This window comes from Corallococcus sp. AB038B (assembly GCF_003668955.1).
Classification (GTDB): Bacteria; Myxococcota; Myxococcia; order Myxococcales; family Myxococcaceae; genus Corallococcus; species Corallococcus exiguus.
This window is the reverse complement of the sequence record NZ_RAWO01000007.1, coordinates 170000-224920: the sequence shown is the minus strand read 5'-3', so window position 1 is coordinate 224920 and position 54921 is coordinate 170000. Positions and strand designations below refer to the sequence as shown.

Genomic DNA, 54921 nt, shown 5'->3' with positions numbered 1-54921 from the left:
TGAGCGTATGGGGAAGGCGCGGGGGCCCGGGGTGGTCCCCGATGCCGGCCGTGCGGGCATGCGGAATGCCCGGCTGCCCGGAAGGTTGAGTGCATCCCGCGGGGACGCATCCCAGGTAGCACGGCGTTTCCAGGTGGATTAACGGGAGTCGCATGACGCATCCGTGGAGCAAGAGGTCTGGAAGCCGGCTTGGTAGGCTGGGCGCGGTGGGCGCGTTGCTGTTGGCGACGTGGGCCCAGGCCGCGCTGCCGTCCACCGCCGTGGGCAGCACCGCGCCGGACGAGGGTGACCCTCGCCTGGAGGGTGCGCTGCTCCTGGATGCCACGCAGGTGAAGGCGGGCAGCGACTTCCGCGTGGGCGTGCGCCTCAAGCTGGACCCGGAGTGGCACGCCTACTGGAAGAACCCGGGCGACTCCGGCCTGGCCACGGAGGTGTCGTGGGATGTGCCGGGCGTCACGGTGGGGGATTTGCGTTGGCCCTTCCCCAGCACGTTCCGCACGCCGGACGGCTTCATCACCACGCACGGCTACCACGACGAGGTGCTGCTGTTCGCGCCCGCGCACGTGTCGAAGGACGCCACGGGTACGCTGAACGTGTCGGCGGCGGTGGACGCGCTCGCGTGCAAGGTGCACTGCATCCCCGCGCAGCTGGTGCTGACGCGCACGCTGCCGGTGGGGCCGGAGACGGTGACGGATCCGGAGTTCGCGCCGCAGTTCGACGCCGCGCAGGCCCAGGTGCCCTCGCCAGTGGGAGCGCAGGGCGCGCCGCGCGTGGCGCTGGCGTTGGATGGCACGTCGCTGACGGCGGGCAAGCCGTTCACCGGCAAGCTCACCGTGACGGCGGCGGACGGCAAGCCCTACGCAGGAGACGTGGAGGGTGACTTCTTCGTGCCCGGCCGCATCCTGGGCGTGGACAGCGTGGCGCTGACGAAGACGGCGCCGGGGACGTTCGCGCTGAAGGGCCAGGCGTCGTCGGTGGTGCCCAAGGGAGAGCCTCGGCTCACGGGTGCGCTGCGCCTGGGCACGAAGGCCTCGGGCTTCACGGCGGTGGACGTGGACACGGCGCTCGCGCCGGTCGTTGCGGACGGCGCGGTGGCGGGCGCGGCGCCCCTGAAGGTTCCGTCGGTGAAGGACGCGGTGGGCAAGGTGAAGCCCGCGACCGCAGCTCCGGTGGCGTCGGGCGAGTCGCCGCTGGGGCTGGGCGTCGCGCTCCTGTTCGCGTTCCTGGGCGGCGCGCTGCTCAACCTGATGCCGTGCGTGTTCCCGGTGCTGGCGCTCAAGGTGTACGGCTTCACGCGGATGGTGCAGGAGGAGAAGGGCAAGGTGGCGCCGCACGCGGCGGCGTACGCGGGCGGCATCCTGGCGACGATGCTGCTGCTCGCGGGCGCGGTGCTGGCGGTGCGCGCGGGTGGTGCCAGCGTGGGCTGGGGCTTCCAGTTCCAGGAGCCGCTGTTCGTGGCGGGCGTGAGCGCGGTGCTGGTGGCGTTCGCGCTCAACCTCTTCGGCGTCTACACGCTGGGCGCGGACGGCACGGCGCTCGCGGGCAAGGTGGACCGGAGCCACGGCCTGATGCGCAGCGCGGGCGAGGGTGTGCTCGCGGTGGTGCTGGCGACGCCGTGTTCGGCGCCGCTGTTGGGCACGGCGGTGGGCTTCGCCTTCGCGGCGGGCCCGGCCACGGTGGTGGCGGTGTTCGTGGCGCTGGGGCTGGGATTGGCGCTGCCCTTCTGCGTGCTGGTGCTGATGCCGGGGCTGATGAAGCGGCTGCCCAAGCCGGGCATGTGGATGGAGCGCGGCAAGCAGTTCCTGGGCTTCGCGCTGTTGGGCACGACGGTGTGGCTGGTGTGGGTGATGGGCGGGCTGGCCGGCGTGGACGGCATGGCGCGGCTGCTCGCGTTCCTCATCGCGGTGGGCCTGGTCACGTGGCTGTACGGCCAGTCGCAGGGTCTGGAGGGCGGGCGCCGGGGCGTGACGGTGGCGCTGGCGGTGCTCGTGCTGGTGGGCTCGGGCGCGGTGGCGCTGCGCTTCGAGGAGGCGCAGGCGTCGCTGGAGACGCGCGGCGCGGTGGCGTCGCACAGTGGCGCGCAGCCGTGGGACGAGGCGGCGGTGACGGCGGCGCTGGCGGCGGGTCAGCCGGTGTTCGTGGACTTCACGGCGGACTGGTGTCTCACGTGCAAGTTCAACGAGCGCACCGTGCTGTCGCGCGACGACGTGCGGCAGGCGTTCCTGAAGCACAACGTGGCGTTCTTCGTGGCGGACTGGACGCGGCGGGACGCGCGCATCACCACGAAGCTGGCGGATCATGGCCGCGCGGGCGTGCCCATGTACCTGGTGTTGAGCCCGGGCGCGCCGGACAAGCCGGAGGTTCTCAACGAGCTGCTCACCGCGGACAGCGTCATCACGGCGGTGCAGCGCGCGGCGGAGTGTGGGTCACCGTTGAAGGGTGGCTCGGTGGTGTGCGCCCGGCCTTGAGCTGGGAGTGAAGTCGGGTTTGTGTTGTTCGTTCGTGCGCAGCGTTCAACTCATTGGAGGTTCCGTCATGAAGCAGGTCTTCAAGGCACTCGCTCTCACCGCGGCTTTCGTGTCCGCTCCCGTCTTCGCTGCTGACAACGCGGAGGTGGGCAAGCCCGCTCCGGCGTTCACGCTGAAGGACGAGGCGGGCAAGGCCCACTCGCTGTCCGAGTACAAGGGCAAGGTGGTGGTGCTCGAGTGGACGAACCCGGAGTGCCCGTTCGTGAAGCGGCACTACGAGGCCAAGACGATGCAGAACACGCAGAAGGGCTTCGACGCGAAGAAGGTGGTGTGGCTGACGGTGGACTCGTCCTCCACGCACACCGCGAAGAGCGCCGCGGACTGGAAGAAGAAGGAAGGCTTCAGCCAGCCGGTGCTGCTGGACACGGACGGCGCGGTGGGCAAGAGCTACGCGGCGAAGACGACGCCGCACATGTACGTCATCGACGGTGAGGGCGTGGTCCGCTACGCGGGCGCCATCGACAACGACCCGCGCGGCAAGGAAACCACCAAGGTGAACTACGTGCAGACGGCGGTGGACGCGCTCCTCAACGGCAAGCAGGTGCCGACCGCGACCTCCGAGCCGTACGGCTGCTCCGTGAAGTACAAGAGCTGAGCCGCTGTGACGTCATGAGGTTTGAAGGCCCGTGTCCCTGCGAAGGGACGCGGGCTTTTTCGAAGTTGACGTTGTCCTTTTTCTTCGGGAAATTTCGTACCACCATGCCCTCCGCCGTCCACCCCGTGCTGGAGCCGGGCCGCGTCTATCGGACGAAGGAGCTGGCCACGTGGGGCGTGAATGCGCCCCGGCTGGCCCGGCGATTGGTGGGCGAGGGCGTGCTGATTCCCCTGGCGCATGGGCTCTATGCCTGTCCGAAGCGGGGGCGTTTCGGCGTGGTGGCTCCGTCCGATGAAGCCATCATGAAGGCGTTCCTGGAGGGCAGCCCGTTCGTCTTCACCGGGCCTGACCGATGGAATGCGCTCGGGTTGGGCTCCACGGCGGTCTTCGCTTCAGCGCTCGTCTACAACACGAAGCGCTCGGGTCGCTTCGAGTTGGGAGGGAGGACGTTCGAGTTGCGGCGGGTCTCCTTCCCCCAACCCCCGACGCTGGAATGGTTCGTGGTGGATCTCTTCGAGAACGCCGGGAGTGCAGGCGTCGTGCCCGCGGCGCTGACGCGTGCGTTGACGCGCGCACTGAAGCGAGGCGCGTTCGATGTCCGGCGGCTCGGGGAGATGTCTGACCGGTTTGGTAGGCAGAGCACGCGTGAGTGGATCCACGAAGCGATCCGCTCTGCCTCTGCATGACCTTCATCCACGAAGACCTCGAATTCGATCAACTGCTGCGAATCGTCGCCGACAAGCGGCGGCTCTCCCTTGGCCTCACCGAGAAGGACTACTGGGTCACCCATGCGCTGTGGACCCTGCATGACGCGGGCTTCGAGGTCTGGTTCAAGGACGGCACGTCGCTCTCGAAGGGCTTCTCCCTCATCCAGCGGTTCTCTGAAGACCTGGACCTCAAGCTGGAGGCAGGGTCGGTCGAGCTTCCCCGGGTGACGGATTGGAGCCGCACCGGAACAGGAGCGACGAAGGCCCGCCGGGCGTACTTCGAGGCGCTGGCCGAGCGCATCCAGATTCCAGGGGCGCGGACGGAGGAGGATGCGCTACCTCCTCTTGCTGACTACCCGGACGTTCGTGCGCTGGCGGAAGAGATGATCCGGCAGAAGCAGATTGCAGTGCCTCCTGCCGGTGACGTGCGGCACTTCCTGCCCGGCGGTGCCGGTACCGTGGCCATCCAGGCCGCCTTCGAGGCAATCGCCCCGATGTTCTGGGGGCCACGTCAGACGCTGGATGAGGCCGTGGCGGCTCTATGTGCCTGGCTCACCCGGTTTCATTTTGCGTCGCGGTGAGCGTAGTCCGGGCCCAGGCCTTCGATGCGGTAGGCATTGCCGGGGTAGGTGCGGTTGGGCGTCGTCTCCAGGGTCGACGGGTAGCGCTCCAGTGAGACGTGGCGTTTGACGCGCTTGCGCAGCTTGAGGGCGCCTCGGACCAGGCCGCCCACCCAGGCGGGTGGGGATTCGAACTGGATGGCGGGGAGCAGGCGCGGCGGCACCAGGCTGAGACTGATGGGGGCCACCAGCGGACGCAGAGGGCCCGGCACCCAGCCGGCGAGGATGTTCACCGTGGACTGGGCCACGCGGTGGCTGGCTTCGTCAGGAACGAACTCGCGCGCTTCGTAGTCGCGGAGGAAGGCGTCAAAGGCGGGCTTGTTCTCGGGGATGTCCTTCAGGCCCATGCGGCGGCCGATTTCGCACCAGTAATGGAACCAGGCCTCTTGCTCGTGCTGGGTGAAGGGACGCCAGCCGAAGTCCTGCATCCACTGGATGGGGAAGTCGATGAACGTCCACAGCACGAAGAGGAAGTCCTCGTTCGGGATGCGGAAGAAGGAATGGATGTGGTTCATCTGCTCCAGTGAGCGGTGTCCCGCCTCTCCCTCCCAGCCGCACTCCATGAACCGCGCGATGAGCAGGCGCGTGTCGTCGTAGCGCTTCTGGCCTCGCTTGTTGAACTCGCCCGTGCGGTCCAGGAGGCGTGAGACGGAACGGCTGCCGTAGGTGTGGAAGAGGGCGATCTCCGTGGACCGCACGATGTCGAAGGGGAACTCGTAGTTGGTCAGCAGGTGCACGATGCGCTGGCAGTCGCGCCGTGCGTCCAGGGAGGCAATCTCCCGGCTCACTTCGGGCAGGCGCGCTCGCCAGAAGGGCTTCCGGTAGACGGGGCCGGGGACGCGAGCGGCGGAAGGCTTTCCCGCGCCGCTGAAGGGACAGCCAGAGGGGACAGCGTCCTCGGGGTGATAGGCCGGGTCGGTCATGGCGGGGCGGCTCCGGGAAGCAAGGCGACTGGTGATGCTACCCCGCTCCGTGACGGCACGCCGTGCCCCTGCCGACCCGTTTGTCTTATGCAGTGGCCTTGTCGGGGGCTGGGACGCGCCGGACCTTGTCCTGGAGGGCAGGACATCCAGACAGGAGACGCGACCATGGCCAGCAACAAGGGGCCGCCGGTGAAGGGGCCCGAGCGCACGGATACCCACAGCGCGGAGGAACTGGAGCGTGAAGCCAGACACCAGCGCCCGGGCACCGAACGGGGCGACGTGACGGACGAGGACGTGGGCGAGGACCGCATCCTCCAGAAGGGCATTGGCGGCTACGGCGCGCAGAAGGGCACGGAGCCCGCGAGGGAAGCGCCGCCGCTCAGCGACGACGGCGACCGGTAGCGTTGGCCGTCGCTCGGCGGGCGGGGGCGCCGGGGAGCCGAGCCGCGGAAACCTGTCCGACAGTCGGACAGGTTTTGAGACCGCACCGGGCGGGAGGCGCACGGCCTGGAGGCCTGGGGGCCTAGAGTGCCGCCATGGCCTCCGCCCGCCTCGTGCGTTCCTGCTGCGTCCTGGTGTTGTTGTTCTTCGCGATGCCAGGGGTGGCGCAGGAGGCGCCTGCCCCGGATGCACAGGCGTGGCTCGCGCAGCACAACGCGGAAGCGGTGCGTGTGAACCAGACAGCGATGGGCATCCTGTTCGGCTGGGCGGTGCTGAACATCGGCACGGGCGTCGCCGGACACTTCGCCAGCGAGGGCGAGACGCGGGCCTTCTTCCAGGCGAACGCGGCCTGGAACGTGGTGAGCCTGGTCATCGCGGGGCTCGGCTATCACGGACAGGCGACGGCGGATCCGGCCTCATGGGACCTGGCGCGCAGCCTGTCCGAAGGGCAGCGGATGGAGAAGGTGCTGCTCCTCAACGCAGGCCTGGACGTGGGCTACATCGCCTTCGGCGGGTTCCTGTGGGAGCGCGGAATGCGCAAGGACTCGGAGCGCTTGAGGGGCTGGGGCAAGAGCGTGCTCATGCAGGGCGCGTTCCTGTTGGTGTTCGACGGCGTGCTGGCGTTCCTCAACGCGAAGCTGAACGGGGAGCTCACGGCGCGCCTGGTGCCCGCACCGGACGGCGTGGGCTTGATGCTGACGTGGCCGTGAGCCTCAGACGCGCGCGTGCCATTCGAGCCCGCCGGGCAGGGGCCGTGCCGCGAACTCCAGGTGGATGACCCGGCGGTGCGCGGGAACGCGTGCCGGTGACGAGGCGTGCAGCAGCAGGGGCCGCATCACCAGCAGGCCGCAGCGGGGCACGAGGCAGTCCACGGGGGCGCTTCGTTCGAGCCAGCCGGGGATGCTCGATGAGGACAGACGCCCTTCACGGTGTGAGCCCTGGAGCACGCGCACGGGGCCGTTGTCCTCCCCGCAGTCGTCCAGGTGGACTCGCACCGCGACCATGTCCTCCAGGACGGATGTGGGGGGCTGCACGCAGGGCACACCGGCCTTCTCCGTCCAGGGGCCGAAGCCGGGCACGTCGCGGCGCTCGCGCACGGCGACGGTGAGGTCCTGGTGCCAGATGACCTTCCAGTTCGCGTCCGGTGTCTTGTCGAACAGCAGGCCTCGCACCGCGAAGCAGTGTGGGCCCAGGACGGACTCGGCGGCTTCGCGTACCGGATTTGAGCGGGCCAGCTCGCGGACGGCGGGCACGTTCTCCAGCAGGTTTCGCACGCCGCCTCGCCGCTGGGAGGTCGCGGCTTCTTCATTCACGGGACGCAGGGCCTGGAGCAGGGCGTCCGCGGTGGCTGGCGTGATTCCGTGCGGGAGGATGGCGAAGCCCTCGCGCTCGATGCGTGCGGCCAGTTCCTCCGAAGCCATGTCGTGCGCCGCTGATGAGGACATCGTGGAGCGCAGCATAGCGGGGGCGCGGTTCCACGCGGGGCACCTGCCCGGTGGAACCGGAGCCCGGAAGGCTCAGGCCGCCACCGGTTCGCGGCGGTGGCGGGCCCGGGCGGAGACGTCCTTGCGGCGGCCCTTGCGCAGCACGTCCAGGTGCACCTCTTCCTCGGTGGCCAGTGCCATCAGCCGCTGCAGGTCGTCCACGCTGTTGACCGGCCGGCTGTTGATGCCGAGCAGCAGGTCGTCCGGCTGAAGACCGGCGTCGTCCGCGGGCGTGCCTTCCTGCACCTTCAACACGCGCACGGCTCGCGGCTGGCCGGTGTCCTTCGCGAGCGTGGGCTCCAGGTTCACCGCAGTGGCGGCGATGCCCAGGAACTTCCGGTCCACCCGTCCGCGCTGGATGAGCAGGCTCGCGACCCAGGCCGCCGTGGTGGCGCTCACCGCGAAGCCAATCCCCTGCGCGAACGGCAGCACCAACGTGTTGAGTCCCACCACGCGCCCTCGCGTGTCGAGCAACGGCCCGCCGGAGTTGCCCGGGTTGATGGCCGCGTCCGTCTGGAGCATCCCCTCCAGGATGACGCCGTCGGGCAGTGTGATGGATCGGTTGATGGCGCTCACCACTCCCAGCGACACCGACTGCTCCAGGCGGAAGGGATTGCCAATGGCCATCACCAGCTGCCCCACCCGCACCGTCTCCGGATCCGCGAGCGGCAGCGTGGGGAAGTCATCGCCTTCCGCGCGCACCACCGCGAGGTCCGTAGGTGCATCCCCGCCCACCAGCGTGGCCCGGCGCTCTTCTCCGTTGTGGAGCTGCACGGTGAGGCGCTTGGGCGTTCGCATCACCACGTGCCGGTTGGTGAGCACGTAGCCGTCCGGCGTGAGGAACAGGCCGGTGCCGTGGCCGCGCGCGTGCTCCACGCCCACCACCGCCGGAGCCGCGCCGGCCACGAGTCCTTCCAGGTCATCCGAGAGTTGCTGCAACAGTTTCATCGCCGGCTCCTTTCAAGAACGCTTGCCCACGGTGATGGGCACCTCGCGCAGTTCGCCCGCGCGCAACACCTTCGCCTGGATGGACGCGCCCACCTTCTCGTCGCCCAGGTAGCCCAGCAGGTCCTCCACGCCGTGCAGCGTCTGGCCGCCCAGGCTCACCAGCACGTCGCCCAGCACCAGCCCGGCCTTCTGCGCGGGGCCTTCCGGATCCACGGAGAGCAGGATGAGGCCCGCCTTCGTGCCTTCGATTTCACGCGGCAGGCGCACCGGGTAGGCGCCCACGCCCAGGTAGCCGCGGCGGACCCCGCCGTGTTCACGCAGGGAGTTCGCCACGCGCGTCAGCGTGCCGCCGGGGATCACGACCGCGGCGGTGCGGGAGAAGGCCGCCGTGGGGATGCCCAGGAAGCGGCCCTGCGCGTCCACCAGCGCGCCGCCGGAGAAGCCCGGAGGCAGGTCCGCGTCGGTTTCCAGGTAGCGGTCCACCTGGCCGCCCGCGTGCGTGCGCCAGTCGCCGCCGAACGCGCTGACGATGCCCAGCGTGGCTCGCGCCGTACGCCCCGGCCGGCCGATGGCCAGGACGATGTTGCCCACCTTCACGTCATCGAGCGGCGCGGGCGCGAGCGCGGTGAGCCCGGTGGCGTCGGCCTTGAGGAGCGCGAGGTCGGTGCTCGGGTCGCGGCCGACGAGCTCGGCGGACACCGAGCGGCCGTCCGCGAGGCCCACCTGGATGGAGCCCTCGTGTTCGACCGCGTGGCTGGTGGTGAGGATGTGACCGTCGGCGTCCCAGATGACGCCGCTCGCGCCCCGGCGACGGCGGGCCTCGACGCGGACGAGGGAGGGAGCGATGCGCTCGACGACAGTAGAAATGGACTGCGAGAGGGATTGGAGGGTGTCGGTGGACATGGCGTGTTCCTTTCGAGCCTGAAACTAAAGGGCTCGAAATCGCGCCACATCGGCGGACCGGGCAGGACGGCGACCTACCCATTCGGGCAGGACGCCTCTCCTTCCGGGGAGGTGCCCGCCCGTTCATCCAGGTACGGCGTTACACCGGCTCCGAGAATCGCGCCGTCCACTCGGCTGGGATTTCCCGTGGGCCCTTTGTCTCGATCCACTCTCGCAGCCTTCGTTTGAAAGCACCGACCTCCTTCACCCAGTCGTCCCAGGCAAACGGAACCTGCTGCCAGTCGGGCTTCGGGTCGCCACCGCCCATGCCGGCGACAATCGAGAGGAGGATGGACTCGCCGCGGCGCTCGAAGAGGAAGGCCGGGCTGCCCTGCTCGCAGGAGTCGAGCGTGTAGGCTCCTTCGGCCGCGAGCTCGGTCAGGGTGGCGTTGACTCCGTCCCACCACTCCCCCAGGCACACGTCGTCGGGCCCCCAGAGTCCCATTCCAGGGACCTGCCTGCCGGCGAGGGTCCATCGCAGCTCGCCATGGATGTGGGGCTCGTCCTCATTGAGTGCGGTGAGGGGCCATCGCTGCGTGTCCTCGCCAGGGACATGCGCGCTCAAGAGCTCCAGCTTCACGGACGCCTCGGTCATGCCGGTCCCCCTGACGAACCTAGCTCACCTTGCGGAAGCGCTCGTAGCGCTCTTCCAGATAGAGCTTCTTGGGGCGCAGCTCCTTCGCTCGCGGCAGTTGGAGCGTCTTGCCCACGAAGCCCTTCAGCGCGTGCTCCAGCGTGGGGCCGTCCCGGGTGGCGAGCAGGCTAGGCGCCAGCTCGATGACGCCGTCGGGTCGGAAGCCCATCAGGTTCGTGTCGAAAGCGCCGTGGTGGAGCCGACAGAGCGCAAGCCCGTTGGGGACTTCCGCGTGGCCTCGCTCGTCGCGGTCCGGAAGGATGTGTGCGCCGTCCAGCAACTCCATGCGAGGAAACGCGCAGACAGCGCAGCGGTGTTCGTAGGCGTTCAGGACATGCTGACGGAAAGCCGCCTGATGCAGCCGCTTCTTGGCCTGCACCGTCGTGTATCTCCGTTCCAGGGGTAGCAGCTTCGCGTCCGCCACATAGCGCTGAGGCTGGAGTTGCTTCACGGTTTCAGGCTCGGACACCACGACGTGGAAGGAGTGCGAGGCGCGGTCCACGTCGGAGATGTAGACGGGCCACAGGGGCCGGTAGAAACCGGGCTCGATGCCGTAGAAGTAGATGAGCGGTGCGTCCAGTTGCTGCGCGCGCAGGAGCCGGCGGTTGTCTCGCGCCTCCGCGTCCGTGCCCTGGAACTTGTAGAGGAAGGCTCCGTCCGAGGCGATGTTGTCATCGTCGTACCGGGCGACGCGGCTTCCGCGCGGCACGGTGGTCTTGATGGACAGCGCCGTCTCCTGCATCTGCCGGGGCCAGAAGATGCCGCGCGTCCGGTTGGCGAACAGGTGCTGCTCGCCGTGGAGCTGGAAGCCCTCCGCGATGATTTCCCACGGCAGCACTTCACCGTGCCGCTCCACCAACGCCTGCAAGGCATTGAAGGCCGCCAGTCGGATGGCCTGGTCGTTGTCGGAGGGCGTGGGCACGGTCCACGACCAGGTTACCAGGCTCAGCCCCGTTCGAGCAGGGCTCCACCCGGGCCGAAGCCCAGGGACAGGCACAGCACGCGGCGTCCCTTCACCTGGGGGGCACGCCGAGCGGATTCAGCCGCCAGCTCCGCATCGTTGAGCACGAGCACCTTGCCTCCCGTGTCCGGCAGGCCCGCGTGGGCGAGGATGTCCGGGACCAGGGAGGCAGTGCCTTCGAAGCCGTAGGTGCAACCTCCGGGCATCAGGGCCTCATCCAGCGGACATGGCAATGCCAGACACAGCGCGTCCGGAGGCTCGCGGCTGTCCTCCGCGAGGAACGTCCGCAGCGCTCCCGAGATGAACGCCACCGTGTCCCGGATGTGATGGCCGTCCGCCGGACGCGGTTGACCGATGAACAGCGGGGGCAGGGTGGTGAGGTTCCGTTCAACGACACGCGTGGCTCCTGGACGCGCGAGCTTGATGCTCGTCTGGCCCACGTCCACGCAGAGCGGACTTCGCGCACCCTTGGCTTCCAGCATGCGCAGCCCCGCGCGCACGGGGGCGAAGCGCGGTGACAGCGCGATGTGCACCGGTCGGCGCAGCGACGCCGTGGCCTCCCTCAACGCGGCAGGAAAGCCGTCCAGCTCCGCCAGACCTCCACTCAGGTACGCCGCATCCGGCGCGTGCTTCTTCACCAGCAGCGAGAGCGCTTCCGCCAGCGGAAGCATCACGCGGGCCGCGAGTTTGGCTCCGGGAACTCCCGCACGCCGGTCGTCCTCCACCCACGGGGAGCCCAGCAGCTCCCACAGCTCGCGCCCGAACACGGGCAGGTTCCACACCTCCAGCGGTGTGATTCCTTCAGGGTGATGCCGGCGAGGACTCCACCTGGAGGCGCTCATGCCACGAGCCCGGCGATGCGTTCAGCGGCGGTCTTCGCCCCATCATGCGCGCGGTAGGAACGGGAGATCTCCTCCACGCGGTCGCGCATCGGCGACTTCGGTGCCAGCAATTGCGCGATGGCTTCGCGGCACGACTCCACCGTGAGGGTCTTCGGGTCCCTCGCGAGCCCTGCTCCAGCCTTCTCCAGGAAGTGCGCCTGCACGGGCTGGTCGTTGCACACCGGCAGCAGCAGCATCGGCACTCCCTCCGTCATCGCCTCCATCACGGAGTTGGCGCCGCCGTGGGAAATGAACGCCGCCGCGCGCTCCAGCACCTGCCGCTGCGGCGTGTAGCGCACCGCCACCACGTCACCGGGCAGGGTGCTCGGGAAGTCCGTGTCCGCCAGCTCGCCCGCGCACAACACCAGCGTCACGCCGAAGGGCTTCGCGGCCTCCGCGATGATGCGGAAAAGCTCCGGCTGATACGAAATCTGGCTGCCGAAGGACACGTACAGCACCGGCTTTTCGCCCAGCCGCTCCCAGGGGAAGGGCACCTCGTCACCCCGGGCTTCCGGCGGAATGGAGGGGCCCACCAGCAGCGTGTCCGAGGGCACTCCCGCGTCCGGGCCCAGGAAGGCTTCGGTGGCGAAGATGACGTTGAGCCGGGGCGACAGACACTCGCAGGTGCGGAAGCGCGCGTCGAAGCCGTGACGGCGGAACAGGGCCTGACGGTCGTCCTTCAGCGCCCGCACGTTGCGCAGCAGGGGAATCTCCGGCCTTGGCTCCAGCAGCGTCAGCGCGGAGGACACGCCTGCCCACGGGATTCCCTCCGTGTGCGCCGCGAGCACCGCCGCGTACTGCATCCCGTCCAGCGCCATCACGTCGGGACGGAAGGCGCGCACCACTTCGCGCACGGGCTCCAGCATCGAGGGGACCGAATCCAGCAACAGGCCCCGGATCCACTTCCCCAGCGCCACGTCATCGAGCACCAGCTTCGCCAGCGCTTCGCCTCCCGTCTCGATGCCCGGCGGCGCGGCTTCGACGTGCGGCAGGCGCAGCACCTCCACGCCCAGGGATTCGAGCTGCGGCGCGGGTTCGGGGATGCACAGCCAACCGACGGTGTGCCCCAGGCGGTGCAGCCATTGGGCCACGCCGACCATCGGGTTGAGGTGGCCCTTTTCGGGCGAGGTGGCGATGAGGACTCGGGACATTCAGGGGAGCGCCTTGGTGTGGGCCTGGAGCATGGCCAGGGACATGAGGCGCATCAACAACCGATCTATCGGTCCGGCCTGCGCGTCATCGGGGGACATGCGGATGTAGCGAGTCATCAAGCCCAGCATCGCTTGCGTATCGATGACCTCGAGGGAGTACAGCCGATCGGGAGAGAGCCAGGCGCGATACAGCTCCAGCCAGCGTGACCGCACCGGACTGGAGAGGGCGGTATGCCCATACCGGGGCGTCTTGCGCGCGAGGCGGACCTCGTCCGGCACCAGGGACCGCACCGCGTGCCGGAACAGCCACTTGCCGAACCCGTCCCTCTGCAGCACGGACTCCGGCAGGGCCAGCGCCACCCGCGCGAAGCCTTCGTCCAGGTACGGCGTGCGGACCGTGAGCCCATGGGCCCGGGCGCCCCGCAGCTCGGGCGGGAGGATGAGCTCGGTCAGCACCCACTTCGCGTACCGCAGCTCCTCGGAGGGGAGCGCCTCTTGCGAGGGCAGCTCCCACGGCGCGGGCAGCGAGGCGAGCACGGTCCCCAGGTTGTCCACAGGGGGGCCGCGCGACGCGTGATCGCTGTTCAGGCGCTCGGAAACAGTCCTCAAGTTGTCCACAGGTGTGGAGTCTTCACGGCGTCCCACGGCTTGATCGGAAGCGCCGTTTCCAGAGGGGAAATGCCTCGTGGATGGCTTTGATTCCTGATCGCCACGCGGAGCCCTGCCCAGAGGGTTCTCCGAGTTGTCCACAGCCCCCCGTGCCACTCCGGGGGCCTCTTCATGATCGCGCGAGCCGGCTGGGAACGGCGCCCGCAACTTGTCCACAAGCGCCATGCCTTCGAATCCCAGGGCCCGCATGGCCAGCGTCCGGTCCTCATCCACGCGGGCCTTCGCCGAGGCGAGCGCGCCCGGGGTGCCCTGGAGCACTTCGTCCGCGCCCGCGCCGCTCAGGAGGACGGGGCCGGCTCCCTGCCGCCGGGCCTCCAGATAGAACACGTAGCTCGCCACGGCCCGGGCGTTGAGGATGACCGCCTGGTTGGCGAGGACCGTGTGCTCGAACAGGTCCGGGAGCACGGAGTCCGGGATGAGCACGTCCACCAGCTCCGCGCCCGTCACCTTCGCCATCCGCCGCGCGTTGCTCCGCTCCACCGCATCAGCGAAGTGCACGTCCATGGTCCACGCGCGCACCTTCCCTGGTGCGTGCCGCGCGGCCATCGCGCACAGGGCCGCGCTGTCCACCCCGCCGCTCAGGCTCACCTCGTGCGTGCCTGCTTCCACATGCGCTCGCACGGTGTCGGACCAGACGGCCAGCAACCGCGCCGCGAGCCCGTCCTCATCCCGTGCCTCCGCCTCCCGGATGACTCGCGGCAGCGCCACGTCGATGGGCTCCGTGTCCGGCAGCAGGTCCGCGTTGGACGCGCGGGCATGGAACAGCAGGTCGCTCATCGCGCGGGGAGACAGGCCACGCGCGGGAGGCACCTTGGGCGGTCGGGTCGGCATGCGGTCCGCATCATAGGGAGCTGGGAGTCGGCAGCGGAAAGTCAGGGAGGGTGAGATAACCCTCCTGGACAACGCGAACAGGGAAGGGCGGGACATGAGGACGGATGCGGTGGACGTCGTGTTGCGGGAGCGCTTCGGGCTGGAGTCCTTCCGGCCCGGACAGCGCGAGGTGCTCACGGAGCTGCTCAAGCCGCACGGCTCCGCGCTCGCGGTGTTCCCCACGGGCGGCGGCAAGTCGCTGTGCTACCAGCTCCCCGCGCTGCTGCTCGAAGGGCTCACGGTGGTGGTGTCACCGCTCATCGCGTTGATGAAGGATCAAATCGACGCGCTGGAGCGGCGGGGCATTCGCGCCGCGCGGTTGGACTCCTCCCTGTCGCTGGAGGAGTCGCGCGAAGTGACGGAGTCCCTGCGCGACGGGACGCTGAAGCTCCTCTACGTGGCCCCCGAGCGCTTCAACAACGAGCGCTTCATGGGGCTCTTGAGCGAGCTCCCCATCTCCCTCTTCGCGGTGGACGAAGCGCACTGCGTCTCCGAGTGGGGTCACAACTTCCGGCCGGACTACCTCAAGCTCGCGCAGGCGGCCCGCACGCTCCAGGCCGAGCGCATCCTGGCGCTCACCGCCACGGCCACGCCGCAGGTGGTGCATGACATCTGCGAGGGCTTCGGCATCCCGGAGTCACAAGCGGTCGTCACCGGCTTCTACCGGAACAACCTCACGCTGGAGACCACGCCCACGGGCCTGGAGGCGCGCGATGCCCTGCTGGTGGAGCGGCTCAAGTCGCGCCCGCCCGGCACCACCATCGTCTACGTCACGCTGCAGAAGACCGCGGAGCGCGTGGCAGCGCTCTTGAGCGCGGAGGGCCTGCCCGCCAGCGCCTACCACGCGGGCCTGGAGTCCGAGGACCGCGAGCGGGTGCAGGACGCGTGGACCCACTCCTCGAAGGGCATCGTCGTGGCGACCATCGCGTTCGGGATGGGCATCGACAAGGCGGACGTGCGCGCCGTGTATCACTACAACCTGCCCAAGGGCCTGGAGAGCTACAGCCAGGAGATCGGCCGCGCGGGCCGTGATGGCAAGGCATCCGTCGTGGAGTTGCTCGCGTGCCCGGACGACGTGCCCACGCTGGAGAACTTCGCGCTCGGAGACACGCCGCTACCGGAGGCGCTGACGGCGCTGGTGAAGGAGCTGTTGTCCTCGGGGCCGGAGCTGCATCTGGACATGTATGCGCTGGGCAACCGCCACGACCTGCGGCCCCTGGTGTTGCGCACGGCGCTGACGTACCTGGAGCTGGAAGGGGTGCTGCGCCAGGGCACGCCGTTCTACGCGGGCTACAAGGTGCAGCCGGCGGGCTCGGTGGACGCGCTCGTGGGGAAGTTCCAGGGTGAGCGCGCGCGCTTCGTGAAGGAACTGTTCGCGCACGCGAAGAAGGGGCGTACCTGGTACACGTTCGACCCCGCCGAAATCGCGAAGGCGTTGGACCAGCCTCGAGACCGCGTGGTGAAGGCGCTCGACTACTTCCAGGAGCAGGGCTGGGCGGAGGTGCAGGTGGCCGAACCGCGTCAGCGCTACACGCGGCTGCGCGAGCGCGAGGACGCGAAGGCGCTCGTGGCCCTGTTGCAGGAGCGCTTCCAGAAGCGAGAGGTCCAGGAGGTGTCGCGGGTGCGCGACGTGCTCCGGCTGGTCACGCACGACGGCTGCCAGAGCAACGCGCTGGTGGCCCACTTCGGTGAGCAGCGCGAAGCACCGTGCGGTCACTGCACCTTCTGCCGCACGGGCGTGGCGCGCGTGCTGCCGCCGCCGCACCCACGGCCGGACCTGCTCGAACAGCTGGACGCGACCACGTTCCGGTCGCTCGTCGCGAAGCATCCGGAGGCGCTGGGCCATCCCAGGCAGGCGGCCCGTTTCCTCTGTGGCCTGAGCAGCCCCGCGCTCTCCAAGGCGAAGCTCGGCGGTCACAAGCTCTTCGGCACCCTGGCGGAGTGGCCGTTCGCCCAGGTGCTGACGTTCTGTGAAGGCCGGTGAACGTTCAGCGGATCGCGGCCCGCAGGCTCGGTGAGAAGGGGGGCAGGACGACCTGGGCCTTCGCCCTGAGTGCCTGACGGTCCCTGCCGGCGCCTTCCTGGAGCGCTCGACGGAAGGGGGAATCGGTGAGCGCCCAGAAGCGCAGCTCGCGCCCGTAGTCCGAGTCGAGCCGCGCCGCCTTCTGCTCATCGACCCCGAGCGTGGTCGCAAGGCCCCTCAGGACGTCGGCTTGCGGGAGGCCGCTGAAGGTCGATGCCACGGTGTCCGAGGACTCATGGAGGAGCGCCCTCGCGGTGAACGACTCCAGCTCCGTCACGTCCGGGAGCGGGGCTTCGAGGCACGCCTTCGCGTTGACGAGGCCGGCGCCCCACGCGAGCTGGCTCTGAGGCCAGCTGTCACAGGTGGCGCGGAGCACATGGCGGAAGACCTGCGCGAGCGCTGGCCCTCCCTGATACTTCGCGAGCAGGTTGTCCCGGCCATGGTGCGCCAGCCAGAGCGCGGCGATTCCCGCGACAGTCGCGGTCGCATACGAGGTGCCGCTGCTCTGCCCGACCTTGTCGGCGGGCTGTGCCACCCAGACGTCCTCGCCCGGACCGGTGGCGTCGACTGCCTTGCCCCAGGCGGAGAAGGCCCAGGGCTGCGCGCTCGCGTTGCACGCGGCCATCGTGACGACTTCGTCATACGCGCCCGGCCAGACGACGATGGGGCCCGTGTAGTTGCCCGCGGCGGCGATGACGATGATGTTCTCGCGCACCGCCTGCTGGATGATCCGGTGCAGCCCCGCGTTGGGCAGCCACCCGAGGCTGATGCTGATGACATGGACCCGCCGCTGGATGGCGAACCCGATGGAGTCGCGCAGCCGGTCGACGCCCACGTTGAACAGCACGGGCGAGGGGACGAAGAGCGTGGGTTTCGCGACGCGCAGCGGGACGACCTCGGCCTTCGGCGCGACTCCATCCACGAACAGCTTCGGTCCGTCCGCGCTCGGGCCGTTGTAGGGGCTCGACATGACGCTCGCGGTGCCCAGCCCATGGCCTCCGCCGGGATTCTCCGTCGTGGGGTCATCGTCGATGAAGTCCCAGCCCAGGCTCGGCGTGAAGTTCGGTCCCAGCTCGGGGCTGGGCAGGTAGCCGCTGTCCGGATGGCCGATGAGGATGCCCTCGCCCTGGCTCGCGCCGCCGGTCAAAGTCCACGCCTGGTCCGCCTTCACGAAGCGCGGGCTCCAGTCGCAATCGTTCTCGTTGAACGTCGCAGCTCCAGGCTTCGCTCTCTGTGCCGTGAGGAGCGTGGGCGTCGTGTCCGTGACGGCGGTCTGTTCCGCGTAGACCGCCTCGAAGGCAGGATCCGCATCCTCCACGCTCGGGTCCGCCTGGAGGCGGCGCGCCAGCTCCCAAGCTTGTCCCGGCTCGACAGTGCCAGGAGGGAGGAGGTCGAACGCTCGGCCGGTGGGCTCGAACGGCACCGGGCGGATGATCCACGGCTCCGCTCCGACGAGCGCCGCCACGACCTTCTCCAGGGAGACCCGGTCGAAACCCTCACGGAGGAGGACGTCGAGGGTGCGGAGCTTCGAGGATTCGAACTGCTCGGGCTGCGCCATGGGCGCACCTGTAACCCTCGGACTTCGTGGAGGGATACGGGCCCCCAGGGCGGTGCGTGTGTCAGTTAGACTCCCGCGCCGTGCGCTACGAGCTTCACGACAGCCGCGTCCTCACCTGGTCCCTGGAGACGCACGTCACCACGCACTGCAACCTGCGTTGCGCTCAGTGCTGCCCGCTGTCGCCGCACCTGCCCGCGTGGGCCGTGTCCCCCCAGGCGTTGGCCGAGGACCTGCGCCGCCTCTCACGCGTACTCAAGCCCAACGTCTTCAAGCTGACCGGCGGTGAGCCCTTCCTCCACCCGGACCTGCCCGCCGTGCTGGACGTGGTGCGTGCCTCTGGCCTCACCGAACAGGTGTCCGTCACCACCAACGGCTTCCTCGCCCAGAGCGCTCCGGATGCCGTGTACGAACGGCTCGACCGGATGACCCTGTCGTTCTACACGTCCGCGCCCCTGCCCGAACGCTCCATCGCCCGCATCACCGAGCGCTGCGACCGGCACGGCGTCCACCTCACGGTGAAGGCCATCGACCGCTTCCAGCGCATCACCCCGGACGCGCCCCTCACGTCCGACGCGGAGGTGCGGGACGTCTTCGACAAGTGCTGGCTCAAGCAGCGCTGCCACCTGGTCCACCAGGGCCGCTTCTTCACCTGCACCCGGCCGCCCCACGTCGCCACCGTCTTCGCCGCGGAGCATCCGCACCTGCCCGCGCTCGTCGAACACGATGGCGTGCCGCTGGATGACCCGGACCTGCTCACGCGCCTGCTGGGCTACCTGGAGCGGGACACCCCGCTCGCCACCTGCCGCCATTGCCTGGGCTCCAGTGGCCCCTGGGAGCCCCACGCGCAGCTGCCGCGCGCTCGCGCCGCTTCCTGATCAGGGCGCCGGAACTCCCACGTCCGCCGGTGGTGCGGGCAGCGGCAGCTCCACCGTGAAGAGGGAGCCCAGGCCCAAACGGCTCTCGACTCGCACCGTGCCGCCCATGGCCTCCACCAGCGTGCGGGTGATGTAGAGGCCCAGGCCCAGGCCTCCGTAGTGCCGGTCGCTCACCGCGCGCTCGAAGCGGCCGAAGAGGCGCGGCAGGGACTCCTCCGAGATGCCGATGCCCTGGTCCCGCACCGTCAGCGCCGCCTTTCCGTCGCGCGTCTCCAGACGGACCTGGATGGGGCGCCCCTGGCCGTACTTGATGGCGTTGTCCACCAGGTTCACCACCACCTGCTCCAGCCGAGGCCGGTCCCACATCCCCATCGTCACGGCGTCCGCGCACTCCAGCTGGAGCACGGAGCCGGAGCGCGCGGCGGGGCCCTCGTAGGCGGCCACCACGTCGCGCACCAGCTCCGCCAGGTCCATGGGCACGCACTCCAGCGACAGCCGTCCGGCCGCGATGCGCGACACGTCCAGCAGGTCGTTCACCAGCTCCGCCAGCTTCTTCATCTGCCGCGAGCCCACGTCCAGGTAGCGCTCCACCAGCTCGCGCGGCACCGGACCCGGGTGGCGCTCCAGCTCGCGCCGCAGCGCCTGGAGCTTGAGGTTGAGCGGCGTGAGCGGCGTCTTCAGCTCGTGGCTCGCGATGGACAGGAACTCGTCGCGCAGGCGCACCGCCTCGCGCGCCTCGCGGTACAGCCTCGCGTTCTCCATGGAGAGCGCGGCGCGGTTGGCCAGCTCCTGGAGGAAGGGCAGGTCCGCGGACGTGTAGCGTCTCCCGGAGCGGTGCGTGGTGACGAAGCTGAGCAGCCCCAGCGAGCGCTCCCCGGCCACCAGCGGCACCACCACCAGCGAGCGGACGCGCAGCTCCTTCAGCAGCGCGATGCGCTCGGGGTCACTCGTGAACTGCGGGAGGAGGTCGTCGGTGAAGTTCTCGATGAAGAAGGGCTGCCCGTGATGAATCGACTCGGGGCCGGCCATCTTGGGGAGGCCCGACACGTACGTCGTGCGGGACCGCAGCGGCTCCGCGAATTCCTCCGGCTCCGTGGCCGCGTGCTCCACTTCCATGCGCTGGAAGGTGCCGTCCTCCAGCGCCGTGTCGATGAGGCACCAGTCCGCCAGCGAGGGCACCGCCAGTCGCACCACGTTGCGCAGCGTGGCCTTGAAGTCCAGCGACGTGGCCAGGAAGGAGCTGGCCCCCGCCAGCAGCCGCAGGTGCTCCTCGTTGTGTGACAGCTCGCGCGCCAGCCGCTCCGCCCGGGCTCGTGCGCGCACCAGGTCCGTCACGTCGAAGCCGAAGCCCGCGATGCCGTCCACCTGCCCGTGCGTGTCGTGCGTGGGCGTGTACGTGACGTCGAAGATGAACTCCCGGAGGGTGCCATCCGGCTGTGGCAGCTTGAGGGACACCTCCCGGCCCTCGAAGGCTTCGCCCGTCGCGTAGACGTGGTCGAGGATGCGCGCCACGCGCTCGGCCTCCTCCTTCGGTCCCACCTCGCGCGCGGGTTCGCCCAACAGACGCTCGGGGTTGCCCAGCATCGCGGAGTTGAGGGGGTTGGACAGCTCGAAGACGTGCTGGGGCCCGCGGAAGATGACCAGGTGCGCGGGCGCGCGCATGAACAGCTCGTGCAGGCGCGCGCGTTCGTACTCGGCGGCGGCGCGGGAGGCGCGCTCGCGCTCCAGCAGGTCCGCGCGCTCCGCGTTGGCCCGGCGCAGGCGCACGTTGAGCAACGTCACGAACATCGACAGCGCGAGGAAGAAGCTCAGCGCGATGAGGTTGCCGGGGTGGATGATCCAGTTCCCCAGGGGGGCCAGGAAGAAGTAGTCCACCGTCACCAGCGAGAGGGCCGTCGCGATCAGCCCCGGCCCCCAGCCTCCTCGCCAGCCCGCGAACGCGACGGCGGCGAAGAAGGCCAGGAACGGGGCGCCGGACATGTAGGGCCACAGCAGCCGCTGGGCGAGGAACGCCACCACGACCCCCACCACCGCCAGCCCATAGCTCAGCAGCGCGGAGCCCTCTTCCTTCTGGAACGACTCCGGCGCGCGCGGAGGCGGGGAGGAGGGGGGTACCGGCGGATGCGGCGGGGCGGACGGAGCGGGCGCGGTCATGGATGCGCGGGGCGGACGGGCCTGGGGCCGGCCGTCAGCGTGCCTCCTTCCGTGCATCGGTCTGGAGGAGCCCCTGCATGGTGGTGGGGTAGCGCTCGCCCGCGGCCACGCCCGGCGGCGCGATGGACTCGATGGCAGCCAGGTCCTCCTTCGTCAGCTTCACGTCCAGGGCGCCCAGGTTGTCGTCCAGGTACTTGCGGCGCTTGGTGCCGGGGATGGGGACCACGTCCTCGCCGCGCGACAGCACCCAGGCGAGCGCGAGCTGCGCGGGCGTGCACTGCTTCTGGCTCGCGAGCCGGTCGATGTGCTCCACCAGCTTGAGGTTGCGCTGGAAGTTCTCCCCCTGGAAGCGGGGCGAGTGGCGGCGGTAGTCGTCTTCCGGCAGGTCCTCGAAGCGCTTGAACTGGCCGGTGAGGAAGCCGCGGCCCAGCGGGCTGTAGGGGACGAAGCCCACGCCCAACTCGCGGCACGTCTGGAGGACGCCGTCCTCCGGGTCCCGGCTCCACAGCGAGTACTCCGACTGGAGCGCGGTGATGGGATGCACGGCGCACGCGCGGCGCAGCGTCTCCGAGTTCACCTCCGACAGCCCCAGGAAGCGCACCTTGCCGGCCTTCACCAGCTCCGCCATCGCGCCCACGGTGTCCTCGATGGGCGTCTTCGGATCCACGCGGTGCAGGTAGTAGAGGTCGATGACGTCCATTCCCAGGCGCTTCAGGCTCGCGTCGCACGCCTGCTTCACGTAGTCCGGCCGGCCGTTGACGCCGCGCGACTGGGGATTCGCGGGGTCACGCACCAGGCCGAACTTGGTGGCCAGGACGATTTTCTGGCGGTGGGGGCCGAGCACGCGGCCCACCAGCTCCTCGTTGCGGCCGGGCCCGTAGGCATCCGCCGTGTCGAAGAAGGTGATGCCCCGGTCCAGCGCATGGAGCAGCGTGGCCTCTGACTCCGCGTCGTCGCGGCCCGCGTAGAACTCCGACATGCCCATGCAGCCCAGGCCCAGCGCCGAAACGGTGAGGCCCTGCCTGCCCAGCTTCCGAGTCTCCATGTGTCCTCCGTGCGGGTGCACCCTCCCTGGGAGAATCTTCACGCGAGGCGCGGGAATCCAGGGCAAACGACCGGGCGAAGGGCTGGCTCACCCCGGAAGCGTCAGCTCGCAACGGAAGGGGAGCGGCTTGGCGGCCGGTGCCAGCCCTTCCGCACCAAGCGCCTCCACCACCGGCATCGTCCAGCCCAGGTTGCGTAGCGCCGCGGTGAGCCGCTCGCACAACGCCGCCACGCTGTCCGCGGGTGCGCCTGAAAGCTCCAGCGTGAAGTGCTCCCGTGTCACCTGCGTCAGACGGAACGCGCGCAGCGGGTGGTGCTTGAACACCCACGCCAGCGACCAGGCGTCCACCGCGCGGCCGGAGGGCGTGTGGAACGCGCAGGCTCCGCGTCCGCCGAAGCCCGTCAGCGTCCAGCCATGGAAGCCGCAGGCGCATGCGTCGCGCCGAACAGTGCCGGTGTCCCCGGGCCGGTAGCGCAACAGCGGCAGCACGCTGGGGCGCAGCCGCGTCACCACCACCTCGTCCCCGTCCGGCTCCAGCCAGACGTCCGGCGTGAGCACGTGGAAGCGGCCCCGGTTCGAGTCCTCCAGGCACTCCCACGCGAGCGGCCCCGTCTCCGTGGCGGCGTAGTAGTTGAGGACCGGCACGCCGCGCTCCTGCTTCCATGCATCGCGCAGCGCGTGCGGCAGGTGCTGCGCGGAGGTGAGCACCAGCCGGGGGGACGGCACCTCCGGATGGGCCAGCAGCCAGCGCAACCCCTCCGGGTCGGAGAAGACGACGGAGGCCTTCACCCGTTGCAGGCGCGCCACCGCGTCGTCGCGCAGCACGGAGACGCGGTGCAGGGCGCCGTCGTGGAACAGCGGCAGGCGCACCGAGTACTCCAGTCCGCCCGGCAGCGCATCCAGCAGCACCACGCGCGGACGCGGTGGAGGCACGGTGTTGGTGCGCTCGGTGAAGAAGCGCAACACGGCCCACATGAGCAGGCAGTCGCGCCGGTCGCGCAGCACGTTCACCGGGTCTCCAGTGGTGCCGGAGCTCTTCACCACCACGCACTCGTCGGACGCGGCGGGCAGCGTGGGCATGTCCTCCCAGTGGCGCGCGAGCGTGGCACGGTCCAGCGCGGGGAAGTGCCGCAGGTCCTCCAGACGCCGCAGGTCGCCGGGGTGCAGGCCCGACTCGCGCAGCACGCGCACGTAGTAGGGCGAGCCCAGGAGCGCTTCGCGGAAGGCTGGCAGGCGCGCTTCCAGCTCCGTGCGGGCGACGGCTTCGTCCACCGTGGCCGTGCCGCGCGCCAGGCCCGCCGCCACGTCCAGCGCCCACGGCAGGTGCGGGCGCTGCGTGTGACTGTCACGGCGGATGCGGGCCCTGGGCGCGACCCCGAGCGTCACTCGCGCCAGCCCCGGGCCTCGGCTTCCTTGCGCTGGGCCTCCTGGAGCATCTCCTGGCGCCGGTCCGCCTCCTTCTTGCGCGCCTCCTCCACCTTGCGCAGGTCCGTCACGGCCTGCCGGTAGTCCAGCTCCTTGAGGTGGCGCTTCGAGTCGGCCTCCGTCTCGCCTTCGATGTCCGCGCCCAGGGCCGCCAGCCACTTGCGCAGGAACTCCTCCTGGCGGAAGGCGTTGGAGCGGATCATCTCCGCGGTGAGGGGATGCACCTCCTCGAAGAATTGCTGGAGGCGCGCCTGCGGGGTGCGGTCCGCGGTGAGGTAGAGCACCGTCTTCTTGCGCAGGTCGGACGACACCAGCACGTGCGCGAGCATGCCCACCTGCTCCTGGAACAGCGGGTTCTTCACGCGCTGCTCCAGCTTCGCCCACTCGGCTTGCGACGGAGGACGCTGGCTCGCCATGCGGAAGGTGTCGCAGACGATGGCCACCGCCAGGTCATGCGGATACGGCGACACGATGGGCGTGGCCGCCAGTTGCTCACGGATGAGGGGAATCGAGACCGCCATCATTTCTCCAACAGGGCATCGGCCAGTGCCGCGGCGGCACGGCCAAAGTCAGACATCCATTGCACGGTCGCCAGCCGGAAGCGCGGGCTTCCCATCACCGGCGCCATCACCTGCCGCGCGGGGGCGTCGTCTGGCAGTGCGAGGAAGGCCACCACCCGGCGCGACCGGTTCATCGCGCGGGCAAACCGCGGCAGCGCGTTCTCCTGCCGCATGTTGTACAGGAAGTCGCTGTCGGAGATGACGACGCGCAGCGCATCCGGCCGCTCCACGGACAGCTCGTCCATCACCTCCACGGGGAACCACGTCCCTCCACCGATGTAGTGGAAGAAGAAGTCGCGCGCTGTCTCCTCGTCGTACATCCACGGGGACACGATGGGGTTGTCCGCCGAGTAGATGATGCCGCGCACCGTGGCGCCCTTGCGCAGCGCGGAGGCCGACAGCACCTGCGCGGCCAGCGTCATCGCGTTGAGGTCCTGCTGCGGGTTGGGCATGGAGCCGCTGGTATCCAGATAGATTTCCAGCGCGGGCACGCCCAGGTCCGACGGGGGCGGCAGGTCCGCCTCCAACTCGCGGCGCAGCGGGGCCACGGCGGCCAGATGCCCCTGCGAAATCACCGTGAGCGTCCAGTCGATGGTGGTCGGGTCGTCGCCGTACTCCCACGCCTCTGGAATCGTGCGCAGGTAGGGCTCCGGCTTCGAGGGCGAAGCGGGGAGCTTGAGGATGTACTGGTCCACGAGCCGCCGGTAGTACCGGGCCACCAGCGCGCGCCGCAGCCTGCCGCCGTCGTTGCCGGGCAGGTGCGCGGTCGCGCGGCGGATGGTCTCCAGCGGATCCGACTCCTTCGTGTCGTGCGAGTCGTCCAGCCAGCCGTTCGCGCGGGCCTCGTTCAGCGCGTCCTCCCACCGGCCTCCGGACTGCACCGCCGCGTCCAGGTCGCCTTCGTCCGGAGTGCCGAGGTCGCCGGCCAGCGGAATGCAGAAGCCGACCTCCGAGGGTAGGTCGATGAAGCGGATGAACGCGGCGCAGAAGTAGAGGAATTGCAGGCGCGGGTCGGGCAGCGCGTAGAACGTCTGCACGAACATGCGCGCCTGCGCGCGGAAGCCCGGGTAGGCCTCCTCCAGCTTCGGCAGCAGGGCCTCGGGCACCAGGTGTCCGGGCTCCCTGCGCCACAGCTCCTCGTAGATGGCCAGGTAGAAGCAGAACAGCGGGGATGGCCCGCCCGGGTCGGGGGCCTGCTCCTTCCCCTTCGTCTTCTTGCTCCTGCGCTTGTTCTTGTCGCGCCCGTCGGGCGTGCGCAGGAAGCCCCGGTACACTTGGCACAGCGCTTCCGCGTGGGTGCGCCCCACGAACTCGTTCACCTGGAGGTCGAAGAACAGGTTGGTGAGCGATTGGCCCAGGCCGGGGATGAGGCGCTGCTCCAGCACGCGCAGCTCCGCGTCCCACCCCAGCGTGTGCGGGAAGCGCACGTGGTGGCCGATTTCATGGGCCAGCACGGCGGTGAGGCTGTCGCGCGCGCCCATGCGGGCCAGCAGCTCGAAGTGGACGAACACCTGCCGGCGCACCAGGTCGATGTACGCGAGCGGTTCGTTCGGTGTGGCCTCGCCGGGCCGGAAGGGCTGGTGCGGTTCGGGCGGGCTCAACTGCACGTGCACGTCCCACAGCGCCAGCGCGTCGCGCCAGCACCGCTCCACCTCCTCCGGGGTGAAGGCCGCGCCCGCGCTCATGCCGGCAGGATGACCGCCAGCCATTGGGACGTGTGCATCGTGGCCACCGCGCGCCATTCGTTGTGCTGGGTGCTGTACCAATCCCCCGCGCGAGGGTCGCGCTGCGCCAGCGAGGTGAGCGCCTTGGAGGGCTTGCCCGTCGCGGGCTCCAGCCGCTCGTTGCAGCCCATGGGCCCCAGCAGCATGGGCTTCTTCACCAGCCACACACCCTGCGTGGCCGCGTCGCGTCCGCCGGCGGCGGTGGCGCGGTGACGGTCGTGCACGCAGACGACGGCGGGCGCCAGGAAGTGCATCTCCCCGGGCATGAAGCGCGAGTCCTCCTGGGACAGGTCCACCCACTGCGCGGTGGACGTGTCGCCCAGCACCTGGGTCGGCGGCTCCATCGCCTCGTTGGCGATGGTGTGCAGGTGGCCCTCCAGGTCCTTCAGCGAGGACAGGTTCGCGCCCAGGCGGCAGAACAGCCGCTGCACCCAGGGCGGCGCGGACTCCAGGTTCTCGCTGAGGTTCCACACGCGCGCGAGCGCTGGGGCCTGCTCCTCCTGTCGCAGGTCCGGCAACAGGCGGGGCAGCAGTTCCCGCCACGCGAGCGTGAAGAAGTTCTCCCGCCCGGCGGACCCCGGATACATGTAGCCCAGCCCGATGCCCTCCGCGCCCAGGCGCAGGTAGTCGCGCAGGAGCTCCTCTCCGGACGCGGCGTCACCGTCCTTGAGCGCCCGGCCCAGGCGGACCACCGGGCCGTTGAGGAACGCGCTCCACAGCGCTCGGTCCCAGCGCACGAACCGGCCGCGGGCTTCCTTCTCCAGGTTGTCGACGAACTCGCTCATGGCTGTTTCCCCTGACCGCCCGGGTTCTCCTTCAGCCACGTCGCGTAGTTGCGGTAGCGGCTGTAGAGGGACTTCAAGTGGATGAGGTCCTCGTACACCGGACCGGACAACTCCTGGCGGGTCATCAGGTCGTTCATCAGCACGGTGACGGCGGACAGGCGCTTCTCCGTGGTGCGCAGGTCCACGCCGGACAGGCCCAGGTCCAGCTCCGCGCGCAGGGCGACGACCTTCTGGCGCACGGGCGCGTGCGTGCCGTAGCGGGCCATGGCCATGTCGAACATGTTGCGGATCCACGCCACGCGGTCCTGGAGCAGCAGCTTGTTGCCCTTCGCCTCGAAGAAGGGGCTGCGCGCGTTGGGGGTGAGCTTCTCGTGCAGCACCCAGGGGATGATCTGCCGGAAGTCCTCCAGCTCCGTCACGCGGTGGCCTCGGAAGAACGCGAGCGCCTTCGCGAAGTGGAGGATGGTCTGGTACGCGCGCACGCTGGTGCCGTTCTCCGTCTGCGTGCAGAGGTGCACCTTCTTGTCCAAGGGGCACTGTTCGTTGCACACGGCGGACACGGTCTGTCCCGCGAGCTTCAGCGTGTCCTTGTGCTTGAACTCGAAGCGCGGGGACGCCATGCGGCAGAAGTCCAGCTGGCCCAGGAAGAAGGCCACTCGCTCCAGCACGCCCTTGGGGACCTCCACGGCGAGGATGGAGTTGTAGGCATTCTCCAGCTCGCCGGGCGTGAAGACGATGTCCTTGGGGAGCATCTCCTCCGGGGACTTGTCGGACTCGATGCGCTGGAGCAGCGTGTCCACGAAGCCGGAGTTGAAGGGCACGGCGCGCACGACGACGTCCAGGCGGTCCTTGAGCGCTTCGATGACCTGGAAGGTGCCGCCGCCCTGGTCATCGTTGGCGGTGAGGAACCAGGACGAGCGGCCGGTGTAGACGTACTGGTCCATCATCTCCGCGTAGCCCTCGCCCAGCAGCGACAGCAGGGCGGACTGGGTCTTCGTGGGGATGCGGTTGTACTCGTCGATGATCTTCACGCGCTGGGTGATCCACTTGCGCCAGCTGACCTTCACGGCGGACAGGTCCTCCGCCTTGAGCATGTCGGAGGGCAGGGGCGCGCCGAGCAGGTCCGCGATGGACAGCTGCGGGTGGCCGCGCTGGATGCCCCGGTGGACGTCCTCGCGGCCCATGCCGGAGAGCAGGGCCATGAGGATGGCGGAGGTGGTTTTTCCGCGGCCCGGTCCGCCCACGAGCAGGGCGCGGCGGCAGGTGAAGAGGGTGAGCAGCGGGATGAGGACGAAGGAGCTGTAGCTCATGTCCTCCGGGAGGTGGACCTCGTCCCCGGCGGTGTTCTTGAGCGCGGCGGTGCCGCCGAACTCGATGTCGTAGTAGGGGCAGATGACAGCGTTGTTGGTGATCCACCAATACGCCTGCCGCATCTTGTCGTGGAGGCTGCCGCCGTCGCGCTCGGAGAGGTGGACGCTGAGGCCCTTGTCCGCCGACGCGCGTCCGGTGAGCAGGCGCGAGACCCAATCCTGGTTGGCCATGGAGGAGTGGGAGTGTAGCAGCGCGGATGGCCGTCGCGGTGCTCGGAGGCGCAGGCTCCCTCCCTGGGGGGTGACCAGGCTCCAGGGGACATGCTACGCGGATGCGTTCGAGGTCGAGCCGATGATGCTCGCGGAGGGGGACCTGGGATGCTGCCTCACCTGGAAGTGGTTCACGGCGCCGTCGGCGGGCTGGAGCCTGCCGAGTCGAACATGCGGGCCATCCGAATCGTGCGGCCGGGCGGCGGAGACCTCACGGTGACCGCCACGGCGGTGCAGGTGGAGCAGGCCTCTCACCTGCGAGAGATCTCCGCGATGGTCGTCATGGGGCCTGAGCCCCGGCTCATCTGGATCCGCCAGGCGGGTGCTGACGTGCCGGTTCCAAGCGCCGAGGAACGTGATGCGCACACCCTGCGGAAGTGGAGTGAACTGCTGCGGAGGCTGGCCCAATGAGCGACGCGCAGCCGTATGACCGGTTCTGCGGCCTGACCCGGCTTCAGGCATTGCAGGCCAAGGGCATCGCCGCGCATGGTGGCAGGGTGGGCGTCCGTGATGCGCTGGGCCCTGGCGCGACCCTGGGCGCGGCCTGGACCGCGGAGGAGTACGGCGCCCCGCCGGAAGCGGTCCCGGGGCTCCTGTTCGCCGTCTACCTGCTCTTCTACATCGCGACGAAGCAGGTCTTCGTGGATGGGAACAAGCGCATCTCCTGGCTCGCCATGTGCGAGGCCCTGGCGTGCATGGGCCTGGAGGTGGACGCCACGATTGATGAAGCGGAAGCGCTGGTGATGGCCATCTCCAACAACCAGTTCAAGGACGTCGAACCGGTATACCGCTGGGTGGTCGAACATCTGCGCGAGCTGCGCGTCGGCGACTGAGGTCGGCGGAAGGGAGAAGGCGTAGACTGCGCGGATGCTTGCTCCGAGGCGGTCCCTGTCCCTGCTGGCCCTGGGCGTGCTCCTGACTGGAGCAACGCCTGCTCCCTCCCTGGATGAAGTTCCCCAGAGGACCGTCGCGGACCGGATCCGCGAATCCGCGAGCCAGGCGCGGACCGGGGCGTTGTCCGAGGCTCGGCTGGAGCTCGCCTCGGTATTGAAGGTCGCACCGAAGGAGCCAGGGGCGTTGATGGTCCAGGCCTGTGTGCTGCTGGAGCAGGGAGCCCTGGACGCGGCGGCCCAGACCGTGGCCTCGCTGCGCGAGGCGGCTCCCGAGCATGCGGAAGGCCGGGTTCTCGAAGGACTCGTTCGGCTGCGCCGGGCGAACCCCACCGGTGAGTGGCGTGAAGCCTTCATCGCCGCCTGGATCGAGGCGGGGCGTCCGGACTTCCAGGTGGAGCCACTCCTTCCGGAGGAAACGCCCGGTTGGGGACCGGTGGCCATCCGTGCGGTGTGGAATGGCACGCAGGCTCCGGACACACGGTTTCTCGCCGCGTTGATGGGGGGGCCATCGAAGGAGCAGCAGCGGTGGATGGCGCGTCACCTGTCCGAGGTGGCGGATCCCGACCTGCTGCGTGCGACCCTCGAGACCTTTCACAGCGAAGTCAGGGATGAAACGGCGCGGCGGCAAATCCAAGCCTCGCTGCGGGAACGGCTGACGCCGCTCGCCGTCGAGTCCCAGGAATCGCAGTTGCCATTGCTCATGCTGCTGGAGAACACGTCGCAGGAGGCGCCGCTCACGGCGGAAGAGCTTCAGGCACTGGAGCGAATCGCTGCCCTGCCCCGGTACCGGACCACCTCCTTTGCTCGGCTGTACTCGGATGCGGAGCGGCGGATGAAGGTGGCGGGAATCCAGGCTCCTGTTGATGGAGCCTTCATGGCCGCGGTGGGCGAATTGGCTTTGGTGGGCCCCATGGTCCTGTTCAAGCGGGTGGGAGCCACGACGGAGCTGACAGAGAAGGACCGGATTCGGCTGGGACGCGTCCTGTGGACCCTGGGCGAACGCATCGCTGAAGGAAACACGCTGGTGGAACGGCTGATGGGCCTGCGTCAGATGGAGCAGGGCGCCAGGTTGCTGCCAGACTTCGATGTGAAGCGGGCCTCTGTGACCGCGGACCTCGCCAGAGGCCGGGCGATGGCTGCCGCGTCCAATCAGATTCATATCGACGTGTGGCCCCTTCCCTCACTCCATCGCGACTGGCTGAAGGCCTCGTTGGACAACGAGTGGAAGCACCTGAGCGCTCTCGTCGCGCCCTGAGCCGCTAGAGCGTCACCAGCCCCATCCGCGCCGCGCGCACCACCGCCTCCGTGCGGCGCTGCACACCCAGCTTGGCCAGCACCGCGTTCACGTGGAACTTGGCGGTGTGCTCGCTGATGTCCAGCCGGTCCGCGATGGCCTTGTTCGACAGGCCCTCCGCCAGAAGCCCCAGCACCTCGCGCTCGCGCGGAGTCAGCGTGTCCGGCCCCGGGGCTCCTGACGGCGCCGTGCTCCTGGGCGCGGCGCGCACGTGGGACAGGTCCGGCTCGAACACCGTGAGGCCCCTTGCGACCGCGTGCAGCGCGGCTCCCAGCATCCCCGAGGCCACGTCGCGGAACAGCAGGCCCTTCGCACCCGCGCCCAGCGCCAGCTCGCCCGCCGCTTCGTCCGCCACCAGCGCCAGCACCGGCGCGCCCAGGTCCGGCGCCGCGCCTTCCTCCAGCCGCAGGCCCGTATCCCAGAGCACGACGTCGGGCGGCTCGCCCCGTGCCGCCTCCAGCTCCACCTGCGTGCCCGCCGCCACCACCGTCCAGGTCTCCGCCTGGTCGCTCAGCGCCCGTGCGAGCGCACCCCGGGCCAAGGGGTCCTCCGACACGAGCACGAGCCTGGGCGATGACGAGGGCGCATCCAACATGAGCCCCTCATCCCTAACCGCGCCCGCCGCGTTCGCCACGCCGCACGGCGCCAGAACGCCTTTCCTTCCCTCTGGGCCACGGCCCTGTGAAGAATCGTGAAGTCCTTTCCGGGAGGGGCACGCATGGCGGTCCGGACAGCGCGGTGGTGGGGAGTAGGGCTGTTCCTCGCGGGCAGCGTCCAGGCGGCGACGGCCCCCTATGCGAAGCAGGGCGATGAAATCGTCACCCTCGTGCGAACCCGCTTCCTCGACGCGGCGAAGGGCACCGCCTGGGCCGACGCGCACCAGGGCTACGCCGCCGATGCGAAGGACGTGGAGGACTTCACCCGGCGCACCAACGCGGCGCTCGCGGAGCTGAAGGCCTCACACACGGCCTACTACCCGAAGCAGAGCCCCGGCCACGCGGAGGTGTCCGCCATCTTCCAGGCCTTCCTCAAGCAGAAGAAGGTGGAGGCCACCGGCATCGGCGTGGACGTGGTGGAGACCCCGGACGGCTTCTTCGTCCGCCACGTCTTCACGGACGGCCCCAGCGCGAAGGCGGGCCTCCTGCGCGGAGACCGGCTCGTCACCGTGGAGGGCAAACCCTTCCATCCCTGGCATGCCTTCACCACCCGCGCGGGCAGGCCCACGCGCCTCACCGTGGAGCGCGTGAAGGGCGCTGAACCCCTGTCGCTCACCGTCACGCCCCACCGCGTGAACCCGCGCCAGGAGTGGCTCGCGTTCCAGAAGGCCAGCGGGCAGGTCGTGGAGCGCCAGGGCCGCCGCGTCGCCTACCAGCATGTCTACGCGTGCACCGGCGAGGAGTACCAGCAGGCCCTGGAGGAGGCGCTCCAGGACGCCTTCGCGGACGCGGACGCGCTCGTCGTCGACTTCCGCGATGGCTGGGGCGGCTGCAATCCCTCCTTCGTCAACCTCTTCAACCCCCAGGTCCCCCGGCTCATCAGCACCGGCCGCGATGGCAAGACACACGCCTTCGCGCCGTCCTGGCGCAAGCCGGTGGTGCTGCTCGTCAACGGCAACTCACGCAGCGGAAAGGAGCTGGTGGCCTTCACGATGAAGCGCCACCGGCTGGCGACGCTCGTGGGCCAGCGCACCGCGGGCGCGGTGCTGGGCGGCGGACCGCAGAAGCTGGCCAACGGGGACCTGCTCTACCTCGCCGTCATGGACGTGACGGTGGACGGAGAGCGGCTGGAGGGCGTGGGCGTCCCGGTGGACGTGGAGGTCCCGGACGCGCTGCCGTACGCGGCCGGTGCGGATCCGCAGAAGGAGAAGGCGCTGAACGTGGCCTCCTCCCTGGTGAAGGGCTGAAGGCCTCAGCGCAGCGTGACGCCGTGCCCCAGCGCGTTCGGGTCCAACGTCAGCCGTGAGCCCGAGTACTGACCGCCACCCTGGAACGGGTGGTTCGCGATGAACAGCGGCGTGTCCAGGTCCGCGTAGCTGAAGCCGCCCAGCCCCGCCGCTAGGTGTGCGGACGCGGTCATCGCGAGCACGCTCTCCACCATGCCGCCCACCATCAGCTCCAACCCCGCCGCGCGGGCGAGGCTCCACATCGTCACCGCATCCACCATCCCGCACTTCATCGTCTTGATGTTGATGCCGTGGCACGCGTTCTCACGGATGAGCCGCAGCACGTCCTTCACCGAGCGTGCCGACTCGTCCGCGCATATCGACACCTTCGAGCGGTGCGTCACCTCCGCGAGCCCCGCGACGTCGGCCACCGGCTGCTCGAACAGCGACAGCGGCACCTCCGCGCGCTCCAGTTCCTTGAGGAACGCCAGCGCCTCCGCCACGTCGTAGCCCCCGTTCGCGTCCGCGATGAGCCGCGCCTTCGGGGCCTCCTGGTGGATGGCCACGAGCCGCGCCGCGTCCGTGTCCGGGTCCAACGCGCCGACCTTCACCTTCACCGTGTCGATGCCGCGCCCCAGGATGGCCCGCGTCGACGCCACCGCGTGCGCCACGTCTCCGGCGGTGACCGTCATGTCGATGTCCAGCGACGTCCCCGCCCCGCCGAAGAAGGCGTACATCGGGATGCGGTGGTGCCGCGTGAGCGCGTCCAGGAGCGCGATCTCCACGCCACACCGCGCGGCCGGCGCCAGCGTCAGCGCATCCCCCAGCGCCTCCGACGCCGGCCGCCACTCCTGGGCGTCGCGGCCCACGAGCAGCTCACGCACCGGCTCCAACGAAGCGAGCGTGCTGGCTTGCGTCTCCCCGCTTACCGCCGTGAAGGGCGCCGCCTCGCCCAACCCCACGGTGCCGTCCGCGAGCGTCACGCGCACCAGAACATTCTCCGCCGCCAGCTGCGCGCCGGTGGCGATGGCGAACGGCTCCGTCAGGGACAGGTGCAGGGCTTCGAACGAGACGTGCGTGATGAGGGTAGGGCGCATGGGCAGGCATGAGTCTGGCCGACGTTCCGGTCCAGAGGGGAGTCTTTCCATTCCTTCCGGTTTTTACTCTCACGTGTCTGTAATTCGAGAAGGTTAAGAAAGATACGAAGACTGGGGCTGGCTTGAGCGGCCGTGCGATTCGTGGCGACATGCGGGCTTCCCGGGGGTTGGGCAGTGCCTGGGCCGCGAGGAGGCGGATGTCCGCGACCGATACGACCGTGGCCCTCCCGCTCCCGGATGCGCTCCTGGCCGCGTTGGAGGAGGCCGAGCGCGAACACCCGGAGGCGTGCATGGTGCTGCGCGCCGTGCGCTCACCGGGCGGAGTCATCCAGGACTTCGAGTGGCTCTGGGCGAACCCCGCCGCGGCGCGCGCGCTGGGCCGGGGGCCGGAGTACCTGCGTGGCCGGCGCCTGGGCGAGGTGTCCTCGAAGGGGGGCATCGCCGGGCGCATGGACCTGTTGCGCCAGGTGGTGGAGTCCGGCCGGCCGCACGCGGACCACTTCACCGAAGGGGAGGTGCTGCTGCAGGGCACGGCGGTGCCGCTGCGGGACGGGGTGCTGTTGCGCCTTCGTGACATCACCAGCGCCCAGCGGGTGGAGGAGGGGCTGCGCGAGACGCTGGACTGGGTGCGCGACGTGCTGGAGAGCATGCCGGACGCCTTCTTCACCGTGGACACGGACTGGCGCCTCACCTACGTGAACCGCAACGCGGCCGCGCTGACCGGCCGCTCCCAGGAAGAGCTCTTCCGCCGCGTGCTGTGGGATGCGTGCCCGGAGCTGTGCGGCACCCCGTTCGAGCGCACGATGCGCGAGGTGGCCGCCGAGGAGAGCTACCGCCTCTTCGAGCTGCGCACCGGCAGGGACCGCTGGCACGAGGTGCACGCCTGGTCCAGCGGCCGCAACATCTCCACCTACGCGCGCGACATCACCGACAAGAAGCGCGTGCAGGCGGAGCGCGACGCGCTGCTCGCCCGCGAGCACTCCGGCCGCCTGGAGGCGGAGGCCCTGGCCCAGCGCCGCACGCACGAGCTGATGGCCGCGCGCGAGCGGCTGGTGCAGTCGGAGAAGCTGGCCATGGCGGGCCAGCTGGCCGCGGGCGTGGGCCACGAAATCAACAACCCCCTGTCCTACGTCGCCGGCAACCTCCAGTTCGCGGTGGAGCAGCTCACGCCGCTCGCCCGCCGTCCGGGGCTCCAGGACGTGTTGGGCGAGGCGCTGGAGGCGCTGCGCGAGGCGAAGGAGGGCGCGGAGCGGATCCGCGTCATCGTGCGCGACCTGCAGACCTTCGCCCGCGCGGACGAGCTGCGCCTGGGGCCGGTGGACGTGCACGCGTCGCTGGAGTTCGGCATCTCCATGGCCATGACCCACCTGCGCAGCCGCGCCCAGGTGGAGCGCCACTTCGGCCAGGTGCCGCCCGCGCTGGCCCACGAGGCGCGCCTGGGGCAGGTGTTCCTCCACCTGCTCATCAACGCCGCGCACGCCATCCCCGCCGGCGCCTTCGAACGGCACCGCGTGACGCTCACCACCCGCCGCGAGGGCGCGTGGGTGCTGGCGGAGGTGTCCGACACCGGCCTGGGCATGACGCCGGAGGTGCTCCAGCGCGCCTTCGAGCCGTTCTTCACCACGCGCCCCGTGGGGGAGGGCAGCGGCCTGGGGCTGTCCATCTGCCTGGGGCTCGTGCGCAGCATGCACGGCGAGCTGACGGCCACCAGCATCCCCGGCATGGGCAGCACCTTCCAGGTGCGGCTGCCCGTCTCGGAGCCCATCGTCCACCCGGGCGTCCCCGCGGTGCGCGTGGACGGCGGGCCCTCGCGCAAGCGCGTGCTGGTGGTGGATGACGAGCCTCAGCTCACCTCGGTGCTCCGGCGCATCCTTGGCCGGCAGCATGACGTGGTGGTGGCGCACAGCGGCCGGGAGGCGCTGGCGCTGCTGGAGCAGGACGACGCCTTCGACCGCGTCTTCTGCGACCTGATGATGGCGGACCTCACCGGCATGGACGTGCACGCGGAGCTGTCGCGGCGCCGGCCGGAGCTCTTGTCGCGCTTCGTGTTCATGACGGGCGGCAGCTTCACGGAGCGCGCCCGCGCCTTCCTCCAGGCCGTGCCGCTGCCGCGCATCGAGAAGCCCTTCGAGCCGGGCCTCCTGCACTCGCTGGTGGAGTCCTCGCCGCCGCGCGCCGGTCAGCGCGTCGGCGGCGAGAGTGGGGGCGCTACAGCTTCACCTCGTCGCGCTCCGGGCGCGTGATGAACGCGGTGCTCGGGTTCGCGGGGTCGGCCAGCCGCTTCAGCAGGCTCTCCATGCCGTTGGAGCGCGCGAAGGCCATCTCGTTCTTCGTCACGCCCACCAGCGTGAGAAGCTCCACCTGGCCGCTGGGCAGGGTGAAGTGGCTGGGGCGGTTGGCGTCCTTCACGAACACGAAGCCGGCGAGCTTCGTCTCACTGCCGGTGAGCGTGCCGTCCACCGGGTAGCGGTGGCCCATGGCGAACAGCCGCGCGCACACGAGGTTGTAGGCCATCATGTCCAGGAGGCGCAGCACCGGCCAGCGCTCCTCCTCGGGCGTGTGGATGACCATCTCGTAGCCCAGGCCGCTGCGGGCGTCGTCCGCCAGGTCCTCGCCGGGGGCCACCGTGAAGGGGTTGGACAGGCCGCTCGTGACGTAGGTCCAGTACGGGTGCTCTGGACTGGGAGGCGCCACGCGCACGCCCATGGGCAGCCAGTTCGGATCCATCTCCGTGCCCTGGGCCAGCTCGCTCTCCAGCCACCCCTCCAGCACGCCGGTGCCCTCCAGGAGGTCTACCTCCTCTCGGATGGCGCCGAACAGCTTCGGGTACTCCACCTCGTCGCGGTCCGCCCAGCAGTCTTCGTACCACTGGATGAAGTCTTCCTCTGTCTCCGGGACTTTCATGGGGGCGGACTCTAGAGGTTCACCCCGATTTCACAACTTGAACCGAGCGCGGATGCCCACCGGCCGGTGGGCTGGCGGACAGACGTTCAGGTTTTTCAGGTGCCGGTGGACCCGGGGACGGGGATTCCCCACGGCTTGAGGCCGCAGATGCGCTCCGCCTCCTCCACGGCGGGTGCCAGCCGCATGTGCTCCATGCGCAGGAAGCTCCGCACGGCCTTGTCCAGGCGCTTGTCGAAAATCAGGTGGGCGCTGTGTACGGCGGTGGGCTCGAAGCCGCGAGACACCTTGTGTTCGCCGCCGGCGCCGGGCTCGAAGACCTTGCGGCCCGAACGGATGCAGTCGTCCACGGACTGATACAGGCAGACGTTGAAGTGCAGGAAGGGGTGCTCTTCCGTGCAGCCCCAGTAGCGGCCATAGAGCCGCTCCGGCGTGGCCAGGTTGAAGGCCCCGGCGATGACCTGCCCGTCCTTCACCGCCTCCACCATCTCCACGGTGTCGGGCAGGTCACGGAAGACGCGCTCGAAGAAGCCCGGGGTGAGCTGCACCTGGCCCCAGGCGTGACGCTCGCAGGTGGACGTGTAGAAGGTGTACGCGCGCTGGGCGTGCTCCGGTGTCAGGTCCGCGCCGCGCACGGTGCGCAGCTGGATGCCCTGGGTGGCCGCGGCGGCGCGCTCGCGCTTGAGCTGGTTGCGGCGCTTGGAGTCGAAGCGGGCCAGGTAGTCGTCGTAGCGCTGGTAGCCCGGGTTCTTCCAATGGAACTGGAGCGTGATGCGGCGCGCGAGCCCGGCCTCCTCCAGGAAGTCCGCCTCTTCATCCGTGGGGTAGAGCACGTGGACGCCGGAGCAGTCCTGCGCCTGGGCGGTCTCCACGGCGGCCTGGAGGAGCGCGCGGCGCAAGGCAGCGGCGTCTTCTCCGGGGGCGGTGAGGAAGCGCGGCACGGTGGCGGGGGACAGGGGGCCGCCCACGAGCAGCTTCGGGTAGTACTCCACGCCCAGCTGGGCGGCGGCGTTGGCCCAGCCGAAGTCGTAGATGTACTCGCCCATGCTGTGGAACTTGAGATAGGCGGGCGCGGCGGCGACCAGCTTCTTGCCCCGCCACAGCGTCAGGTGGTGCGGGGCCCAGCCGGTGTCCTCGGTGGCGCTGCCGCTCTCCTCCATGGCGGACAGCCACGCGTGGCGCACGAAGGGGGGCGCGCCGTCGGCGACCAGGGCATCCCATTGGGCGGCCGGGACGTCACGGATGGCATCGAGAATGCGGACCTTGAGCGGGGTGTCGGCGGGCACGGGAGCAGTCTTAACGCGGGCCTGTCCCCTTCGCTCCCGTTCGTCCCGTTGGAGAGCATCCGGGCAAGGAGGCGCGGGGCCGCCTGGGCCGCTCAGGAGGCCTTCTTGCGGGGCTGCGCCTTGGTCCGGGCGGTCATCACCCGGTGCACGTTGTCTTCAATCCAGGAGGTCAGCGCCTCCACGTGGACGGCCACTTCTTCACCCAGGGGCGTGAGGCTGTAGTCCACGTGGGGAGGAATCACGGGGTGGGCCTCCCGGTGCACGAAGCCGTCCTGCTCCAGGGCCTGGAGCGTCTGGGCGAGCATCTTCTCGCTCACCCCGCCCACCTTGCGGCGCAGCTCACTGAAGCGGTGGGTGCCATCCTCCTTGAGCGCGACGAGCACCAGTACGCCCCACTGGCTGGTGACGTGTTCCAGGACGCCGCGCGAAGGACACGCCGCCGCGTACAGGTCTCCGCGCTGCTTCACCTTCTCCAGCAATGGACTGCCCTTGCTTGCCTTCATGACGTGACACTTACCACAAGGTGCGTACTTACGAAAAGTGAGTACCCCCGTTACGGTAAGCCCAGTTCGATTTCGCGCCTGGAGCGCGGGAAGGAAAGGGCGGAGCCATGTTCGTTGTCACGGGAGCCTCGGGGAAGCTGGGCCAGTTCGTCGTGGAGGGGTTGCTGAAGAAGGTGCCGGCGAACCAGGTGGCGGTGGCGGTGCGCAATCCGGACAAGGCGAAGGCCTGGGCCGCGCGCGGCGTGCAGGTGCGCAAGGTGGACTACGACCACCCGGAGACGCTGAACGGGGCGTTCTCCAAGGGGGACACGGTGCTGCTCATCTCCGCGAACGAGGTGGGGAAGCGCTTCCCGCAGCACTCGGCGGTGATTGAAGCGGCGAAGAAGGCGGGCGTGAAGTTGCTGGCCTACACGAGCATCCTGTTCGCGGACAAGAGCGGCCTGTCGCTGGCGGGGGAGCACAAGGCGACGGAGGAGGCCATCCGCGCGTCAGGCATCCCGTACGTGTTCCTGCGCAACGGCTGGTACGTGGAGAACTACACGGAGCACATCGCGCCGGCGCTGCAGTACGGCGTGGTGCAGGGCAGCGCGAAGGAGGGCCGGGTGGCCACGGCGACGCGTGAGGAGTACGCGGACGCGGCGGTGGCGGTGCTGACGGGCACGGGCCACGAGAACCAGGTGTACGAACTGGCCGGTGACGCGAGCTTCACGCTGCCGGAGTACGTGGCGGAGCTGTCGCGCCAGTCGGGCAAGCCGGTGAAGTACGTGGACCTGCCGGTGGCGGAGTTCTCCGCGGCGCTCCAGGGGGTGGGCGTGCCCAAGCCCTTCGCGGACACGCTGGCGGACGCGGACGCGGGCCTGTCTCGAGGGGAGCTGAACGACACGGGCCGCACGCTGAGCCGGTTGATTGGCCGGCCCACGGCGCCGTTCGGGAATGCGATTGGCGCGGCGCTGAAGCAGGGCTGAGTTCCGGGTGGCGCCCCCTGGCCCGCGAAGTCACTTCGCGGGTCAGGCTTCGTCGTCAGGGAGGAGCGTGCGGAGCAGTTCGTCATCGGGCCCGAGCGGACGCCAGCCGACAGGAGGAGGCGACAAGCGAAGTGCAGCCCTGGCCTGTCTGACCCGCTCCTTGTGTGTGTCAGGGGTGTAGGCGGACCACGCCCCGAGGGCCAAGGCCACCTCGCCACGGATTGCATCGTCCAGCACCTCTGGCCAGCCGTTCGGGAACCGCTCGGACAGCTCGCGCACGAACACGTCTCGAACAAGGCGTGTGACCTGCTTGCGCTGTTCCGCCTCGTGCAGCAAGCCGCTCAACACCTGCACTGCTGCAACGTCATCTTTGCCAAGCTCGTCGGCCAGTGCGTACAGCGGGACTGCGGGGCGCGCATTGGCAAAGGTAGTCAGCGAGTCGTAGCCGCGCGCGCGGACTCGTTCGTACAGGCGTGCCCTGATGTTGCCCCGCCATGCATCTCCGCCGCTCATCGTCCTCTCCCAGGAGTGAAGCTCATTGGGAGTCCATAGTCCCGCATACGCCTCGCGACTTCCGTCAAGATCTCATTCCGCGTCAACATCCGTCCAGCCTCAACCTCGGCCTCGCGCAGTACCTCCATGATCATGCGGTTCCACTCACCGGGCCATTTGCGTCCCTGTCTCCAGTTTCCTCCACCGTGAATCGCCTCGTGATGGGCGCGCTCCATCCGGACGCAGAACTGGTCGATGTCCATGTCGCCCGTGAAGCCGCGCCGTTCGAACCATTCACGGTGCTCTTGAGGCAGGACGTGGTGCTTCGGTGCATCGGATATGCCCGCCCCCGCTCTGCCGGTTTCGCGCATGCCGCGCACCTCGGGGCTGTCCCCTAGCGCTTCCCGCACGCCTTTGGGCAGGTCGTTGGGCGCCTGCGCCATCAGCACTTGTCCGCCGTGAATGAGGACTGCGGAGCTGACGGCGGGAACGGAGATGACGCCTGCCCGCACCAGCCTTCGCATCATCTCCACCCACTCCGCGGAGACCACCAGCCGTGAGCCCGTCATGACCCCTCCCGAGCTCATCACGAAGCCCGCCCCCAGCGATGCGGGCGCCGAGGGAGGCAGCCGTGGCAGCGACACCTTCAATGTGGAAATCATGGCGACCATCTCGACCGCCCGCACGGCCGCGAGGACCTGCCCACCAAGCTTCATGCTCGCGCGAGTCTCCCGTTGGATTGAGTCGAATTCACGGGTCAGCTTCCCCATCAACTCGGGCATCGCGACCGCCGCCGCCTCTACCCGCTCGGGGTCCTGGGAGGCGAGGTCCTCCAGCGCGGGCTCCATCAACTCCTGCACGCGATGCAGGTCGACGAAGAGCTTCTCGACGCTGCACGTTGGACAGTTCCGGAGCACGGCATCCGTGAGGTGGAGGAAGTCCACCCAGGTGGCCATCAACAGGGTCCCGAACAGGGCCGCCTGGAGCTTCGGCCCCGTCATGCGCAGCAGGCCCTGCTCCATGTTCGCATCCCCTACCTCCGAAGCCACGCGTGTCAGCGCGGTGGCGCTCCCGAGCGCCCCCTGCATCCACTTCACCTGATTGGAGCCATGGTCGAGGTAGCGGGTGAAGACGCCGTTGAGGCTCCATCCCACGAGGGGCGGAGGACGGCCCGCCAGCCTGGAGCGCGCTGCTTCAACGCCGCCCAATGAGCGTTTCACTTCGGCAATGCTCGCGAGGACTGCATCACGCGTCAGTGCATCGCTCCGCTCCCCGCCCCCAGCAGCGCCTGGCGTGGTCGCATCGTCACGTGAGCCCTGGCGACGTAGCAGCCGTTGCTCGGTCCCGGAGAGGACGGACGTCCCACCCGGCGTATAGCTCAGGCTCCGCGCATGCGGCGCGGAGGCACATCCCGTAGCCAGCAGCACCATGGCCAGCAACAGAGCGTCAGCGCGCATGGTTCATCCCCAGGTCCATTGATGCGAACGCCCCTGGCCGCGGCGTCCGTTCCGGTGTGGGGAACAGCCGCGTGCCGCCATCGTCACCCGTGAGCGCGGGTGTGTGGACAGAAAGGAGAAGGTGATTTTGCGCGGTCATCGTTCGATCTCGTGTCGACGATTGTGAGTCGAGGCTTCCGTTGTAGGAGCGCGGCGCTGAGGCGCCCTTTGGCTCGCGAGGTTCCCTCGCGGGTCAGGCTTCCTCGTCGGGAAGGAGCGTGCGGAGCAACTCGTCATCGGGACCGAGCGGTTGCCAGCCGGGTGGTGGCGGATGGGCGAGGAGCGTATCGCCGGCCCGGTCAACGCGCTCCTTATGGGTTTCTGGGGTGTAGGCGAACCACGACCCGAGCCCCATCGCAACCTCTCCACGGGTTGCATCGTCCAGCACGTCCGGCCAACCCTTTGGGAACCTCTCGGCCAACTCGCGCACGAGAACATCTCGGACAAAGCGCGTGACCTGCTTGCGCCGTTCCGCCTCTGCGAGCAACCCGCTCAACACCTGCACTGCTGCAACGTCATCTTTGCCAAGCTCGTCGGCCAGTGCGTACAGCGGGACAGCGGGACGCGCATCGGCAAAGGCTGTGAGCGAGTCGAAGCCGAGCGCGCGGATCCGTTCGTACAGGCGTGCCTTGATGTTGCCCCGCCATGCATCTCCGCCGCTCATCGTCTTCTCCCGGGCGTGAAGTTCATCGGGAGCAGAGCATCCGCCACCATGGGCGGACTGCTCGCGAGTTGGGCCCGCTGGATGGCACTCCGGCCCACTCAGGGCCAGCGGTGCACAACACGACCGTCACCCGTGTTGCGTGCCACCACCTTGCCGTCCTTGAACTCCCCGGCTTCGGTCTCAACCACGAAGCAAATCGGATAATCGGCCTGCCCGGGGAGCTTCACCCGGTCATACCGGACGACGAGCGCGGGCCCCTCCGCACGGCCCATCTTGTCGGAGAGGTAGTACGCCTTGCCGTAGAAGCGTGTCCCAGGTGGGGCGACCGCCTCTTGACGGTCGTCGTTGATGCCTTTCGGGACCACCCCCACCACCTCCGCGCCGGCGGTGTGCCAAACTTCTCCATGTAGCTTCTGGCTGTCGTCGAGTTGAACGATGAAGCGATCGCTGGAACTCCAGTGGAGCTGCTTCTCCATGGCCTCTTCCGCCCCATCCGGGCAGGTGAAGGACTCGGGCCGGATTTGAACCCCTGGACATCCCGCCGCCAGCGCCGCGACGAGCGACAACGACGCGCACTCAACGGCGGCGATGGCCTTCTTCGGCATACGGGGTGGGCGTCCTTGGGACGGAGCTTCGGGAGCGCGGGTCTTCAAGTCGGATCCTTCCTTCGGAGCAGCGGCGATTGACGGCCCCGGGATGGCCACAGGTGGGGAGGTGGGGGTGGACATAGCAGGAGGGGTCGTCTGGGGTGGTGCGGAAGAGGTGACGGGATGGATCGGGCCCGCGGGAACGCGTGGTTCGAATGGGCCCCCGGCGAAACGCCAGAGGAGCGCGGCGATGGCGAGCGCAACGATGCCGGCGAGGAGACCACGCCATTGGCCACGGCCGCGGTTGCGGTCAACTCGCGCGACGTGCCGCTGGAGCGACTGGGGGATGGAGGGCATCTCCAGCGCTTCCGAGGCCGGCTCGCCGTGGCGCTGTTTCGAGGGCGGATGAACCGGCACGTCGTATTCAGCGGAACCACTGGCTCGGAGTTCCCCCAGCTCACGGCGCAGCGCCTCGGTATCGACCGGACGCTTCTTGGGGTCTCGGGCCAGGATGTTCTCTACGAGATCGCTCAACTCCGCTGGAACCCGCGCATTCACCAAGCGGGGTGGCGGCGGTGGGAGGGCAAGACTGTTCAAGTCGAAGCGCGGACGAAACTCCGTCGGTCGCGGGTCCGTCAGCAGCTCATGGAGCATGACGCCGACCGCGAAGATTTCGTCGGCGACCTGGAAGGCGTAGCGCGCCCGGCGCTCATCCTTGTGCTCGCGCAGGAACTTGAACTGCTCGGGCGCGCGGTAGCGGTCCGTGCCTGGAGGGAGGCCCCCGTCCGTCAGGTCTTCGGCGAGCGTATAGGTCGCGCAACTGAAGTCGATGATGACGGGCTCGCCGTCGCTCTTGCGGATGAGGGCGTTGGACAGCTTCAGGTCCCGGTGCAAGATGCCCCGGCCGTGCATGTACGACAGCGCACCGGCGAGCTTCTCGAAGACGCCGAGGACTTCGCGAACCGTCGGGTGCTTGCGCTCCGCCCACTCCGCGAGCGTCCAGCCCTCCACGTAGTCGAGCGCGAGGTAGAGGTTCCCACTCTCCGCGAGGCCATGCCCTTGCGGCCGGACGATGTTCGGATGGTCCAGCATGAGCAGCGCCGTCAACTCCCGCAGCGTCCGGGCATGGGTCTGCTTGAGGTCGCCGCTGGACTCCCGGTGCTGGGCCACCTTGATGGCCCGGTGCCTGCCGTTCTTCTCGCCCAGGAAGACGAACGCGAAGCCTCCGTCGCCGAGTGCCTTGGTCACCTGCCATCCATCAATGAGCGAACCGGGAGGCAGGTTGATCATCGTCACGCTCATTGGACAGCCACCTCCGCGGGCTGTGGAAAGCGTACGGCTGGAATCATGAGATGACGTCCCCCATCCCCGCGCACCTCCAGGGTCAAGACAAGGTCTGCCTTCGTTTCAGGCATTTCCACGACCACCAGGACCCGCCTCCACTCACCAGGAGGAATCGGCCCCGGCTGCTTCGCGACGAGCCTCGCTCGCAGAGGCAGGTCGCGCCGTCCCACGAACGTCGCCTCTCCGGGTGTCCAGTCCGGGTGGTCCAACTCATTCTTGATCTTCACGTCCGCCAGAATCCAACCCTTGCCCCGAAAGGCCACGAGCGACTCCACGGAAAGTCCCTGTACAGGCCCCCTCCGGCCCTTTCTGCTGGACGTCGCGATGCCCTTGTCGTCCACGTAGCCAAGCAGCACGAAGTCTTCCGGTCTCGGCGCGGGTGCTTGCGCCGCGGGCGGACAGGTCGTGTTCAGCAGCTCCAGGCGCTGCACGTCGATCCGCGAGTCCACTTCAGCCGGGTGGTTCATGAGCACGAAGGCGGCCCGTGCGGGCGCTCGGCCATCCTCGAAGAAGACTCCAATCTCCAGACGTTCACCGTCACCCAGATTGGCCACAGGCTGAATGATGATGGAGCGCTCGCCCGCATCCAGGAGGCGGATCCGGGACTCATCGAAGGTCAGGGTCTTCTTCTGGATCGGAGCAGAGAAGAGGAACACCGTCGGCGTGTCTGCCGCCACGTGGATGATGGGCGGCGGATCGGCGGACGTGCTGGCAATGGTCACGGTGCGCTGACGCTCGACGCGCGTCCTCGTGGCCGGCTGTGCCTGCGCGGCAGCTCCCCAGGTGACAATGAGCGCCAGGGGAAGAGCCAATCTGAAGGGTTGGAGCAAGGATTCGTGACCTCCCGGATGGGCACGCTAACATCGCGGATGCTCACGAAGGGGTGCTCTTTCCCTCAGCCTGAGTCGCGTCCCACGCCCCAGGAGCTGAACGACACGGGCCGCGCGCTGAGCCGGCTCATCGGTCGACCCACGGCGCCGTTCGGGACCGAGATTGGCGCGGCGCTGAAGCAGGGCTGAGTTCCGGCGCGAGCCCCTTCGTTCCATGCGGGAGGGGCACATCGAGGCATATGGCGGCGCCATCCCTGGAGCACTGGGCCAGTGACGCTCAAGAGGATGCGGACTGCATGAGCCCCGCTCGGGCCAACAGCTCGCGCACCTGTCGCGCCAGTGCGATGTGCTCGGGGTTGGCGGCCGTGAAGCGCTCAGGGGTCAAGATGATCAACGTGCCCTTGTCCTCGACAAGCTCGATACGCACAGGGGCGGGCAGTGGCGGCACCGTGCCCCGGTGACGGGACAGGTAGGTCACCCAGCCCAGACAGAGGTCCCCCTTGCCTGCCGTATCTTCCAGGTCCCGATGCGCATGGGACATGGCCACCGCCCATTCGGGTTCCCATGCCAGCGCCATGCTGCGCACGATTTTCGTCAGAACGGGAGCCGTAATCACTCGCTCCGCGTTCGGACTGCGACCGAGCGTGGGCAACGCCAACACGCAGGAGTTTGAGCCCGCTTCCGAGTAGCCCCCGCTGTAGATGCGCAGACTCGCACGGTCGTAATCACGACCCCCGTTACCGAACCAGAAGCCAAAGCCCAGCCTCTCGATGACAGGGCCTCCTTTCTCGCGGTTGACGCCAAGCCGGAACTGCTCCGTAAGCATCGGCACATCGGGCGGCATCAGCGGGTACTCACGCGACTCCTTGGATGACCGCGTGGGCAGGTACCACTGAGAGAGGAAGGGATCGCTTGACGCCAGCAAGGTCAGGAACTCAGCCGTGCGTTGGGCGCACTCCTCAGGCGACTCCTCGCGCGCCCCCCAGTAAGCCCCTGCGTAGTAGGTCTCGGGAGGGGTCTTGGGCTTGGCTGTCACGGTTTTCTCTTCAAGGTAGAGGCCCGTTCAACGGCCCGCAGGGTCGCCTCGCGGGTCAGGCTTCCTCGTCAGGTAGGAGCGTGCGGAGCAGTTCGTCATCGGGACCGAGCGGTTGCCAGCCCGGCGGTGGCGGATGGGCGAGGAGTGCATCTCCGGCCCGGTCCACGCGCTCCTTGTGGGTTTCTGGGGTGTGGGCAAACCAATTGCCGAGCGCGATGGCAACCTCCAACCGAGCGTCGTCATCCAGCACGGACGGCCAGCCTTTGGGAAGACACGCGTACAGTTCGCGCACGAAGTGTCCGCGCACCAGTCGTGTGAGTTGCTTGCTGCGCTCCGCCTCCGCCACCAACCCGCTGAATACCTGCACCCCGGCGATGTCGTCCCGTCCAAGCTCCTCGGCCAGTGCCACCAGCGATGCGGTAGGGCGTGCTTCGGCAAAGGCGGTCAGCGAGTCGTAGCCGCGCTCGCGGACGCGCTCGTATAGGCGGGCCGTCCAGTTTCCCTTCCAGGATCGTCCGTCGGTCATCGTCCTCTCCCTGGAATGAAGTTCTGCGGAACGAAGTGGCGACGTCGCAAGAGGCGCCCTGCCTCTTCAACTGGCGGTGCCACCGCTGTCGATCAGGCCTCCTCGTCCGGCAAGAGCGTGCGGAGAAGTTCGTCGTCAGGTCCGAGCGGACGCCAGCCTGCGGGAGGCGGATTGGCACGGAGCGAAGCTCTAGCCTGCCTTACTCGCTCCTCATGAGTCTCGGGGGTGTAGCTACTCCAACGGGCGAGCACCTGGGCAACATCGAATCGGTTTGTGTCGTCCAGCACGGGTGGCCATCCATTTGGAAGATGCTGGAACAATTCGCGCACGAACTGCCCTCGAACCAAGCGTGTCACCTGCTTGCGCTGCTCCGCCTCCGCCACCAACCCGCTGAACACCTGCACCCCGGCGACGTCGTCCGCCCCAAGTTCCCCGGCCAACGCCACCAGTGATGCGGTAGGGCGTGCTTCGGCAAAGGCGGTCAGCGAGTCGTAGCCGCGTTCGCGGACGCGCTCGTATAGGCGGGCTTTCCAGTTCCCCTGCCACGAACGTCCGTCGGTCATCGCCTCCTCCCGGAGATGAAGTTCATCGGGATGTCGTACTCCTTCAGATATCCCGCGACGAGCTTCAAGATCTCGCTCCGTGTCAGCCTCTGGCCAGTTTCGGCCTCCGCGTCGCGTAGTACCTTGATGATCATGCGGTTCCATTCGTCGGGCCAGGTGCGTCCCAATCGCCAGTTCCCGCCACCGTGAATCGCCTCATGGTGGGCGCGCTCCAACCGGACGCAGAACTGGTCGATGTCCATGTCGCCCTTGAAGCCGCGCCGCTCAAACCATTCACGGTGCTCTTGAGGCAAGACGTGGTGCTTCGGGGCATCGGACATGCCCGCCCCCGCTCTGCCGGTTTCGTGCATGCCGCGCACTTCGGGGCTGTCCCCCAGCGCTTCACGCACGCCCTTGGGCAGGTCCCGAGACGCCTGCGCCATCAGCACCTGTCCGCCGTGGATGAGGACGGCGGAGCTGACGGCGGGGACGGAGATGATGCCCGCCCTCACAAGCCTTCGCATCATCTCCACCCACTCCGCGGAGACCACCAGCCGTGAGCCCGTCATGACTCCGCCAGAGCTCATCACGAGCCCCACGCCCAGCGACGCGGGCGCCGAGGGAGGCAGCCGTGGCAGCGACACCTTCAGCGTGGAAATCATGGCGACCATCTCCACCGCCCGCACCGCCGCGACGACCTGCCCGCCGAGCTTCATGCTCGCGCGAGTCTCCCGATGGATTGAGTCGAACTCACGGGTCAGCTTCCCCATCAACTCGGGCATCGCGACCGCCGCCGCCTCCACCCGCTCCGGGTCCTGGGAGGCGAGGTCCGCCAGCGCGGGCTCCATCAAATCCTGCACGCGATGCAGGTCGACGAAGAGCTTCTCGACACTGCACGTCGGACAGTTCTGGAGCACTGCGTCCGCCAGGTGGAGGAAGTCCACCCAGGTAGCCATCAAAAGGGTCCCGAACAGGGCTGCCTGGAGCCTCGGCCCCGCCATGCGCAGGAGGCCCTGCTCCATGCTCGCGTCTTCCACCTCCGAAGCCACGCGTGTCAGCGCGGTGGCGCTCCCGAGCGCCCCTTTCATCCACTTCACCTGACTGGAGCCGTGGTCGAGGTAGCGGGTGAAGACGCCGTTGAGGCTCCATCCCACGAGGGGCGGAGGACGGCCCGCCAGCTTGGAGAGCGCGGCTTCGATGCCGCGCAGTGAGCCCTTCGCTTCAGCAATGCCCGCGAGGACTGCATGACGCGTCAGTGCATCACGCCGCTCCCTGCCCCCAGCGCCTGGCGTGGTCTCATCGTCACGTGAGCCCTGGCGACGCAGCAGCCGTTGCTCCGTCCCGGAGAGGACGGACGTCCCACCCGGCGCGTAGCTCAAGCTCCGCGCATGCGGCGCGGAGGCACATCCCGTGGCCAGCAGCACCACGGCCAGCACCAGGACCTCAGCGCGCATGGTCCATCCCAGTCCCGCCGAGGCGAACGCCCCTGTCCGCAGTGTCTCTTCCGGCATGGGGAACAACAGCGTGCCGCCATTATCACCCGTGAGCGCGGGTGTGTAGACAGCAAGGAGAAGGCGATTTTGTGTGGTCATCGTTCGCATCACGCGTCGAGACTCTCGTTGCAGGAGCGCGGCGCTGAAGCAGGGCTGAGCTCCGGCGTGGTCTCGCCTTCAATCGCCGCGCCCAACGACTGCCGGATGCCTCACTGATGCCTACGCGGCGCGCCACCGCCGCCTGCGACAGGTCTCCCCGTCGCAGGCGTCGTCCGAACTCCCTTAGAAGCCGTAGAGGTAATTCAGCGCGGTGATGTCGGAGCTGCTCCACTCGCCCGTGTCGTCGAGGTTGGCGCAGGAGTTCATGATCGCCCCGCTATAGGTGGCGGTGGTCGGCGTCCCCGGGATGTGGATGACGCCCACGCCCTCATCTCCCTCGGAGCCGCCGTAGCCGGCGGGGCAGCTGATGCTGCGATCATAGTAGTCCGAGTGGCGGAGGCCGATGGCGTGGCCCAGTTCGTGGGTGATGATGTGCTCGTTCAGGTCGAGGGGGTAGAAGCTCATCCCGATGCTGATGTCGATGATCCAGCTCGGAAGACCTCCTGAAGGGAACTCCGAGTAGTTGTTGGTGCCGGTATTGGTCTTCGCGATGATGTTCGCGGTGCAGCCGGTGGTCGGGCCGCGCGCGAAGCTGATGCGCAGACCGAGCTGATTGTAGTTGTCGATGGCCAGGTCGAGCCCCTGGCTCATGGCGGGATAGGTGTTGAACAGGGCCGTAGGGTTGACGCAGATCTTCGTCACGCCCGCACCGACGAGGTTGTTCGAGCGGTACTGCTCCGCGCTCCCCTGGGGAACCTGGAGCATCTCGCGGGACGCCGCGAGCGACACACGGGCATCGCCGCCCACGTACACGGCGCCATCCGCGACCTGGATGTCATTGGCTGGAAAGCCAGCCTCGACGAGATTGGAGATGACCTCCTCCTGCTCGGTCTGGGGGTCGGAACCGCATCCGACCAGCCACGCGCTACAGGTCAGGGCGAAGGCTGCTACCTGCTTGAACATGGACACTCGTATCTCTGACTGCGGGGGAAGACGCTGTCCTCTGGGAAATCCAGCAAGGACCGCGCGACGACCCGCGGAGCATTCCCCCGGTCCCCGGTCGATAGACCAGGAAAATCGACTCAGGGTGCGTGGTGATGCGCTCCGGCAGAGTTGTTGGCCTGGCCCGCGCCCCGAGGTTCAGGCTTCTCGGAGCGCGGCGAGCGCCTCCACTGCACCCATCTCCAGGGACACCGCGCGCCCGGTGAGCTCCTCGGGAAGCTCTGGGTTCAGGGGGTTGATGCGGATCAGCCGGGCATCCAGGTGATGGTGGACGAGGTGTTCCATCCGCCAGCGCACCACTGAAGGCGTGTTGAAACCGGCTCCGATTTCGATGACGAGGAGACGCCCCTCCGAGCCCTGGCCCACCCACTGCCGGAAGCGCTGTGCCTGTTCGATGTAGGGCTCCTCCACGAAGCCCGCGTCCACGCGCACGTTCATGAAGACGGCGCCTCCGCACTGGGGACACCGTGGAAGGGCCTCCGGGTCGGTCACCTGCTGTGTCACCGGGTCCAACGACTCGAGGCACCGCTCGATGAACGGCCGCGTGGGCCAGGTCTCCCGCGCGCAAGGCTTGCGGCACTGCATGCGCGCATAGTCTCCCTGGGGCGTGAAGAGCCGTGCCTCATCGAAACCATTGCGTGGGAACAGCATGTCCACGTTGGACGTGAGCACGAACGTGTCCCTGCCGCTCACGAGTTGTCGCAGGTCCGCGTACGCGGCGCGCGCGTCCTGTCCGAACCGCACGTGCTTCACATGCGTCGACCAGTAACCCCAGTGTTGCGCGGGCGTGAGGCCCCCATAGCCGATGAGCTGGTATTGGGCGCGAAAGCCCATGCGGACGAAGGCGGGGAACAGCTGGGCGAACGTCGCCGTGTCAGCGTAGTCGATGCCCGCGCTGGCCGACATGCCAGCCCCCGCACCGATGAGCACCCGGCCGCTCTCCTCGAGCCACCGCCGGGCCTGTGTCATGGCCCCCTCATGCGAGCGCATCGAGGGCTCCTTCCTGGAGTGCCGTGTCGTAGGCCGCCCGGTCTTCGTCCCCGAAGACATTGAAGACCACCTGGTCGAGCGCGCCCGGCTGCTCTCGCAGCCACGCTCCCACGGTGCGCAGCGCCACCTGGGCCGCGGGCACCTTGGGGAAGCCGAAGACGCCCGTGGAGATGGCGCACAGCGCGACCGAGCGCACACCGTGAAGTCGCGTCGCCAGGTCCAGGTTGGCCCGGTAGCAGGCGGCGAGCGCCTCTTCGTGTCTCGCGCTCAAGGGGCCGCGCACGATGGGGCCCACCGTGTGCAGCACGTAGCGAGAAGGCAGGTTGTACGCGCGGGTCGCCTTCGCATGGCCCGTGTGTTCCGGGTGGCCCTGTGCCCGCATGAGCCGGGCGCAGTCCTCGCGCAGCCGGGGGCCCGCAGCCACGTGAATGGCGTTGTCGATGCAGGGATGGAAGGGACGGAAGCAGCCCAGCAGCTCGGAGTTCGCGGCGTTCACGATGGCATCCACCGCGAGCGTGGTGATGTCTCCCTGCCACACGGTGCACCAGGCCGCGGGAGTGCCCGGAAGGCCGAGCCGTGGAAGACCGGCCGGGTGCACGTCCGGGCGCCGCCGCCGCTCGGCCTGGAGGAGCCGGTCCATGGCCCCGTGAAAGTCCTCTGGGAGCGGTTCAGGCCCACGAACCGTGAGCAGCGCGCGCAACCAGGCGCGCTCATCCGTCTCCAGCGAAGGATGCTCGCCCAGCTCCGCGTGCAGGCGCCGGGCGGTGCCATCCTCCCGGAGCCACGCGCACAGCGAGCGCATGAGCGCGGGATGCTCCTCCGCCGGAGCTGGCGCGGGCGGTCGGAAGGGCACGTCGAGCGACACGAGCGCGCGGTATGCGTCGAGGTCCATCGTGGGAGGGGACATGGGGGTCGCCGTTAGAACTTGCCGTTCGGGTTCTTCCACTCGCTCTGGGCCGGGAGGGTCTCCAGCGTGTCCCAGTGCTCGGCGATCTTGCCGTTCTCGACGCGGAACAGGTCGTAGAACGCAGTGGGCTTGTCTCCGAAGTGGCCCTCGCTCAGCACCAGGACGAAGTTGCCCTCACCCAGCACCTTGTGGACCCGGTCGTACTTCATGGTGATGCCCGCCTTCGCCATGGCCTGGAGCGCCTGGCCCAGTCCGGAGAGGCCGTCGGCGATCTGGGGGTTGTGCTGGGTGTAGCTGTCGCCGTTGAAGTAGCCCGCGAGCTTTTCCAGCCGGCCGTTGACGAGGATGTCGTCCACGAAGGCGCCCACGAGCTTCTTGTGGGCCTCGGTCTGGTCCAGGTCGGTGGCCTGGGTGGGGCCGTCGAGCATCGTGTGGCCGCTCGGGTTGGGGCTCGCGGGCTTCTCCTGGAGGTTGTCCCAGTGCTCGACGATCTTCCCGTTCTCGAAGCGGAAGAGGTCGAACCCAACCTTGGGCCCGAAGAAGTCGTAGTCGGTATGGGTGAAGACGAAGTCGCCGTCCTGGAACACCCGCACGGTGTTCACCCGGGCCGAGTCCTTGGGGAGCGCCTGGAGCAGCTTCCCGAAGCCAGCGAGCCCGTCCTCGGCCCCCAGGTTGTGCTGGCGGTAGTGGGCCGGGTTGATGACGGCGACGGGCGCTCCGTCCCCGGTCTCGATGGCCTTGAGCAGGTCCACCACCTGCTGCTTCTGGGCGCTCGCAGGGGCTGTTCCTTCGGTGCGCTGGGAGGAGGAGGACGAGACGCAGGCGGTCGAAAGGAGGGCGGCCATCGTGAGGAAGAAGGTCAGGCGGGGCATGGGCGGTCCAGGACTGCGTGGGTGAATTGGAACTGTTGTTGTTACGATTAAGGGCAAAAAAAGAGAGGCGGTGCTCCGCCTCAGCGAGCGCGCGCCCCTGTCTCCTGGACCAGGTCCGCGACGGTCGTGCGCTCCAGGTCCTTCTCCAGCGCGAGCTGCGCCTCTTCGAAGTGGCCGAGGAGCGTGGCCTGGATGGTGCTGCCCACGGGGCAGCGGGGATTCGGTGTGTTGCTGTGCAGCGGGAAGAGAGCGCCTTCCTCCACCGCGCGATAGATGTCGCGCAGGGTGATGCCCTTGGGAGGGCGGGCCAGTTGCCAGCCTCCCTTCACGCCCACCTGCGAAGTGACCAGCCGGGCTTCACGCAGGAGCGCCATCAAACGGCGGATGACCACGGGGTTCGTGTTCACGCTCCCCGCGATGTACTCCGACGTCATCTGCTCCCCGCCGCCGTGGGCAAGCAGGGTCAGGATGTGGATGGCGACCGTGAAGCGGCTGCTGGTGTTCATCGTGGGCTCGAACTGTAACTAGAGTAGTTTCGGTTCGCGCTCACGTCAACCCTGTATGCTCCGTCATCCGCAAGAGGGAGAGGACGCCGATGATCGTCGTCACGGGAGCCACGGGCCGGTTGGGCCGTTTCGTCATTGAAGGCTTGTTGAAGAAGGTCCCCGCGAACCAGGTCGCGGTCGCGGTGCGCAATCCGGACAAGGCCACGGAGTGGGCCGCGCGCGGCGTCCAGGTTCGCAAGGCGGACTACAGCCGCCCGGAGACGTGGGACGGCACGTTCTCCAGCGGGGACACGGTGCTGCTCATCTCCTCCAGCGAGGTGGGCCAGCGGCGCAAGCAGCACCAGACCGTGGTGGACGCGGCGAAGACGGCCGGCGTGAAGCTGCTGGCCTCCACGAGCATCCTGCACGCGGACACGTCGCGCATGGTGCTGGCGCCAGAGCACCTGTACACGGAGGAGGCCATCCGCGCGTCAGGGCTCCCGTTCGTGTTCCTGCGGCACAGCTGGTACCTGGAGAACTACACGGAGGCCGCGAAGCGGACGCTGGAGCAGGGCGTGCTCCGGGGCTGCGCGAAGGACGGCCGCGTCGCTCCCGCCACCCGCCAGGACTACGCGGACGCCGCCGTGGCCGTGCTCACCGGAACAGGCCATGAGAACCAGGTGTATGAGCTCGCGAGCGACACCGGCTTCACGCTGGCGGAGTACGCGGCGGAGCTGTCACGCCAGTCCGGCAAGACGGTGACGTACCAGGACCTGCCACCGGCCGACTTCGCCGCCGCGCTCATGCAGGCCGGCCTGCCCAAGGGCTACGCCGACGTGCTGGCGAACTCGGACGAGGGCATCGCCCGGGGCGACCTGAATGACACCAGCCGCACGCTGAGCCGACTCATCGGCCGCCCCACCACGACGCTGGCCGCAGCGCTCCAGCAGGGCTGAGAAACACCACGGGGGAGCAGTCCCTGACGGACGGCTCCCCCGCGTCGCTTCAAGTCTGGACCTCGCGTCAGGCCACCTGCGCACCGGCTCCGCTCTGGCGGGCCACTTCGCGCGGCTCCGGGTACACGGCGCGCTGGGGCGTGGTGATGCGGATGACGCCCAGCTTGGACAGCACGCGCATCACCTGCCACGTGGGGTCGATTTCGAAGGCGCGCGCCGCGAAGTTCGGGCTGCTGCCGTACTTGTGGTGGTTGTTCTGGAACAGCTCGCCCATGCACAGCACGTCCACCGGCAGCGTGTTGCGCGACTTGTCGGCGCCCTTGAAGTTCCGGTAGCCGTACTTGTGCCCGCACCAGTTCACGATGGCGCCGTGCACCGGCCCCATCACGAAGTGCACCGGCAACAGCAGGAACATCCAGGGCGACGTCGCGAACGTCGCGTAGAACGCCGTGTACAGCGCCACCCAGCCCAGCACCGCGAACCAGGACTGGCCCAGCGTCTCGTCCACGAGCTTCCACTCCGGATAGCCACCCTCGAAGCGCGGCTCCGGCTGGATCTTCCGCGCCAGGATGCCCGTGTAGCGCTCCTTCGTGTGCCACATCATCCGCATCACGTCCTTGAAGTAGTGCGGCGAGTGCGGGTCGTTCTCCGTGTCCGAGTATGCGTGGTGCTCGCGGTGCAGGATGGCGTAGGCGCGCGGCGACAGGTACGACGAGCCCTGCACCAGGTAGGTGAGCAGGTGCATCACCTTCTCCGTGCGCGGACCCATGCTGTACATGCGGTGCGCCGCGTAACGGTGCTGGAAGAAGCTCTGGAAGAAGACGCAGAGCAGCCAGTGACTGATGAAGAAGATGACGATGGCCATGACTCTCCCGTGATGACAGACACAGGGCTAACACCCCCCCTGTCATGGCAATGTCAGCGCTCCCCATGTCACCGGCAGCGGACCGGCCCCACCGTCCCGTCCCGGACGCACGCCACTGAGCGTCCCATTCCTCCGCCTGTCCGCTGGTGGATAAGGCCCGGTGCGGCCACCCATTCGCCTCCGTCCCTCGTGTCGCACCGCGACGTTGCGGGCCGTCCCCAGGGAGGGCAGAAGGGCACGCGGCGCGTCACCCCGGGCTTCACGCCCCTTGCGCCCAGGAGCCTCCACCGTGGATCGGGCAACCCTCGTCGGACTGGACAAGCAACACGTCTGGCACCCCTACACCGCGATGGAGCAGTACATCGCGAAGACGGACCCGCTCGTCATCGTCCGCGCGGAGGGGGTCTGGCTCCATGACGCGGACGGACGGCGCTACCTGGACGCCAATGGCTCGTGGTGGGTGTCCACCCTGGGACACCGCCACCCGCGCCTCGTGCACGCACTCACCGAGCAACTGGGCAGCCTGGCCCACGTCTCGCTCGCGGGCATCACGCACGGACCCGCGGCCCGACTGGGCGCGGAGCTGACCGCGCTGGCTCCAGGCGCGGACCGGGCGGACGTGCCCTCGGAGCAGAAGCTGTCTCGCGTCTTCTATTCGGACAACGGCAGCACCGCGGTGGAGGTGGCCATCAAGATGGCCGCGCAGTACTGGGCGCAGAATGGCCGCCCCCGCCGCACCCGCTTCATCACGCTGACCGGGGCCTTCCACGGCGAAACCATTGGCGCCACCAGCGTGGGCGGCGTGCACGAGTTCCGCGACGTGTTCGGCCC

The 54921-nt window shown here is 68.9% G+C and carries 54 protein-coding genes (1 of these 54 running past the window's edge); 17 read left to right on the top strand and 37 right to left on the bottom strand.

Translation table 11 applies throughout. The features are described 5' to 3' along the window. Positions 1-152: 152 nt before the first annotated feature. From D7Y04_RS26355 to D7Y04_RS26340, 4 genes are all read left to right on the top strand, one after another. Complete coding sequence (locus tag D7Y04_RS26355) at positions 153-2468, top strand: protein-disulfide reductase DsbD (protein WP_121761058.1); 2316 nt, start codon at positions 153-155, stop codon at positions 2466-2468. Positions 2469-2535: 67 nt separating this feature from the next. Continuing rightward, positions 2536-3123 (top strand): redoxin domain-containing protein, encoded by a 588-nt coding sequence (locus tag D7Y04_RS26350; protein WP_121761057.1) that lies wholly within the window; start codon positions 2536-2538, stop codon positions 3121-3123. 104 nt (positions 3124-3227) lie between these two features. Then, positions 3228-3809: a hypothetical protein gene (locus D7Y04_RS26345; protein WP_120597579.1), complete on the top strand. Its 582-nt coding sequence runs from the start codon at positions 3228-3230 to the stop codon at positions 3807-3809. Further along, a complete protein-coding gene (locus D7Y04_RS26340) occupies positions 3806-4411 on the top strand; it encodes a nucleotidyl transferase AbiEii/AbiGii toxin family protein (RefSeq protein WP_121761056.1) in 606 nt (201 codons plus the stop codon). The genes D7Y04_RS26345 and D7Y04_RS26340 overlap by 4 nt, the downstream gene beginning before the upstream one ends. On the opposite strand, the gene D7Y04_RS26335 is transcribed toward D7Y04_RS26340, so the two are convergent. Beyond that, positions 4393-5373 carry an oxygenase MpaB family protein gene (locus D7Y04_RS26335; RefSeq protein WP_121761055.1) on the bottom strand — a complete coding sequence of 327 codons (981 nt, stop codon included), beginning with the start codon at positions 5371-5373 and terminating at the stop codon, positions 4393-4395. The genes D7Y04_RS26340 and D7Y04_RS26335 overlap by 19 nt on opposite strands. Positions 5374-5538: 165 nt before the next feature. Here D7Y04_RS26335 and D7Y04_RS26330 point away from each other — a divergent pair, with 165 nt between their 5' ends. After that, positions 5539-5775 carry a hypothetical protein gene (locus tag D7Y04_RS26330; RefSeq protein ID WP_120558114.1) on the top strand — a complete coding sequence of 79 codons (237 nt, stop codon included), beginning with the start codon at positions 5539-5541 and terminating at the stop codon, positions 5773-5775. 134 nt (positions 5776-5909) lie between these two features. Next, complete coding sequence (locus tag D7Y04_RS26325) at positions 5910-6524, top strand: hypothetical protein (protein ID WP_121761054.1); 615 nt, start codon at positions 5910-5912, stop codon at positions 6522-6524. Between the two features lie 3 nt (positions 6525-6527). On the opposite strand, the gene D7Y04_RS26320 is transcribed toward D7Y04_RS26325, so the two are convergent. From D7Y04_RS26320 to D7Y04_RS26285, 8 genes are all read right to left on the bottom strand, one after another. Continuing rightward, positions 6528-7235 (bottom strand): phytanoyl-CoA dioxygenase family protein, encoded by a 708-nt coding sequence (locus D7Y04_RS26320; RefSeq protein ID WP_121761166.1) that lies wholly within the window; start codon positions 7233-7235, stop codon positions 6528-6530. A 96-nt stretch (positions 7236-7331) separates the two neighbouring features. After that, complete coding sequence (locus D7Y04_RS26315) at positions 7332-8246, bottom strand: S1C family serine protease (RefSeq protein ID WP_121761053.1); 915 nt, start codon at positions 8244-8246, stop codon at positions 7332-7334. Between the two features lie 12 nt (positions 8247-8258). Further along, positions 8259-9149: a S1C family serine protease gene (locus tag D7Y04_RS26310; protein ID WP_121761052.1), complete on the bottom strand. Its 891-nt coding sequence runs from the start codon at positions 9147-9149 to the stop codon at positions 8259-8261. A gap of 139 nt (positions 9150-9288) precedes the next feature. Further along, the gene (locus D7Y04_RS26305) at positions 9289-9783 is read right to left on the bottom strand and encodes a hypothetical protein (protein ID WP_121761051.1); all 495 of its coding nucleotides are present in this window, start codon (positions 9781-9783) and stop codon (positions 9289-9291) included. A 19-nt stretch (positions 9784-9802) separates the two neighbouring features. After that, positions 9803-10744 carry an HNH endonuclease gene (locus D7Y04_RS26300; RefSeq protein ID WP_121761050.1) on the bottom strand — a complete coding sequence of 314 codons (942 nt, stop codon included), beginning with the start codon at positions 10742-10744 and terminating at the stop codon, positions 9803-9805. A 23-nt stretch (positions 10745-10767) separates the two neighbouring features. Continuing rightward, on the bottom strand, positions 10768-11625 hold the full coding sequence (locus D7Y04_RS26295) for an ROK family protein (RefSeq protein ID WP_121761049.1): 858 nt from the start codon (positions 11623-11625) through the stop codon (positions 10768-10770). Beyond that, entirely contained in the window at positions 11622-12815 is a 1194-nt protein-coding gene (locus D7Y04_RS26290; protein ID WP_121761048.1) for a glycosyltransferase, read from the bottom strand. Before D7Y04_RS26290 ends, D7Y04_RS26295 begins: the two co-directional genes overlap by 4 nt. Then, positions 12816-14315 carry an asparagine synthase C-terminal domain-containing protein gene (locus D7Y04_RS26285; RefSeq protein WP_158627590.1) on the bottom strand — a complete coding sequence of 500 codons (1500 nt, stop codon included), beginning with the start codon at positions 14313-14315 and terminating at the stop codon, positions 12816-12818. A 94-nt stretch (positions 14316-14409) separates the two neighbouring features. Here D7Y04_RS26285 and D7Y04_RS26280 point away from each other — a divergent pair, with 94 nt between their 5' ends. Continuing rightward, positions 14410-16338, top strand: coding sequence for an ATP-dependent DNA helicase RecQ (locus tag D7Y04_RS26280; RefSeq protein ID WP_121761046.1), 1929 nt, complete (start codon positions 14410-14412; stop codon positions 16336-16338). A 4-nt stretch (positions 16339-16342) separates the two neighbouring features. Here D7Y04_RS26280 and D7Y04_RS26275 read toward each other — a convergent pair whose 3' ends face one another. Beyond that, entirely contained in the window at positions 16343-17935 is a 1593-nt protein-coding gene (locus D7Y04_RS26275; protein WP_120597590.1) for a S8 family serine peptidase, read from the bottom strand. 80 nt (positions 17936-18015) lie between these two features. On the opposite strand from D7Y04_RS26275, the gene D7Y04_RS26270 reads away from it, so the two are divergent. Beyond that, on the top strand, positions 18016-18810 hold the full coding sequence (locus D7Y04_RS26270) for a radical SAM protein (RefSeq protein ID WP_120597591.1): 795 nt from the start codon (positions 18016-18018) through the stop codon (positions 18808-18810). Here the strand turns inward: D7Y04_RS26270 and D7Y04_RS26265 are convergent, their stop codons facing one another. The 7 genes from D7Y04_RS26265 to D7Y04_RS26235 form a co-directional block, all read right to left on the bottom strand. Further along, positions 18811-20964: an ATP-binding protein gene (locus tag D7Y04_RS26265; RefSeq protein WP_121761045.1), complete on the bottom strand. Its 2154-nt coding sequence runs from the start codon at positions 20962-20964 to the stop codon at positions 18811-18813. Positions 20965-20998: 34 nt separating this feature from the next. Beyond that, positions 20999-22009, bottom strand: coding sequence for an aldo/keto reductase (locus D7Y04_RS26260; RefSeq protein WP_121761044.1), 1011 nt, complete (start codon positions 22007-22009; stop codon positions 20999-21001). 87 nt (positions 22010-22096) lie between these two features. Beyond that, entirely contained in the window at positions 22097-23395 is a 1299-nt protein-coding gene (locus tag D7Y04_RS26255; protein WP_120597610.1) for a phenylacetate--CoA ligase family protein, read from the bottom strand. Beyond that, the gene (locus D7Y04_RS26250) at positions 23392-23955 is read right to left on the bottom strand and encodes a hypothetical protein (RefSeq protein WP_121761043.1); all 564 of its coding nucleotides are present in this window, start codon (positions 23953-23955) and stop codon (positions 23392-23394) included. The genes D7Y04_RS26255 and D7Y04_RS26250 overlap by 4 nt, the downstream gene beginning before the upstream one ends. Beyond that, positions 23955-25679, bottom strand: a complete 1725-nt coding sequence (locus D7Y04_RS26245) for a M48 family metalloprotease (RefSeq protein WP_121761042.1) — start codon at positions 25677-25679, stop codon at positions 23955-23957. Before D7Y04_RS26245 ends, D7Y04_RS26250 begins: the two co-directional genes overlap by 1 nt. Beyond that, complete coding sequence (locus D7Y04_RS26240; protein ID WP_121761041.1) at positions 25676-26503, bottom strand: hypothetical protein; 828 nt, start codon at positions 26501-26503, stop codon at positions 25676-25678. The genes D7Y04_RS26245 and D7Y04_RS26240 overlap by 4 nt, the downstream gene beginning before the upstream one ends. After that, a complete protein-coding gene (locus D7Y04_RS26235; protein WP_121761040.1) occupies positions 26500-28044 on the bottom strand; it encodes an AAA family ATPase in 1545 nt (514 codons plus the stop codon). The genes D7Y04_RS26240 and D7Y04_RS26235 overlap by 4 nt, the downstream gene beginning before the upstream one ends. A gap of 147 nt (positions 28045-28191) precedes the next feature. Here D7Y04_RS26235 and D7Y04_RS26230 point away from each other — a divergent pair, with 147 nt between their 5' ends. The 3 genes from D7Y04_RS26230 to D7Y04_RS26220 are packed head-to-tail and all read left to right on the top strand — an operon-like array spanning position 28192 to position 30231. Then, on the top strand, positions 28192-28494 hold the full coding sequence (locus D7Y04_RS26230; RefSeq protein WP_120597613.1) for a hypothetical protein: 303 nt from the start codon (positions 28192-28194) through the stop codon (positions 28492-28494). Next, positions 28491-28916: a type II toxin-antitoxin system death-on-curing family toxin gene (locus D7Y04_RS26225; RefSeq protein WP_121761039.1), complete on the top strand. Its 426-nt coding sequence runs from the start codon at positions 28491-28493 to the stop codon at positions 28914-28916. Before D7Y04_RS26230 ends, D7Y04_RS26225 begins: the two co-directional genes overlap by 4 nt. A gap of 34 nt (positions 28917-28950) precedes the next feature. After that, complete coding sequence (locus D7Y04_RS26220) at positions 28951-30231, top strand: hypothetical protein (protein WP_121761038.1); 1281 nt, start codon at positions 28951-28953, stop codon at positions 30229-30231. Positions 30232-30235: 4 nt separating this feature from the next. Here D7Y04_RS26220 and D7Y04_RS26215 read toward each other — a convergent pair whose 3' ends face one another. Next, the gene (locus tag D7Y04_RS26215) at positions 30236-30865 is read right to left on the bottom strand and encodes a response regulator transcription factor (RefSeq protein ID WP_120597616.1); all 630 of its coding nucleotides are present in this window, start codon (positions 30863-30865) and stop codon (positions 30236-30238) included. A 123-nt stretch (positions 30866-30988) separates the two neighbouring features. Between D7Y04_RS26215 and D7Y04_RS26210 the strand changes: the two genes are divergently transcribed. Beyond that, positions 30989-32173 (top strand): S41 family peptidase, encoded by a 1185-nt coding sequence (locus D7Y04_RS26210; RefSeq protein WP_121761037.1) that lies wholly within the window; start codon positions 30989-30991, stop codon positions 32171-32173. Between the two features lie 5 nt (positions 32174-32178). Here the strand turns inward: D7Y04_RS26210 and D7Y04_RS26205 are convergent, their stop codons facing one another. Beyond that, entirely contained in the window at positions 32179-33249 is a 1071-nt protein-coding gene (locus tag D7Y04_RS26205) for a dipeptide epimerase (RefSeq protein WP_120579163.1), read from the bottom strand. Positions 33250-33446: 197 nt separating this feature from the next. On the opposite strand from D7Y04_RS26205, the gene D7Y04_RS26200 reads away from it, so the two are divergent. Continuing rightward, complete coding sequence (locus tag D7Y04_RS26200) at positions 33447-35492, top strand: PAS domain-containing protein (RefSeq protein WP_233601584.1); 2046 nt, start codon at positions 33447-33449, stop codon at positions 35490-35492. On the opposite strand, the gene D7Y04_RS26195 is transcribed toward D7Y04_RS26200, so the two are convergent. From D7Y04_RS26195 to D7Y04_RS26185, 3 genes are all read right to left on the bottom strand, one after another. Next, positions 35458-36153 (bottom strand): suppressor of fused domain protein, encoded by a 696-nt coding sequence (locus tag D7Y04_RS26195; RefSeq protein WP_120597618.1) that lies wholly within the window; start codon positions 36151-36153, stop codon positions 35458-35460. The genes D7Y04_RS26200 and D7Y04_RS26195 overlap by 35 nt on opposite strands. 95 nt (positions 36154-36248) lie before the next feature. After that, the gene (locus D7Y04_RS26190) at positions 36249-37436 is read right to left on the bottom strand and encodes a GNAT family N-acetyltransferase (RefSeq protein ID WP_121761036.1); all 1188 of its coding nucleotides are present in this window, start codon (positions 37434-37436) and stop codon (positions 36249-36251) included. A gap of 92 nt (positions 37437-37528) precedes the next feature. Next, on the bottom strand, positions 37529-37939 hold the full coding sequence (locus D7Y04_RS26185) for a helix-turn-helix domain-containing protein (protein ID WP_120597620.1): 411 nt from the start codon (positions 37937-37939) through the stop codon (positions 37529-37531). A 107-nt stretch (positions 37940-38046) separates the two neighbouring features. Here D7Y04_RS26185 and D7Y04_RS26180 point away from each other — a divergent pair, with 107 nt between their 5' ends. Continuing rightward, positions 38047-38904, top strand: coding sequence for an SDR family oxidoreductase (locus tag D7Y04_RS26180; protein WP_121761035.1), 858 nt, complete (start codon positions 38047-38049; stop codon positions 38902-38904). 42 nt (positions 38905-38946) lie between these two features. On the opposite strand, the gene D7Y04_RS26175 is transcribed toward D7Y04_RS26180, so the two are convergent. From D7Y04_RS26175 to D7Y04_RS26155, 5 genes are all read right to left on the bottom strand, one after another. Beyond that, positions 38947-39417: an NUDIX hydrolase gene (locus tag D7Y04_RS26175; RefSeq protein ID WP_121761034.1), complete on the bottom strand. Its 471-nt coding sequence runs from the start codon at positions 39415-39417 to the stop codon at positions 38947-38949. Further along, the gene (locus D7Y04_RS26170; protein ID WP_121761033.1) at positions 39414-40853 is read right to left on the bottom strand and encodes a DUF2380 domain-containing protein; all 1440 of its coding nucleotides are present in this window, start codon (positions 40851-40853) and stop codon (positions 39414-39416) included. The genes D7Y04_RS26175 and D7Y04_RS26170 overlap by 4 nt, the downstream gene beginning before the upstream one ends. A 232-nt stretch (positions 40854-41085) precedes the next feature. Further along, the gene (locus tag D7Y04_RS26165) at positions 41086-41556 is read right to left on the bottom strand and encodes an NUDIX hydrolase (RefSeq protein WP_121761032.1); all 471 of its coding nucleotides are present in this window, start codon (positions 41554-41556) and stop codon (positions 41086-41088) included. A 98-nt stretch (positions 41557-41654) separates the two neighbouring features. Beyond that, positions 41655-43445, bottom strand: coding sequence for a serine/threonine protein kinase (locus D7Y04_RS26160; RefSeq protein WP_121761031.1), 1791 nt, complete (start codon positions 43443-43445; stop codon positions 41655-41657). After that, positions 43442-44317: a DUF2381 family protein gene (locus D7Y04_RS26155; RefSeq protein ID WP_121761030.1), complete on the bottom strand. Its 876-nt coding sequence runs from the start codon at positions 44315-44317 to the stop codon at positions 43442-43444. Before D7Y04_RS26155 ends, D7Y04_RS26160 begins: the two co-directional genes overlap by 4 nt. Before the next feature lie 6 nt (positions 44318-44323). On the opposite strand from D7Y04_RS26155, the gene D7Y04_RS45200 reads away from it, so the two are divergent. Next, a complete protein-coding gene (locus D7Y04_RS45200; RefSeq protein ID WP_199749730.1) occupies positions 44324-44506 on the top strand; it encodes a hypothetical protein in 183 nt (60 codons plus the stop codon). An 88-nt stretch (positions 44507-44594) separates the two neighbouring features. Here D7Y04_RS45200 and D7Y04_RS26145 read toward each other — a convergent pair whose 3' ends face one another. The 9 genes from D7Y04_RS26145 to D7Y04_RS26105 all read right to left on the bottom strand — a co-directional run bounded on the left by D7Y04_RS26145 (position 44595) and on the right by D7Y04_RS26105 (position 52290). Beyond that, positions 44595-45353 (bottom strand): immunity 52 family protein, encoded by a 759-nt coding sequence (locus D7Y04_RS26145; RefSeq protein ID WP_120595474.1) that lies wholly within the window; start codon positions 45351-45353, stop codon positions 44595-44597. 55 nt (positions 45354-45408) lie between these two features. Beyond that, entirely contained in the window at positions 45409-45879 is a 471-nt protein-coding gene (locus D7Y04_RS26140) for an NUDIX hydrolase (RefSeq protein ID WP_120595473.1), read from the bottom strand. 92 nt (positions 45880-45971) lie between these two features. After that, the gene (locus tag D7Y04_RS26135) at positions 45972-46442 is read right to left on the bottom strand and encodes an NUDIX hydrolase (RefSeq protein WP_120595472.1); all 471 of its coding nucleotides are present in this window, start codon (positions 46440-46442) and stop codon (positions 45972-45974) included. After that, complete coding sequence (locus D7Y04_RS26130; RefSeq protein WP_120595479.1) at positions 46439-47875, bottom strand: DUF2380 domain-containing protein; 1437 nt, start codon at positions 47873-47875, stop codon at positions 46439-46441. The genes D7Y04_RS26135 and D7Y04_RS26130 overlap by 4 nt, the downstream gene beginning before the upstream one ends. 321 nt (positions 47876-48196) lie before the next feature. Next, complete coding sequence (locus D7Y04_RS26125; protein WP_121761029.1) at positions 48197-48976, bottom strand: M57 family metalloprotease; 780 nt, start codon at positions 48974-48976, stop codon at positions 48197-48199. A 177-nt stretch (positions 48977-49153) separates the two neighbouring features. Further along, positions 49154-49984: an NAD-dependent protein deacetylase of SIR2 family gene (locus D7Y04_RS26120; protein ID WP_233601583.1), complete on the bottom strand. Its 831-nt coding sequence runs from the start codon at positions 49982-49984 to the stop codon at positions 49154-49156. A gap of 7 nt (positions 49985-49991) precedes the next feature. After that, positions 49992-50912 carry a protein-ADP-ribose hydrolase gene (locus D7Y04_RS26115; RefSeq protein ID WP_120595470.1) on the bottom strand — a complete coding sequence of 307 codons (921 nt, stop codon included), beginning with the start codon at positions 50910-50912 and terminating at the stop codon, positions 49992-49994. Positions 50913-50923: 11 nt separating this feature from the next. Further along, complete coding sequence (locus D7Y04_RS26110) at positions 50924-51784, bottom strand: nuclear transport factor 2 family protein (protein ID WP_199749729.1); 861 nt, start codon at positions 51782-51784, stop codon at positions 50924-50926. Positions 51785-51864: 80 nt separating this feature from the next. Beyond that, positions 51865-52290, bottom strand: a complete 426-nt coding sequence (locus D7Y04_RS26105) for an Rrf2 family transcriptional regulator (RefSeq protein WP_120595469.1) — start codon at positions 52288-52290, stop codon at positions 51865-51867. An 89-nt stretch (positions 52291-52379) separates the two neighbouring features. Here D7Y04_RS26105 and D7Y04_RS26100 point away from each other — a divergent pair, with 89 nt between their 5' ends. Further along, complete coding sequence (locus tag D7Y04_RS26100; RefSeq protein ID WP_121761028.1) at positions 52380-53225, top strand: SDR family oxidoreductase; 846 nt, start codon at positions 52380-52382, stop codon at positions 53223-53225. Positions 53226-53292: 67 nt separating this feature from the next. Here the strand turns inward: D7Y04_RS26100 and D7Y04_RS26095 are convergent, their stop codons facing one another. Then, positions 53293-54090, bottom strand: coding sequence for an acyl-CoA desaturase (locus D7Y04_RS26095; RefSeq protein ID WP_120595467.1), 798 nt, complete (start codon positions 54088-54090; stop codon positions 53293-53295). A 289-nt stretch (positions 54091-54379) separates the two neighbouring features. Between D7Y04_RS26095 and bioA the strand changes: the two genes are divergently transcribed. Continuing rightward, a protein-coding gene (bioA, locus tag D7Y04_RS26090; RefSeq protein ID WP_121761027.1) for an adenosylmethionine--8-amino-7-oxononanoate transaminase crosses the window boundary here: on the top strand, positions 54380-54921 show its start. It continues 790 nt past the right edge of the window; the window shows 542 of its 1332 coding nt (coding positions 1-542); its start codon is at positions 54380-54382; its stop codon lies off the right edge, out of view.

Coding starts and splice junctions, on each gene's coding strand:
- D7Y04_RS26250 (WP_121761043.1), bottom strand. CDS start 23,955: ATGGCGGTCTCGATTCCCCTCATCCGTGAGCAACTGGCGGCCACGCCC.
- D7Y04_RS26165 (WP_121761032.1), bottom strand. CDS start 41,556: ATGAGCGGCGGAGATGCATGGCGGGGCAACATCAAGGCACGCCTGTAC.
- D7Y04_RS26240 (WP_121761041.1), bottom strand. CDS start 26,503: ATGAGCGAGTTCGTCGACAACCTGGAGAAGGAAGCCCGCGGCCGGTTC.
- D7Y04_RS26110 (WP_199749729.1), bottom strand. CDS start 51,784: ATGCCCCGCCTGACCTTCTTCCTCACGATGGCCGCCCTCCTTTCGACC.
- D7Y04_RS26105 (WP_120595469.1), bottom strand. CDS start 52,290: ATGAACACCAGCAGCCGCTTCACGGTCGCCATCCACATCCTGACCCTG.
- D7Y04_RS26260 (WP_121761044.1), bottom strand. CDS start 22,009: ATGGAGACTCGGAAGCTGGGCAGGCAGGGCCTCACCGTTTCGGCGCTG.
- D7Y04_RS26335 (WP_121761055.1), bottom strand. CDS start 5,373: ATGACCGACCCGGCCTATCACCCCGAGGACGCTGTCCCCTCTGGCTGT.
- D7Y04_RS26355 (WP_121761058.1), top strand. CDS start 153: ATGACGCATCCGTGGAGCAAGAGGTCTGGAAGCCGGCTTGGTAGGCTG.
- D7Y04_RS26115 (WP_120595470.1), bottom strand. CDS start 50,912: ATGTCCCCTCCCACGATGGACCTCGACGCATACCGCGCGCTCGTGTCG.
- D7Y04_RS26180 (WP_121761035.1), top strand. CDS start 38,047: ATGTTCGTTGTCACGGGAGCCTCGGGGAAGCTGGGCCAGTTCGTCGTG.
- D7Y04_RS26285 (WP_158627590.1), bottom strand. CDS start 14,315: ATGCCGACCCGACCGCCCAAGGTGCCTCCCGCGCGTGGCCTGTCTCCC.
- D7Y04_RS26130 (WP_120595479.1), bottom strand. CDS start 47,875: ATGCGCGCTGAGGTCCTGGTGCTGGCCGTGGTGCTGCTGGCCACGGGA.
- D7Y04_RS26350 (WP_121761057.1), top strand. CDS start 2,536: ATGAAGCAGGTCTTCAAGGCACTCGCTCTCACCGCGGCTTTCGTGTCC.
- D7Y04_RS26195 (WP_120597618.1), bottom strand. CDS start 36,153: ATGAAAGTCCCGGAGACAGAGGAAGACTTCATCCAGTGGTACGAAGAC.
- D7Y04_RS26160 (WP_121761031.1), bottom strand. CDS start 43,445: ATGAGCGTGACGATGATCAACCTGCCTCCCGGTTCGCTCATTGATGGA.
- D7Y04_RS26220 (WP_121761038.1), top strand. CDS start 28,951: ATGCTTGCTCCGAGGCGGTCCCTGTCCCTGCTGGCCCTGGGCGTGCTC.
- D7Y04_RS26210 (WP_121761037.1), top strand. CDS start 30,989: ATGGCGGTCCGGACAGCGCGGTGGTGGGGAGTAGGGCTGTTCCTCGCG.
- D7Y04_RS26230 (WP_120597613.1), top strand. CDS start 28,192: ATGCTGCCTCACCTGGAAGTGGTTCACGGCGCCGTCGGCGGGCTGGAG.
- D7Y04_RS26225 (WP_121761039.1), top strand. CDS start 28,491: ATGAGCGACGCGCAGCCGTATGACCGGTTCTGCGGCCTGACCCGGCTT.
- D7Y04_RS26345 (WP_120597579.1), top strand. CDS start 3,228: ATGCCCTCCGCCGTCCACCCCGTGCTGGAGCCGGGCCGCGTCTATCGG.
- D7Y04_RS26320 (WP_121761166.1), bottom strand. CDS start 7,235: ATGGCTTCGGAGGAACTGGCCGCACGCATCGAGCGCGAGGGCTTCGCC.
- D7Y04_RS26125 (WP_121761029.1), bottom strand. CDS start 48,976: ATGTTCAAGCAGGTAGCAGCCTTCGCCCTGACCTGTAGCGCGTGGCTG.
- D7Y04_RS26100 (WP_121761028.1), top strand. CDS start 52,380: ATGATCGTCGTCACGGGAGCCACGGGCCGGTTGGGCCGTTTCGTCATT.
- D7Y04_RS26305 (WP_121761051.1), bottom strand. CDS start 9,783: ATGACCGAGGCGTCCGTGAAGCTGGAGCTCTTGAGCGCGCATGTCCCT.
- D7Y04_RS26340 (WP_121761056.1), top strand. CDS start 3,806: ATGACCTTCATCCACGAAGACCTCGAATTCGATCAACTGCTGCGAATC.
- D7Y04_RS26330 (WP_120558114.1), top strand. CDS start 5,539: ATGGCCAGCAACAAGGGGCCGCCGGTGAAGGGGCCCGAGCGCACGGAT.
- D7Y04_RS26120 (WP_233601583.1), bottom strand. CDS start 49,984: ATGACACAGGCCCGGCGGTGGCTCGAGGAGAGCGGCCGGGTGCTCATC.
- D7Y04_RS26175 (WP_121761034.1), bottom strand. CDS start 39,417: ATGAGCGGCGGAGATGCATGGCGGGGCAACATCAGGGCACGCCTGTAC.
- D7Y04_RS26245 (WP_121761042.1), bottom strand. CDS start 25,679: ATGAGCGCGGGCGCGGCCTTCACCCCGGAGGAGGTGGAGCGGTGCTGG.
- D7Y04_RS26135 (WP_120595472.1), bottom strand. CDS start 46,442: ATGACCGACGGACGTTCGTGGCAGGGGAACTGGAAAGCCCGCCTATAC.
- D7Y04_RS26325 (WP_121761054.1), top strand. CDS start 5,910: ATGGCCTCCGCCCGCCTCGTGCGTTCCTGCTGCGTCCTGGTGTTGTTG.
- D7Y04_RS26280 (WP_121761046.1), top strand. CDS start 14,410: ATGAGGACGGATGCGGTGGACGTCGTGTTGCGGGAGCGCTTCGGGCTG.
- D7Y04_RS26170 (WP_121761033.1), bottom strand. CDS start 40,853: ATGCGCGCTGACGCTCTGTTGCTGGCCATGGTGCTGCTGGCTACGGGA.
- D7Y04_RS26265 (WP_121761045.1), bottom strand. CDS start 20,964: ATGACCGCGCCCGCTCCGTCCGCCCCGCCGCATCCGCCGGTACCCCCC.
- D7Y04_RS26235 (WP_121761040.1), bottom strand. CDS start 28,044: ATGGCCAACCAGGATTGGGTCTCGCGCCTGCTCACCGGACGCGCGTCG.
- D7Y04_RS26200 (WP_233601584.1), top strand. CDS start 33,447: ATGTCCGCGACCGATACGACCGTGGCCCTCCCGCTCCCGGATGCGCTC.
- D7Y04_RS26295 (WP_121761049.1), bottom strand. CDS start 11,625: ATGAGCGCCTCCAGGTGGAGTCCTCGCCGGCATCACCCTGAAGGAATC.
- D7Y04_RS26315 (WP_121761053.1), bottom strand. CDS start 8,246: ATGAAACTGTTGCAGCAACTCTCGGATGACCTGGAAGGACTCGTGGCC.
- D7Y04_RS26310 (WP_121761052.1), bottom strand. CDS start 9,149: ATGTCCACCGACACCCTCCAATCCCTCTCGCAGTCCATTTCTACTGTC.
- D7Y04_RS26290 (WP_121761048.1), bottom strand. CDS start 12,815: ATGTCCCGAGTCCTCATCGCCACCTCGCCCGAAAAGGGCCACCTCAAC.
- D7Y04_RS26095 (WP_120595467.1), bottom strand. CDS start 54,090: ATGGCCATCGTCATCTTCTTCATCAGTCACTGGCTGCTCTGCGTCTTC.
- D7Y04_RS26205 (WP_120579163.1), bottom strand. CDS start 33,249: ATGCGCCCTACCCTCATCACGCACGTCTCGTTCGAAGCCCTGCACCTG.
- D7Y04_RS26185 (WP_120597620.1), bottom strand. CDS start 37,939: ATGAAGGCAAGCAAGGGCAGTCCATTGCTGGAGAAGGTGAAGCAGCGC.
- D7Y04_RS26140 (WP_120595473.1), bottom strand. CDS start 45,879: ATGACCGACGGACGATCCTGGAAGGGAAACTGGACGGCCCGCCTATAC.
- D7Y04_RS26215 (WP_120597616.1), bottom strand. CDS start 30,865: ATGTTGGATGCGCCCTCGTCATCGCCCAGGCTCGTGCTCGTGTCGGAG.
- D7Y04_RS26275 (WP_120597590.1), bottom strand. CDS start 17,935: ATGGCGCAGCCCGAGCAGTTCGAATCCTCGAAGCTCCGCACCCTCGAC.